This is a genomic window from Zemynaea arenosa (assembly GCF_004614185.1).
GTDB classification, from domain to species: Bacteria; Pseudomonadota; Gammaproteobacteria; order Burkholderiales; family Burkholderiaceae_D; genus Telluria; species Telluria arenosa.
Genome location: NZ_SPVF01000153.1, coordinates 1 through 56,423, shown reverse-complemented (window position 1 = coordinate 56,423; position 56,423 = coordinate 1). Strand labels below are relative to the sequence as shown.

General features: G+C 65.2%; 49 protein-coding genes (1 of these 49 running past the window's edge). 13 read left to right on the top strand and 36 right to left on the bottom strand.

Going from position 1 to position 56,423, the window contains the following annotated elements; all coding sequences use genetic code 11:
* Positions 1-85: the beginning of a Mut7-C RNAse domain-containing protein gene (locus E4L96_RS12435; protein ID WP_135207543.1), read on the bottom strand. 695 nt of this gene lie to the left of the window's left edge; 85 of the gene's 780 nt are visible here — the first part of the coding sequence; its start codon is at positions 83-85; its stop codon lies beyond the left edge, outside the window.
* Between the two features lie 31 nt (positions 86-116).
* Positions 117-872, bottom strand: a complete 756-nt coding sequence (locus E4L96_RS12430) for a CPBP family intramembrane glutamic endopeptidase (RefSeq protein WP_135207542.1) — start codon at positions 870-872, stop codon at positions 117-119.
* 135 nt (positions 873-1,007) lie between these two features.
* Here E4L96_RS12430 and E4L96_RS12425 point away from each other — a divergent pair, with 135 nt between their 5' ends.
* Positions 1,008-1,685 (top strand): cytochrome P450 family protein, encoded by a 678-nt coding sequence (locus tag E4L96_RS12425; protein ID WP_135207541.1) that lies wholly within the window; start codon positions 1,008-1,010, stop codon positions 1,683-1,685.
* Here E4L96_RS12425 and E4L96_RS24675 read toward each other — a convergent pair.
* Positions 1,585-3,210 (bottom strand): methyl-accepting chemotaxis protein, encoded by a 1,626-nt coding sequence (locus tag E4L96_RS24675; RefSeq protein WP_135207540.1) that lies wholly within the window; start codon positions 3,208-3,210, stop codon positions 1,585-1,587. The genes E4L96_RS12425 and E4L96_RS24675 overlap by 101 nt on opposite strands.
* Positions 3,211-3,421: 211 nt before the next feature.
* Complete coding sequence (locus E4L96_RS12415) at positions 3,422-3,907, bottom strand: acyl-CoA thioesterase (RefSeq protein WP_135207539.1); 486 nt, start codon at positions 3,905-3,907, stop codon at positions 3,422-3,424.
* A gap of 205 nt (positions 3,908-4,112) precedes the next feature.
* On the opposite strand from E4L96_RS12415, the gene E4L96_RS12410 reads away from it, so the two are divergent.
* Positions 4,113-5,576, top strand: a complete 1,464-nt coding sequence (locus E4L96_RS12410) for a sensor histidine kinase (protein WP_135207538.1) — start codon at positions 4,113-4,115, stop codon at positions 5,574-5,576.
* 68 nt (positions 5,577-5,644) lie between these two features.
* Here the strand turns inward: E4L96_RS12410 and E4L96_RS12405 are convergent, their stop codons facing one another.
* Both E4L96_RS12405 and E4L96_RS12400 read right to left on the bottom strand, forming a co-directional pair.
* The gene (locus E4L96_RS12405) at positions 5,645-6,157 is read right to left on the bottom strand and encodes an FxDxF family PEP-CTERM protein (RefSeq protein WP_135207537.1); all 513 of its coding nucleotides are present in this window, start codon (positions 6,155-6,157) and stop codon (positions 5,645-5,647) included.
* Positions 6,158-6,593: 436 nt separating this feature from the next.
* The gene (locus E4L96_RS12400) at positions 6,594-7,064 is read right to left on the bottom strand and encodes an Lrp/AsnC family transcriptional regulator (protein ID WP_135207536.1); all 471 of its coding nucleotides are present in this window, start codon (positions 7,062-7,064) and stop codon (positions 6,594-6,596) included.
* Between the two features lie 121 nt (positions 7,065-7,185).
* Between E4L96_RS12400 and E4L96_RS12395 the strand changes: the two genes are divergently transcribed.
* The 3 genes from E4L96_RS12395 to E4L96_RS12385 all read left to right on the top strand — a co-directional run bounded on the left by E4L96_RS12395 (position 7,186) and on the right by E4L96_RS12385 (position 13,509).
* Positions 7,186-10,686, top strand: coding sequence for an indolepyruvate ferredoxin oxidoreductase family protein (locus tag E4L96_RS12395; RefSeq protein ID WP_135207535.1), 3,501 nt, complete (start codon positions 7,186-7,188; stop codon positions 10,684-10,686).
* A 98-nt stretch (positions 10,687-10,784) separates the two neighbouring features.
* Positions 10,785-12,257, top strand: coding sequence for a 30S ribosomal protein S12 methylthiotransferase RimO (gene rimO / locus E4L96_RS12390; RefSeq protein WP_181017610.1), 1,473 nt, complete (start codon positions 10,785-10,787; stop codon positions 12,255-12,257).
* An 82-nt stretch (positions 12,258-12,339) separates the two neighbouring features.
* Positions 12,340-13,509 carry a cystathionine beta-lyase gene (locus E4L96_RS12385; RefSeq protein WP_135207534.1) on the top strand — a complete coding sequence of 390 codons (1,170 nt, stop codon included), beginning with the start codon at positions 12,340-12,342 and terminating at the stop codon, positions 13,507-13,509.
* A 52-nt stretch (positions 13,510-13,561) separates the two neighbouring features.
* Here E4L96_RS12385 and E4L96_RS12380 read toward each other — a convergent pair whose 3' ends face one another.
* The 16 genes from E4L96_RS12380 to E4L96_RS12305 form a co-directional block, all read right to left on the bottom strand.
* Positions 13,562-14,515, bottom strand: coding sequence for a chemotaxis protein (locus E4L96_RS12380; protein WP_135207533.1), 954 nt, complete (start codon positions 14,513-14,515; stop codon positions 13,562-13,564).
* A 125-nt stretch (positions 14,516-14,640) separates the two neighbouring features.
* Positions 14,641-15,000 carry a DUF4870 family protein gene (locus tag E4L96_RS12375; RefSeq protein ID WP_135207532.1) on the bottom strand — a complete coding sequence of 120 codons (360 nt, stop codon included), beginning with the start codon at positions 14,998-15,000 and terminating at the stop codon, positions 14,641-14,643.
* Between the two features lie 40 nt (positions 15,001-15,040).
* The gene (locus tag E4L96_RS12370; protein WP_135207531.1) at positions 15,041-15,763 is read right to left on the bottom strand and encodes an ABC transporter ATP-binding protein; all 723 of its coding nucleotides are present in this window, start codon (positions 15,761-15,763) and stop codon (positions 15,041-15,043) included.
* Between the two features lie 15 nt (positions 15,764-15,778).
* Positions 15,779-17,725, bottom strand: a complete 1,947-nt coding sequence (locus tag E4L96_RS12365) for a branched-chain amino acid ABC transporter ATP-binding protein/permease (protein WP_135207530.1) — start codon at positions 17,723-17,725, stop codon at positions 15,779-15,781.
* 2 nt (positions 17,726-17,727) lie between these two features.
* Positions 17,728-18,618: a branched-chain amino acid ABC transporter permease gene (locus E4L96_RS12360; protein WP_135207529.1), complete on the bottom strand. Its 891-nt coding sequence runs from the start codon at positions 18,616-18,618 to the stop codon at positions 17,728-17,730.
* A 79-nt stretch (positions 18,619-18,697) separates the two neighbouring features.
* Positions 18,698-19,852: an ABC transporter substrate-binding protein gene (locus tag E4L96_RS12355; protein WP_135207528.1), complete on the bottom strand. Its 1,155-nt coding sequence runs from the start codon at positions 19,850-19,852 to the stop codon at positions 18,698-18,700.
* Positions 19,853-20,115: 263 nt separating this feature from the next.
* Positions 20,116-20,562: a hypothetical protein gene (locus E4L96_RS12350; protein ID WP_135207527.1), complete on the bottom strand. Its 447-nt coding sequence runs from the start codon at positions 20,560-20,562 to the stop codon at positions 20,116-20,118.
* A gap of 78 nt (positions 20,563-20,640) precedes the next feature.
* On the bottom strand, positions 20,641-21,483 hold the full coding sequence (gene serB, locus E4L96_RS12345) for a phosphoserine phosphatase SerB (RefSeq protein WP_135207526.1): 843 nt from the start codon (positions 21,481-21,483) through the stop codon (positions 20,641-20,643).
* 44 nt (positions 21,484-21,527) lie between these two features.
* Positions 21,528-24,974: a transcription-repair coupling factor gene (gene mfd / locus E4L96_RS12340; protein WP_135207525.1), complete on the bottom strand. Its 3,447-nt coding sequence runs from the start codon at positions 24,972-24,974 to the stop codon at positions 21,528-21,530.
* A 54-nt stretch (positions 24,975-25,028) separates the two neighbouring features.
* On the bottom strand, positions 25,029-25,967 hold the full coding sequence (locus tag E4L96_RS12335; RefSeq protein WP_135207524.1) for a 5'-nucleotidase: 939 nt from the start codon (positions 25,965-25,967) through the stop codon (positions 25,029-25,031).
* A gap of 1 nt (position 25,968) precedes the next feature.
* Entirely contained in the window at positions 25,969-26,970 is a 1,002-nt protein-coding gene (locus tag E4L96_RS12330; RefSeq protein WP_167758679.1) for an HDOD domain-containing protein, read from the bottom strand.
* A gap of 48 nt (positions 26,971-27,018) precedes the next feature.
* Entirely contained in the window at positions 27,019-28,029 is a 1,011-nt protein-coding gene (locus tag E4L96_RS12325; RefSeq protein ID WP_167758678.1) for an ABC transporter substrate binding protein, read from the bottom strand.
* On the bottom strand, positions 28,026-30,023 hold the full coding sequence (locus tag E4L96_RS12320) for an MFS transporter (RefSeq protein WP_135207521.1): 1,998 nt from the start codon (positions 30,021-30,023) through the stop codon (positions 28,026-28,028). The genes E4L96_RS12325 and E4L96_RS12320 overlap by 4 nt, the downstream gene beginning before the upstream one ends.
* Positions 30,020-30,751 carry a hypothetical protein gene (locus E4L96_RS12315; protein WP_135207520.1) on the bottom strand — a complete coding sequence of 244 codons (732 nt, stop codon included), beginning with the start codon at positions 30,749-30,751 and terminating at the stop codon, positions 30,020-30,022. The genes E4L96_RS12320 and E4L96_RS12315 overlap by 4 nt, the downstream gene beginning before the upstream one ends.
* 246 nt (positions 30,752-30,997) lie before the next feature.
* On the bottom strand, positions 30,998-33,415 hold the full coding sequence (locus E4L96_RS12310; protein WP_135207519.1) for a penicillin-binding protein 1A: 2,418 nt from the start codon (positions 33,413-33,415) through the stop codon (positions 30,998-31,000).
* Between the two features lie 93 nt (positions 33,416-33,508).
* Positions 33,509-34,444, bottom strand: a complete 936-nt coding sequence (locus E4L96_RS12305) for an NAD-dependent epimerase/dehydratase family protein (RefSeq protein ID WP_135207518.1) — start codon at positions 34,442-34,444, stop codon at positions 33,509-33,511.
* 104 nt (positions 34,445-34,548) lie between these two features.
* On the opposite strand from E4L96_RS12305, the gene E4L96_RS12300 reads away from it, so the two are divergent.
* Positions 34,549-35,469 carry a LysR substrate-binding domain-containing protein gene (locus tag E4L96_RS12300; protein WP_135207517.1) on the top strand — a complete coding sequence of 307 codons (921 nt, stop codon included), beginning with the start codon at positions 34,549-34,551 and terminating at the stop codon, positions 35,467-35,469.
* Positions 35,470-35,478: 9 nt separating this feature from the next.
* Here E4L96_RS12300 and E4L96_RS12295 read toward each other — a convergent pair whose 3' ends face one another.
* On the bottom strand, positions 35,479-35,913 hold the full coding sequence (locus E4L96_RS12295) for a DUF1801 domain-containing protein (RefSeq protein WP_135207516.1): 435 nt from the start codon (positions 35,911-35,913) through the stop codon (positions 35,479-35,481).
* A 16-nt stretch (positions 35,914-35,929) separates the two neighbouring features.
* Positions 35,930-37,435, bottom strand: coding sequence for a peptide MFS transporter (locus E4L96_RS12290; protein WP_135207515.1), 1,506 nt, complete (start codon positions 37,433-37,435; stop codon positions 35,930-35,932).
* Positions 37,436-37,657: 222 nt separating this feature from the next.
* On the opposite strand from E4L96_RS12290, the gene ppnN reads away from it, so the two are divergent.
* Positions 37,658-39,028 carry a nucleotide 5'-monophosphate nucleosidase PpnN gene (ppnN, locus tag E4L96_RS12285; RefSeq protein ID WP_135207514.1) on the top strand — a complete coding sequence of 457 codons (1,371 nt, stop codon included), beginning with the start codon at positions 37,658-37,660 and terminating at the stop codon, positions 39,026-39,028.
* A gap of 66 nt (positions 39,029-39,094) precedes the next feature.
* Here the strand turns inward: ppnN and lysS are convergent, their stop codons facing one another.
* The 5 genes from lysS to E4L96_RS12260 form a co-directional block, all read right to left on the bottom strand.
* Positions 39,095-40,627, bottom strand: coding sequence for a lysine--tRNA ligase (lysS, locus tag E4L96_RS12280; protein ID WP_135207513.1), 1,533 nt, complete (start codon positions 40,625-40,627; stop codon positions 39,095-39,097).
* 42 nt (positions 40,628-40,669) lie between these two features.
* Positions 40,670-41,335, bottom strand: coding sequence for an HAD family hydrolase (locus E4L96_RS12275; RefSeq protein ID WP_135207512.1), 666 nt, complete (start codon positions 41,333-41,335; stop codon positions 40,670-40,672).
* A gap of 2 nt (positions 41,336-41,337) precedes the next feature.
* Positions 41,338-42,442, bottom strand: a protein-coding gene (gene prfB, locus E4L96_RS12270) for a peptide chain release factor 2 (RefSeq protein WP_135207511.1) whose coding sequence is annotated in 2 segments (ribosomal slippage) — positions 41,338-42,360 and positions 42,362-42,442 — 1,104 coding nt in all. Because the reading frame shifts where the segments join, the coding sequence is not laid out codon by codon here.
* A 47-nt stretch (positions 42,443-42,489) separates the two neighbouring features.
* Positions 42,490-42,705 (bottom strand): helix-turn-helix transcriptional regulator, encoded by a 216-nt coding sequence (locus E4L96_RS12265; RefSeq protein ID WP_135207510.1) that lies wholly within the window; start codon positions 42,703-42,705, stop codon positions 42,490-42,492.
* 1 nt (position 42,706) lies between these two features.
* Positions 42,707-43,132 carry a hypothetical protein gene (locus tag E4L96_RS12260; RefSeq protein WP_135207509.1) on the bottom strand — a complete coding sequence of 142 codons (426 nt, stop codon included), beginning with the start codon at positions 43,130-43,132 and terminating at the stop codon, positions 42,707-42,709.
* Positions 43,133-43,280: 148 nt separating this feature from the next.
* Here E4L96_RS12260 and E4L96_RS12255 point away from each other — a divergent pair, with 148 nt between their 5' ends.
* The gene (locus E4L96_RS12255; RefSeq protein ID WP_229414434.1) at positions 43,281-45,266 is read left to right on the top strand and encodes a bifunctional 2',3'-cyclic-nucleotide 2'-phosphodiesterase/3'-nucleotidase; all 1,986 of its coding nucleotides are present in this window, start codon (positions 43,281-43,283) and stop codon (positions 45,264-45,266) included.
* Positions 45,267-45,278: 12 nt separating this feature from the next.
* On the opposite strand, the gene E4L96_RS12250 is transcribed toward E4L96_RS12255, so the two are convergent.
* From E4L96_RS12250 to E4L96_RS12235, 5 genes are read right to left on the bottom strand one after another with little or no spacing between them, the layout of a single operon-like run.
* Entirely contained in the window at positions 45,279-45,593 is a 315-nt protein-coding gene (locus E4L96_RS12250) for a DUF2288 domain-containing protein (protein WP_135207507.1), read from the bottom strand.
* Positions 45,590-46,276, bottom strand: a complete 687-nt coding sequence (locus tag E4L96_RS12245; protein WP_135207506.1) for an RES family NAD+ phosphorylase — start codon at positions 46,274-46,276, stop codon at positions 45,590-45,592. Before E4L96_RS12245 ends, E4L96_RS12250 begins: the two co-directional genes overlap by 4 nt.
* 3 nt (positions 46,277-46,279) lie before the next feature.
* Positions 46,280-46,858: a primase 1D-like protein gene (locus tag E4L96_RS24745; protein WP_441359653.1), complete on the bottom strand. Its 579-nt coding sequence runs from the start codon at positions 46,856-46,858 to the stop codon at positions 46,280-46,282.
* Positions 46,855-48,348: a dGTPase gene (dgt, locus tag E4L96_RS12240; protein ID WP_135207505.1), complete on the bottom strand. Its 1,494-nt coding sequence runs from the start codon at positions 48,346-48,348 to the stop codon at positions 46,855-46,857. The genes E4L96_RS24745 and dgt overlap by 4 nt, the downstream gene beginning before the upstream one ends.
* A 37-nt stretch (positions 48,349-48,385) precedes the next feature.
* Entirely contained in the window at positions 48,386-48,826 is a 441-nt protein-coding gene (locus E4L96_RS12235; protein ID WP_135207504.1) for an antitoxin Xre/MbcA/ParS toxin-binding domain-containing protein, read from the bottom strand.
* 132 nt (positions 48,827-48,958) lie between these two features.
* On the opposite strand from E4L96_RS12235, the gene E4L96_RS12230 reads away from it, so the two are divergent.
* The gene (locus E4L96_RS12230) at positions 48,959-49,435 is read left to right on the top strand and encodes a YybH family protein (protein ID WP_229414430.1); all 477 of its coding nucleotides are present in this window, start codon (positions 48,959-48,961) and stop codon (positions 49,433-49,435) included.
* 1 nt (position 49,436) lies between these two features.
* On the opposite strand, the gene recJ is transcribed toward E4L96_RS12230, so the two are convergent.
* Both recJ and E4L96_RS12220 read right to left on the bottom strand, forming a co-directional pair.
* On the bottom strand, positions 49,437-51,131 hold the full coding sequence (gene recJ / locus E4L96_RS12225) for a single-stranded-DNA-specific exonuclease RecJ (protein ID WP_135207503.1): 1,695 nt from the start codon (positions 51,129-51,131) through the stop codon (positions 49,437-49,439).
* A complete protein-coding gene (locus E4L96_RS12220; protein WP_135207502.1) occupies positions 51,128-52,147 on the bottom strand; it encodes a hypothetical protein in 1,020 nt (339 codons plus the stop codon). The genes recJ and E4L96_RS12220 overlap by 4 nt, the downstream gene beginning before the upstream one ends.
* A 223-nt stretch (positions 52,148-52,370) precedes the next feature.
* Between E4L96_RS12220 and E4L96_RS12215 the strand changes: the two genes are divergently transcribed.
* The 4 genes from E4L96_RS12215 to E4L96_RS12200 are packed head-to-tail and all read left to right on the top strand — an operon-like array spanning position 52,371 to position 56,359.
* A complete protein-coding gene (locus tag E4L96_RS12215; RefSeq protein ID WP_135207501.1) occupies positions 52,371-53,636 on the top strand; it encodes a lipoprotein-releasing ABC transporter permease subunit in 1,266 nt (421 codons plus the stop codon).
* Positions 53,629-54,882, top strand: a complete 1,254-nt coding sequence (locus E4L96_RS12210) for a lipoprotein-releasing ABC transporter permease subunit (RefSeq protein WP_135207500.1) — start codon at positions 53,629-53,631, stop codon at positions 54,880-54,882. Before E4L96_RS12215 ends, E4L96_RS12210 begins: the two co-directional genes overlap by 8 nt.
* Positions 54,875-55,564 (top strand): lipoprotein-releasing ABC transporter ATP-binding protein LolD, encoded by a 690-nt coding sequence (gene lolD / locus E4L96_RS12205; protein ID WP_135207499.1) that lies wholly within the window; start codon positions 54,875-54,877, stop codon positions 55,562-55,564. Before E4L96_RS12210 ends, lolD begins: the two co-directional genes overlap by 8 nt.
* Before the next feature lie 6 nt (positions 55,565-55,570).
* Positions 55,571-56,359 carry a TatD family hydrolase gene (locus E4L96_RS12200; RefSeq protein WP_135207498.1) on the top strand — a complete coding sequence of 263 codons (789 nt, stop codon included), beginning with the start codon at positions 55,571-55,573 and terminating at the stop codon, positions 56,357-56,359.
* Positions 56,360-56,423 lie beyond the last annotated feature (64 nt).

Here is a 56,423-nt window from a genome sequence, read left to right as displayed (position 1 = left end):
GATGCTGGGGCGCGAGGAAGTCGTTGAGCTCCTCGTAGAAGCGGAAAGTGGCGGTGGCGGAAGTTCTCACTTGGGCGGCGAACATCGGCATTCGCCGCCTAGCCTAAGCCAAGCGCCTACTGGACGGCGCGAGCTTGCTGGGCAGGCCGTGAAAGCCGCTGCTCCCGGCGGCTTGTCCACAGCAGCACCGCGGCAATGATCAGGAAGCGGAACACGATGCCGACCAGGCCGCCCTCGGGGCCGTAGATGCCGCCCGTGAGCCAGACGGGGCCGTGGTCGACGATCGTTTGCAGGCCGCCGGAATCGAGGCCGCTCACGGGGAAGCCGAGCAGCGGACCCTGCACGAAGTTCCAGGCGAAATGCAGGCCGATCGGGAGCCACAGGCTGCCGGAGAGCAGGAAGGCCATCCCGTACATCACGCCGCCCAAAGAATTGTTCGTCACCGACAGCAGCGTGCTGCCTGGGTTGCTCAGGTGGATGCAGCCGAAGGCGAGGGCGCTCAGGCCGATCGCTGCCCAGGCGCGGCCACGCAGGGCGATCAGCAGGCCGGTCAGCAGCAGCGAGCGCATCAGAAGTTCTTCCTTGAACGTGAACAGCATCTTGAGCAGGGCGAGCATGCCCAGAGACTGTTCAGGTGTGCGCGGCGCAGTGCCGATCCCGCCCAGTCCCGCTTCGGCCAGGTAGATGCCCGCCATGGCCAGCCCGGCGATCGCGATACCTGCCGCAAGATCGAGCGCACTGCCGCTGCGCCAGCGCAGGCCGAGTGCGTCCACCAGCGGCACGCCCTGGCGGCGTCGCGTGACAATGGCATAGGCCCCAAAGCCCAAGGCAGCGAGCAGCATGCTGATCTCGACGAGCAGTCGCAGGTTCACGCTGAATCCTTTCTGTAAATAAAGACGGCGGCACTGTAGCGGGCGGCGCAGAGGTTGTCAAAGTGGCGGCCGCGCACAGGTGAGGACGAGGGAACCGCCGGGCGGCAGCGTAGTCATAGACGGAAGGGAGGGCACATGGCCGGGATACCGTGGGCGCGCGGGCTGGACGATAGCGCGGCGCTTCTGTTGGAAGGGTACGAGTTCGGGCGCAACCGCTTCCGCCAGCTGCGCAGCGACATCTTCGCCACGCGCTTGATGGCGCAGCCCGCCATCGTGATGATGGGGGAGGAGGCGGCGTGGCTGTTCTGCGACAACCGGCGCTTTGTCCGGCATGGCGCGCTGCCGCACCGGGTCGTGGCGACGCTGGTCGGGCGCGGCGGGGTACAGGGGCTGGATGACGAGATGCACGCCAAGCGCAAGCAGCTGATGCTCACCTGGCTGATGGCGCCGGACCGGATCGAGGCGCTGGCCGTGGGATTCCGTCGCCGCCTGCACGAGAGCGCGGCAGCCTGGGCCGGTGGCACTGCGGTTCCTGGCGTCCGGCATCGCGTTCCGCGTGCCGCCGCAGGATCTGGAGGTGCCGCTCCGCCGGATGCCAACCGGCCCGGCGAGCGGCTTCATCATGGTGGAGGTGCGGCTGGCGGTTCAGGCCGCGCGAGTGGCGTAGAGGCCTATCCGGTCCACGACTGTGGACAGCCGCAGCGTCATCGGATCAGGCGGCGAGAGCGGGGCGCGGGGAACGCAGATGCGCCGCCGCGCTGCCCGCTGGCGTACGGCGCCGGACCGGCGCTTGGTTCAGACGGAAGGTGCTGACCACATCGGCCAGCGCCTGGGCATGGTGGTGCATGGACGTGGCCGCCGCTGCCGCTTCCTCGACCAGGGCCGCGTTCTGCTGGGTGACGCCGTCCATCTGGATCACCGCCGTGTTGACCTGTTCGATCCCGGCGCTCTGCTCGGCGTTGGCGGCGGCGATCTCGGTCACCAATTCGGTCACCGTGCGGATGCCGGCGACGATGTCCTGCATGCTGGATCCTGCGCCGTCCACCAGCCGGGTGCCGTCATTGACCTTGTCCATGGTGCCGGTGATCAGGGTACGGATTTCCTTGGCCGCGCCAGCCGAACGCTGCGCGAGGTTGCGCACCTCGCTGGCGACCACGGCGAACCCCCGGCCCTGTTCACCCGCGCGGGCGGCTTCGACGGCGGCATTCAGGGCCAGGATGTTGGTCTGGAAGGCGATGCCGTCGATGACGGCGATGATCTGCCCAATCTCGCGGGAGGATTCCGAAATCGAGCCCATGGTTGCGATGACGCGCTGCACCGCCTCGCCGCCCTGTTCCGCCAGCGCCGCGGTGGCGAGGGCCTGGCTGCGGGCCCGGTCGGCGTGCTCGGCATTCTGGCGCACGGTACTGGTGAGTTCTTCCATGGACGAGGCCGTCTCCTCAAGCGAGGCCGCCTGCTGTTCGGTGCGCGCCGACAGGTCCTGGTTGCCGCTGGCAATCTGCTGGGACGCGGTGACGATCGATTCCGTCCCGGCGCGCACTTCGGTCACGGTCTGGCGCAGGTTGTCACTCATGCGCTTGAGGGCGCCGAGCAGGGTGCCGACTTCGTCGCTGCGGTTGACCTCGATGTGTGCCGTGAGATCGCCCGCGGCCACCTGCTCGGCGAGCCCGACGGCGCGGTGCAAGGGCGTGGTGATACTGCGGGTCAGCAGATAGCCGAACAGGGCACTGCTGCCCAGGGCAATCAGGCCGACGATGGCCATGAACCAGCGCGCCGTCCGGTTGAGGTCGTCGATATGGGCCTGGGCCACGTCGGACAAGGACTCCTGGTAGGCGGCGACGGCTTGCACCGACTGGACATAGCGGCTCAGGGCCGGCAACACCTGTCCGGTGACGAACGGGGCGATGGTGGCCGGATCGCCGCCGGCCTCTGCCTTGCGGCGATAAGCTTCGTCGCGCATCGCGAGGTAGCTCTTACGGTTGGCCGCGACGGCCGCCACCAGCTCCTTGCCGCGGGCGGAGTCGATCAGTGCCTCGAGTCGCTTCTGCACTTTGTCGATCTCGGCACTGACCCGTTTCATCTCGCTGGCATAGTACTGCTCGTCCTCGGGACTGGTGCTCTTGATGCGGGCCACGGTCCGGACGCCGTTGGTGGCGGTGCCGTTCAGCCAGTGCTGGGCCAGGATCGCCTGGTCGCTGGCACTGGCCATGATCGTCTTGGCAGCAGAGATGCGGTCCAGTTGATACAGGGCGCCGGCGAGCATGGCCCCGCTCAGGCACAGGATGGCCGCCATCACGAGGGCGAGACGGTGACCGACTTTCAGATTTTGCAGTTTCATATTCCAGGGCCAGGGAAGGGCGTAAAGGGGGACGACTCTGAGTATAGGGACCGGCCCGGTCGATCGCTGCGAAAAGTAATTCCAAGGCAACACTATTGTTGCTTTTTGGATGCAGAAATGGGCGGCGCCGCTTTTTCCCTTGGGTTGGCGCGCGACGCGCCAATCCGGCCGCATGCCGCCCGGGGGAGGCCGGCCGCCGCCGGCTGGCTATTCAAGCCCCGCCGCGGGTGGCGTAGCGGCGCATCTTGTCCACCACGTGGGCGGGAAAGGCGGTGATCTGCCGCGCGTGATTGGCGAAGACGATCTGCTGCCGTCCTTGTCCGACCTGGCGGCCGCCGGAAAAGAAGCGGAACTCCAGCCACAGCGAACAGCGCCTCAGCTGCGCGACCTGCAGCTCGCAGTCGATGTGATCGAACGGGAAGGTCTCCTGCTCGAACTCATGCTCCGCGCGCCGTGTGATCAGCACGCCCTCGGCCTGCAGCATGTCCGGGTCGATGCAGTCGTGGAACCAGCGTTCCCGGCACACGCCCTGCCACTCGAAGTAGCGGCAAAAATAGGTATTCCCGTAGGCATTTGAATCCTTCAGGCAGATGGTCATCGAGTGGCGGTAGATGCCGGCGGACGGGCTTGCGGTCCGGGCGGCGGAGGCGAGCCCCGGCGTGGTGACGGCCGGGTCAGTGGGCAGGTGCACAGTCATCGGTTTCTCCGTGGTGGGGCTTATAGAGACGAGGCATCGGCATGTTTGAGCAAACCCGGATTTTCTTCCGGTATTGCAATAAAACGTGTTTCCGGGCATCGCGCGTTTGACGTGCCACAAGCTTCGGTCAGGTAGTGCGGAACTTCCGTAGACGTCAAGCAAGGCGCCTTGTTACTATTTTTCAACCCCTTCCTTGTGAGGACTTATGCCTTCGATCCTGCCCGCGCTGGTGTCGTTGCTGTTCCTCGGCTATGGTGCCTACGTCCTCGTCTCGCGCGGCGCAAACCGCGTCAGTTGCTCCTTCTTTGCGGTTTGCCTGATCACGTTCTGCTGGCAGTTCACCTGGTCGATCCTGTTCGGGGTGCACGACCCGGTGCATGCGAACGTGCTGGCCCGCACCGGCTACGCGCTGATCCTGTTCCTGCCGACGGCGATCTACTACTTCGTGGCGGAGATCACGCGCGCGCCGGACGAATTGCGCCGGGTCGGCGCGTCGCTGCTGCTGGCGGCCGGGCTGGCGGCGCTGCTGCCCTGGACCAACCTGGTGGTCAGCGGTACCTGGTGGCTGCCGTTTGGCTACTACCCGCGCGCCGGCGTGCTGCATCCGCTGCACGTGGTGCAGACCTGCGTGGTGATGCTGCGCGCGCTGTTCCTACTGCACCGGCGCATGGACAGCGCGCTGGCGGCCGAGCGGGTGCGGCTGCGCTACTGCTTTGCCAGCTTGCTGATCTATTTCCTGGCTGCGGTCGATTACCTGTGCAACTACGGGCTGCAGCTGTATCCGCCGGGGGTACTGTTCATCGCGCTCAGCCTCGGCATCATCGCCCAGGCCATCGCGCGCCACCATTTGCTGGCCAATCCGATGCTGCTGGCCGCCACCCTGGCGCACGAGCTGCGCACGCCGCTGGCGACCATCCGCAGCCAGGCGCGGGCCTTGGCGAAGGGTCTGCCGGAGCTGATCTCGGGCTACGAACAGGCGGTGGCGGCGGGCGGTGGCCGCACCCTGGGACCGCAGCAACTGGCCTATCTGCGTGACCTGGGCCAGTCCATCGAGGCCGAGGTGCGGCGCTCCAACTTCATCGCGGAAACCGTGCTGGTGAACGCCCGCGAGGGCGAGTTCGATACCCGCAGCTTCGGCGTCCATTCGCTGGCGGCCTGCGTGGACGAGGCCATGGCCTGCTACCCGTTCGAGCCCGGCCTGCGCCATCGGGTGCGGCTGGGTCGGCAGGAGGACTGCGCCTTTTTCGGCTCCTCGCCGCTGCTGGTGTTCGTGCTGTACAACCTGCTGAAGAATGCCCTGGCCGCGGTGCGCGAAGGCGGGGAGGTGGAGCTGGCCTATTGGCGCGAAGTGGACGGCGGCCGCCTGCTGGTGCGCGACACCGGCTGTGGCATCGCCCCGCACGTGCTGCCGCACGTGTTCGATCCGTTTTTCACCACCAGCAGCAGCGGCACCGGCATGGGTCTGCCGTTCTGCCGCAAGGTGCTGACGGCGTTTGGCGGCAGCATCGAGTGCATCTCGCGCGAAGGGGAGTTCACCGAGGTGCGGCTGGCGTTTCCGTCCGCCGGACAGAGCCTGCCGGCGGCACCGGTGCGGCCCGCCCATAAGACAAACGCGCCTGCGGTGGCGAGCCTGCCGTTGCAGGCGCCGGTCCGGGCGCGTCAGGAATAGGGAAGCCCTGAACAAGGCAGGGCTTGGTTGTGAAGGGCCCGCTCGCGCGGGCCCCGTCACGGTGCAGCTTAAGCGAACTTTTCGTTCGTGTTGCGGCGGCGGGACATGAAGCCCACCAGGCCCAGGCCAGCCAGCAGCATGGCGTAGGTTTCCGGCTCCGGAACAGCAGCCAGTTGCATTGCGATGCCGTAGGTGCCGCCCATGGCGCCGTCAGCGTCACCCATCACTTTGACCACATAGTCGCCAGCGGCCAGGGTGTTGGTGAAGGTGGTGTTGTCGCCAGCGAAGGTGCCCAGGTTGTCCGAGCCGGACCAGATGGTGTAGCTCAGGTTGCTGATGTTGAACACATCAACGTTGCCCAGTTTCACGTTCAGCGGATTGGCCGAGGACGACAGGTCGCCGGCTTGGATCGAGAAGGTGAAGGTGTCGGTGAACGAACCAGCCTGGTGCATCACGGTCTGGGCCCACATGTCCGGGGACAGGGGGATCGAGCCAGCGTCGAAGGATTGGTCGTCAGCAAAAGCGTAGCCAGTGGTGCCCAGGGCGAGTACCGCTGCGGCGGCGAGGGTCTTCAGTTTCATCTTTGATCTCCAAGTGACAAGTTAAAGTTAAGCTGCAGCCGGTTCCAGGTGTGGAGACCGGGTCACTCGATGAGCTGGATTCCAGTGCCGCTCGTAAGCCCTGCACCTCGATCCATCGATTGCCATCCACCGCAGACGTCAACCGAACTCATCAAGATGGAGCAAGCTTAACAATGTTTTTTTGATTATGTTTGCCAAGATGGCAATTGTGCGCAGGCTTTGCGGGGATTTTTTTGTTTTGTGTGCGGTAGCACACGCAAATCCTTTCCCATCCTAAATATTTCAAAGTATCAAATTCCGATACGAAATATTCAGTGTCGGGCATAGGCGACACTATGATGAGTCAGCTGGCGGGCGGAGGGCGCCCGCCACGCCGGAGCGGGAGCCGCCTGGTTAGACTTGCAGATTGTAAAATTTCTTGAGGCTAAGGACGAGCTCAGCGCACGGGGAGCGCGGTGGTGTACTTCACCTCCCGCAGCGCGACGGCGGTATTGACCTGGTTCACGCCCTTCAGCTTGAACAGCACGTCGTGCAGAAAGGCCTGGTAGGCCTCCATGTCTGGCACGATCACCTTGATGGTGTAGTCCGAATTGCCGGTGGTCTCGTAGCACTCGACCACCTCGCTGCGCAGCTGGATGGCCTGCTCGAATTCCTCCACCACCCCGGCCGCGTGCCGGTTCAGCGTCACGTGCGCATGGCAGCACACCATCAGCCCGACCTTGCGGCGGTCGACGATGGCCGCGTAGCGCTGGATGTAGCCCTCGTGTTCCAGCTCTTTCTGACGCCGCCAGCAAGGGGTCTGGGAGATGCCCACCTGGTCCGCCAGCTCCGCGGTCGAAATCTCGCTGTTCTGCTGGAGCAGCTCAAGAATCTTGATGCTGGCGGTATCCAAGGAATGATTTTTCATTTGTCTGGCTAAATTGAGAGAATTTCTCCGAATTCTGCCATACGATTGAGGAGATAAGGAAAATATTCCTCCGTGCGGGAACTATGATTTCGGTCATTGAAATCTGAATAATGTCCCGCCCATGAATTCCTTCACCGACCGCGTGGCCCCGCCCGAGCCGCCCCTGGCTGATCCCGACTACGCCCTCGACGACAACCTCAAGCGCGAGCAGGGCCGGGTGTTCCTGACCGGGACCCAGGCGCTCGTCCGCCTGATGGTGATGCAGAAGCGCCTGGACGCGGCCAACGGCATCAATTCGGGCGGTTTCGTGAGCGGCTACCGCGGTTCGCCGCTGGGCGCCGTGGACCAGGAGATGTGGCGGGCGCGCGGCATCCTGCAGGAGCACGCGGTCGACTTCCTCCCCGCGATCAACGAGGATTTGGGCGCCACCGCGGTGCTGGGCACCCAGCAGGTGGAAACCGACCCGACCCGCAAGGTCGATGGCGTGTTTGCGATGTGGTACGGGAAGGGCCCGGGCGTGGACCGCTCCGGAGACGCGCTCAAGCACGGCAACGCGTACGGCTCTTCGCCGCACGGCGGCGTGCTGGTGGTGCTGGGCGACGACCATGGCTGCGTGTCGTCCTCGATGCCGCACCAGAGCGAGAACGCGCTCATGGCCTGGCACATGCCGGTGCTGAACCCGGCGAACATCGAAGAGTACCTGTCCTTCGGCCTGTATGGCTGGGCGCTGTCGCGCTACTCGGGCACCTGGGTCGGCTTCAAGGCCATTTCGGAAACGGTGGAAGGCGGCGCCGTGGTGCAGTTGCCGGGCATGCCGGTCTTCGCCACGCCCACGGATTACACCTATCCGTCGGAAGGCCTGCATTACCGCTGGCCCGACCTCCCCAGCCTCAAGATCGAGCAGCGCGTGCACGAGAAGCTGAATGCCGTGCAGGCCTTCGCGCGCGCGAATTCGATCGACAAGCTGGTGGTCCCGGCCCCGCAGGCGCAGCTCGGCATCATCAGCGCGGGCAAGGCCTACCTGGATATGGTGGAAGCGCTGGAACGCATGGGCCTCACGCTGGCGAAGCTCGAAGAGATGGGCGTGCGCGTCTACAAGCCGGGCCTCACCTGGCCGCTGGAGCAGACCCGCCTCGCCGCCTTCGCCGAAGGTCTCACCGAAATCCTGGTGGTGGAAGAGAAGGCCCCGGTCATCGAAGACCAGGTCAAGACCTTCTTCTACAACCGCCCGGCGCGCCCGCTCGTCATCGGCAAGGCCGATGCGCAGGAGCGCCCGCTGCTGTCCGCGCTCGGCGAGCTGCGTCCGTCGCGCATCGCCCCGACGCTGATCCGCTGGCTGGCGCCGCGCTTCGCAAGCCTCAACCTGCATCAGTACCTGCCCGCGTTCTGCAAGGCCGACCTGCAGGGCGATCCCGTCGCCGCCGTGCGCACCCCGTACTTCTGCTCTGGCTGCCCGCACAACACGTCCACCCGCGTCCCCGAAGGCAGCACCGCCATCGCAGGCATCGGCTGCCACTTCATGGCCACCTGGATGAAGCGCGACACCGTGCAGCTGACGCAAATGGGCGGCGAGGGCGTGACCTGGGCCGCGGCTTCGCGCTTCGTCGAGAAGAAGCACGTCTTCCAGAACCTGGGCGACGGCACCTATTTCCATTCCGGCTCGCTGGCGATCCGCCAGGCGATCGCCGCGCGCACCAACATCACTTACAAGATCCTCTACAACGACGCGGTGGCCATGACCGGCGGCCAGCCGGTGGACGGCAAGCTCACCGTGCCGCAGATCCTGCAGCAGGTGCTGAGCGAAGGCGTGGCCAAGGCCGTGGTAGTGACCGACTACCCCGAGAACTATGCCCAGGTGACGCTGCCCGGCGGCGTGACGGTGCACCACCGCCGCGAGCTCGATCTCATTCAACGCCAGCTGCGCGACACGCCGGGCGTAACGGTCCTGGTGTACGACCAGACCTGCGCCGCCGAAAAGCGCCGCCGCCGCAAGAAGGACGAGTACCCGGACCCGGCGCGCCGCCTCTTCATCAACCCGGAAGTGTGCGAAGGCTGCGGCGACTGCGGCGTGCAGTCCAACTGCCTGTCCATCCTCCCGCTGGAGACGGAGCTGGGCCGCAAGCGCCAGATCGAGCAGGCCTCCTGCAACAAGGACTACTCCTGCGTCGAAGGCTTCTGCCCGAGCTTCGTCTCGGTGCTGGGCGGCGGCCTGCGCAAACCGGAGGCCGCAAAACTGGAGCGCGCCCAGCTCGAGGCGGCGCTGGAACGCTACCCGCTGCCTGTGGCCTATGGCTTCGACAAACCGTACGAGATGCTGGTGGCCGGCGTTGGCGGCACCGGCGTGGTGACCATCGGCGCCCTGATCACGATGGCGGCCCACCTGGAAGGCAAGGGCGCGTCCACCCTGGACTTCATGGGTTTTGCGCAGAAGGGCGGGGCGGTGATGTCCCACGTGCGCGTGGCCTCGTCGCCGGCGGCGCTGAACCAGGTCCGCATCGACCTGCAGCAGGCCGACTCCGTGCTGGCCTGCGACATGGTGGTCGGCTCCATGCCGGACGCCCTGGCCGTCATGCGCCAGGAGCACACCGTGGTGGTGGCGAACGAGCGCGAGATTCCGACCGCGTCCTTCACCCAGAACCCGGACGCCAGCAACAATATGCCCGCGCTGTTCGAACAGCTGCGCCGCGTGGTCGGTGCGTCCCACGTGTTTGCGCTCGACGCGCAAAGCACGGCCACCCGCCTGCTGGGCGACCCGATCACCGCCAACATCCTGATGCTCGGCTACGCGTGGCAGAAAGGTCTCGTACCGGTCACGCTCACTGGCCTGATGCGCGCCATCGAACTGAATGGCGTGGCCATCGAGATGAACAAGAAGGCCTTCCTGCTCGGCCGCCTGGCCGCCGCGGACGACAAGGCGCTGGACCAGCTGGGCGCCAAGGCCCAGGTGATCCAGTTTGCCGCCCCGGCCTCGCTGGAGGACACCATCGCCAACCGCACCCAGCGCCTCACCGCCTACCAGAACGCGCAGTACGCGCAGCGCTATGCGCACCTGGTGCAGCTGGTGGCCGAACGCGAACGCGCCCTCGACGGCGCTGCGTCGAAAACGCCGCTGGCCAAGTCAGTCGCGCGCAGCCTGTACAAGGTCATGGCCTACAAGGACGAGTACGAAGTCGCGCGCCTGCACGCCGATGCGGCCTTCAAGGCGCAGATCGACGGCCAGTTCTCGGGTGACTTCAAGCTGCAATTCCATCTGGCTCCGCCGCTCCTGGCCCGCAAGAAGCCGGGCAGCGACGTGCCGCAGAAGATGACCTTCGGCGCCTGGATGCTGCCGGTGTTCCGCACCCTGGCGCCGCTCAAGGCGCTGCGCGGCACGCCGCTGGACGTCTTCGGCTACACCGGCGAACGTCGCCGCGAGCGCGCCTGGCGCGACCAATTCATGGCGCAGGTAGAGGAGATGGCGCTCGACCTCACGGCCGACAACAAGCCGATCTACCAGAAGATCGCGGCTCTGCCGGAGCAGGTGCGCGGCTTCGGCCACATCAAGCTGCGCGCGCTGGACAAGGCCGAGGCGGAACTGAAGCACCTGCGCGCCAGCGTGCAGCATCTGGCCCACGCGGCCTGACGTCCGGCCGCTGGTGCGGGCCCACGGGGCGCTGGCGGAGGGCAGGGCAATCGCGGTACAATACCCGATTGCCCATTGCATCCGTTGCCGTTTTCGCCATGCCTGAACTCCGCCGCAATCCGCTCTCCGCCACCGCTTCCGAGACCTCCGCACCGGCCGTGACGCCGAATGCCGCCGGTGTGCTGATCCCCGCCACGCCGCAGACTGCCGCCGGTGCTGCGCCCAAGGTCGGCTTCGTGTCGCTCGGCTGCCCCAAGGCGCTGGTCGACTCCGAACAGATCCTCACCCAGCTGCGCGCGGAAGGCTACGAAACCGCCAAGTCCTACGACGGTGCGGATCTCGTGATCGTCAACACCTGCGGCTTCATCGACGCCGCGGTGCAGGAATCGCTGGACGCCATCGGCGAGGCGCTGGCCGAAAACGGCAAGGTGATCGTGACCGGCTGCCTGGGCGCCAAGAAGGACGCCAGCGGTGAAGACATCATCACCAAGGTGCATCCGAAGGTGCTGGCCGTGACCGGCCCGCACGCCGTGGGCGAAGTGATGAACTCCGTGCACCTGCACCTGCCCAAGCCGCACGACCCCTTCCTGGACCTGGTGCCGGCGCAGGGCGTCAAGCTCACGCCCAAGCACTACGCTTACCTGAAGATCTCGGAAGGCTGCAACCACCGCTGCTCCTTCTGCATTATCCCGTCCATGCGCGGAGACCTGGTCTCGCGCCCGATCGCGGAGCTGATGCTGGAAGCGGAAAACCTGTTCAAGGCGGGCGTCAAGGAACTCCTGGTGATCTCGCAGGACACCAGCGCCTACGGCGTGGATGTCAAGTTCCGCTCCGGCTTCTGGAACGGCCGCCCGGTCAAGACCCACATGACGCAGCTGACCGAAGTGCTCGGCCAGCTCGCCGCGCAGTACGGCGCGTGGGTACGCCTGCACTACGTGTACCCGTACCCGCACGTGAACGATGTGATCCCGCTGATGAGCGGCGGCCACGTGCTGCCCTACCTGGACGTGCCGCTGCAGCACGCGCACCCTGAGGTCCTCAAGCGCATGAAGCGCCCGGCCAGCGGCGAAAAGAACCTCGAGCGCATCCAGCAATGGCGCGCCATGAACCCGGACCTGACCATCCGCTCCACCTTCATTGCCGGCTTCCCGGGCGAGACGGAAGCGGAATTCGAATACCTGCTGGACTTCCTGAAGGAAGCACAGATCGACCGGCTGGGCTGTTTCGCCTACTCGCCGGTGGAAGGCGCCACCGCCAACGACCTGGCCAACCCGGTGCCGGAAGACGTGCGCGAAGAGCGCCGCGCGCGCGTGATGCTGCTGCAGGAGGAGATTTCCGCCAAGCGCCTGCAGGCCAAGGTCGGCAAGACCCTGCGCGTGCTGGTCGATGAAGTCGGCGGCAAGGAAGCCATCGGCCGCTCGGCCGCGGACGCGCCTGAGATCGACGGCGTGGTCCACATCCGCCGTTCGCTGGTGCCGGGGCAGGGCAAGAAGCTGGCCGTCGGCGAGTTCGTGGACGTGACCATCACCAAGGCCGACGCGCACGACCTCTGGGGCACGGTGACCGCCTGACGGCAGCTCAGGCGCGGCCCGCAACCGCGCCTGGGGAGCGCCATGGGGCGCAGGCCGTAGCCAATTGGGCTACACTGCGCCGATGAAAAAGCCCGCTCCCTCCACCTCGATCATCCACGACCCGTACACGCCGCCGGACGGCTTCTCGGCCTTCCCGCCGGCGATCCATCACGCCTCCACCGTCCTGTTCCCGAATGTTGCCGCGATGCGCTCGGGCGACTGGAAGAGCAAGCAGGCCTACACCTACGGCCTGCACGGCACCCCCACCACCTTCACGCTTGAAGCGCGCCTCGCCGCTATCGAGGGCGGTGCGCATGGCCTGCTCGCGCCTAGCGGGCTGGCGGCCATTGCGATGGTCGATATGGCGCTGCTCAAGGCGGGCGACGATGTCCTGATGCCGCAAAACGTGTACTACCCGAACAGCGAGATGGGGAGCTGGCTGGCGCGCGACTTTGGCGTCTCCGCCCGCTACTACGACCCGCTGATCGGCGCGGGCATTGCGGAGCTGATCCAGCCGAACACGAAGCTGGTATGGGCGGAGGCGCCGGGTTCCGTGACCATGGAGGTGCCGGACGTTCCCGCCATCGCGGCGGCCGCCCATGCCAAAGGTGCGCTGGTCGCTCTCGACAACACCTGGTCGGCAGGACTCGCGCTGAAGGGCTTCGACGTCGGCGCGGACATCGTCCTGCAGGCGCTCACCAAGTACCAGTCCGGCGGCTCGGACCTGCTGATGGGCGCCGTCATCACGCGCGACCGCGCCCTGAACGACCGCATCGCCATGGCCCACATGCGGCTGGGCATGGGCGTCAGCGCGGACGATGCCTACCTCGTCATGCGCGGCCTGTCGTCCTTGAAGGTGCGCTTCGACGCGCACGATGCAGGCGCCCGCGCCGTGGCCACATGGCTGCAGGCCCGCCCGGAGGTCACCCGCATGCTGCACCCGGCCTTTGCGGACTGCCCCGGCCACGATGTGTGGCAGCGCGACTTCACCGGCGCGGGCGGCCTGTTCTCGTTCACGCTCGATGAGCGCTACACCGAGCAGCAGACCGACCGCTTCGTCGATGCGCTGACACTCTTCAAGATCGGCTACAGCTGGGGCGGGGCGCACAGCCTGGTGATGCCCTATAACGTCCAGCGCATGCGCCCAAACTGGCCCGACAAGGGGACGCTGGTCCGCCTGCACATCGGCCTTGAAGACCCGCAGGACCTGATCGCGGACCTGGCACAGGCACTGGCCGAACTGGGAAAATGAAAACGGCGCCGGGGATGAACCGCGGCGCCGTCGCATCGGGAGCGGGGGAAGCTTACTGCTTCAGCACGTGGCGGATCGTGGAGGCCAGGTCGTCCGAGTTGAACTTGGCGACATAGGCGTCCGCACCCACCGAGCGCACGTGGTCTTCGTTGGTCGTACCGGACAGCGAAGAGTGGATCACCACCGGCAGCACGCCCAGCTTCTGGCTTTGCTTGATGTTGCGGGTGAGGGTGAACCCGTCCATCTCCGGCATTTCAAGGTCGGTCAGCACGAAGGCCACTTTGTCGGCGATGGTCCCGCCGTCTTTCTCGGCCATCGAAGCCAGGGTATTCAGTTTGTCCCACGCTTCCTTGCCCGTCTTGAGCATGACGTATTCCAGGCCGAGGGCTTCCAGGCCCTGCTCGATGATCGAGCGCGCGACATACGAGTCATCGCAGGCCACAACCATCTGGCCCGGCTTCAGCTTGATCTTCGGGCCGATGGTGGAGGTGTCCACGTCCGGCTTCTCGGGCGGGTTCAGACGGCGCAGGATGGTCTCGACGTCCAGCACCTGCGCGAGGCGCTGCTCGTCGCCGTCCTTGATGCGGGCGATCGAGGTCACCATGCCGCCGGCCGTCGAAGCTTCCGCCGACAGCACCTGGTTCCAGTCGAGACGCACGATGTCTTCCACCGATTCGACCGCGAAAGCCTGGGTGGTGCGCGCGAACTCGGTCACCAGCATGATGTTCAGGCCCGTCTTGGGCGTGCAACCGGCGATGGCGGGGAGGTCCAGCACCTGGATGATCTGGCCGCGCAGGTTGACCACGCCCAGCATGTGCGGCACCGAGCCTGCGACCGCGGTGATCGGCGGCATGGCCACGATCTCGCGGATCTTGAAGACGTTAATGCCGAACAGCTCCGAGCGGCCGCTTTGCGCGTCTTCGCCCAGGCGGAACAACAGCAGTTCAAATTTGTTGGTCCCGGCGAGGTTGCTGCGCTCGTCGACTTCCTGCTGCACTGATTTCATCGTTATCCCTAGTTGCTCTCAGACACCAGAATTGTACGATGGAATACGGCGGCCAGCCCAAGAGGCGTATTGCTCTGTCGGTTTTTCACATCATGACAAATACTCAAACCGGCCGGGTGACCGCCTCATTCCATCGGGCGGCCGTTGTTGAGGTCCACGAAGCCGCGGATCAGGCGATACGCCTCGAACAGCCACGCGAAGCCCCAGATCAGGATCGCCACCGGAATACCGATCAGCGTGACGAACACGATCCACCCGATCACCCACAGCGCCACGTAGTACCAGAACGAGCGGATCATCCACGAATGGTGCGAGTAGACGTAGGTGCCGTAGGCGTCCTGGCGCTTGATGTAGTTGATGATCAGCGGGATGAGGTTGAAGGCGCCCAGCGAAAAGAAGAAGCAGACGCCATGCGCGATATACAGCATCCGCGCGGTCTGCTTGACGTTTTCAAAGGCGGCATCTTGCACGTAGGTCTGGTTCATGGTGGCTCCTCAAAAGTTGGTGCCATTCTAGCAAGCGCGGTCAGTGGGCGCCGCCCAGGTAGGCAGCGATGACTTTGGGGTCGGTCTTGAGCGAGGCGGCGGGGCCGTGGACGGAGATGCGGCCGTTTTCCAGCACGTAGCCGTAGTCAGCCACGTTCAGCGCCGCCGCCGCGAACTGCTCGACGAGCAGCATGGTCACGCCCTCGGCTTTCAGGCGCGTGATGATGCGGAAGACTTCCTCGACCAGGATCGGGGCCAGACCCATCGACGGCTCGTCCAGCAGGATCACCTCGGGGTTGAGCATGACCGCGCGCGCCATGGCCAGCATCTGCTGCTCGCCGCCGGACAGCGTGCCTGCCAACTGGTGCTGGCGCTCCTTCAGGCGCGGGAACAGCTCCATGGCCTTCTCGAGATCGTGCTTGACGTCCCCTTTGGGCCGCGCGCGGGTGAAGCGCGGAAAGGCCCCCAGCAGCAGGTTGTCGGTGACGGACATGGTGGAGAACACGCGCCGGCCTTCGGGCGAATGCGCCAGCCCCGCGCGCGCGATGCGGTGCGAATCGAGCCCGGTGATGTCCTTGCCATCGAGCGTGACGTTGCCCGCCTTTGGCCTGAGCATGCCTGAGATGGCGCGCATGGTGGTGGTCTTGCCCGCGCCATTGGAGCCGATCAGCGTGACCAGCTTGCCCTTCGGGACATCCAGCGAGATCCCGTGCAGGACCTCAACCTTGCCATAGGCCGCGTGGAGATTGGATATGGATAGCATGTCTTGGCCCCTTTTCTATTGCGCTGCCATGTCCGAAGCCAGCGGCTCGCTGCCGCCGCCCAGGTAGGCTTCGATGACCTTGGGGTCGTTCTGCACGGACGCTGGCGTGCCTTCGGCGATCTTCTGGCCGAAATCGAGCACGGTCACGGTATCGGAGATCGACATCACCACGTCCATGTGGTGCTCGATCAGGATGATGGTGATGCCTTCGCCGCGGATCTTGCGGATGATGGCCATCAGCTCCTTGATGTCCGGCGCGGTGAGACCTGCCGCCGGTTCATCCAGCAGCAGCAGGCGTGGGTTGAGCGCCAGCGCGCGGCCGATTTCGAGCAGGCGCTGTTTGCCGTAGGGGAGGTTGCGCGCCTCTTCGTTGGCCAGGTCGGACAGGCCCACGAATTCCAGGATGCTCGCTGCCCGCTCGCGCGCCGCCCGTTCCTCGCGCAGGTAGCGCGGCGTATGCAGCATCACATCCGCCACGTTGGAGCGGAAGGTATGATGCAGGCCGACCAGGACGTTCTCGGTGGACGTCATCTCGCCGAACAGCTGCACGTTCTGGAAGGTGCGCGCGATGCCGCCCAGCGCGATCTGCGCCGGGGACCGCCCCACCACCGCCACGCCGTCGAACTGCACCCCGCCGCTGGTGGGCCGGTAGATGCCGGTGAGGACATTCATCATCGTGCTCTTGCCCGAGCCGTTCGGGCCGATGAGGCCATGCACCGCGCCCTTGGCCACGTCCAGCGACACGTTGTTCAGCGCCTTCAGGCCGCCGAACTGCATCAGCACCTGGTCGGCCTTCAGCAGCGTGGCGCCATTGCCATCGGTGCTCACGCCGATCAGCGCACCCTCGGCGGAGCTCGGCGCCAGGGCCGCCTCGTGCCGCACGCCGCGTCCGACCAGCGCCTTGAACCAGCCCACGATCCCGTCCTGCAGGTAGTACACCACGAACAGCGTCATGAGACCGAAGATGGTGAGGCGCCAGTCCGTCATGTTCTCCAGCTTGTACGAGAACACGGCCATGGCGACGGTCGCGATCACCGGGATCGCCACCTTGCGCGGCGTGGTGCGCCCTTTACCCAGCAGGAAGGCCGCGCCGATCGCCATCAGCGCCGCAAAGCCGACCGCAATGTGGCGGAAGGTCTCGATGTCCTGCAGCAGGCTGGGGAGCATCACCACGATCACCGCGCCGATCAGCGAACCGACGCGGCTCTTGCGCCCACCCATGATCACCGCCAGCAGGAAAGTGATGGTCAGCTCGAAGTTGTAGCTGTTCGGGTTGATGTATTCCTCCGACGAGGCATACAGCCCGCCCGACAGCCCCGCCAGCGCGGCACTGATCACGAAGGCGTACACCTTGTAGCGGTACACCGAGACGCCCATGCAGTCCGACGCAATCGGCGAGTCGCGCAGCGCCTCGAAGGCGCGGCCCAGGTGCGAGCGCAGGATGCGGTGCGCCACCAGCAGTGACGCCACCATGAAGCCGCACACCAGGTAGTAGTAGGCCAGGTCGCTGAAGTGGTAGCTGCCCACGTCCGGCTTCGGCACCTTGATGCCGAGCGGCCCTTCGGTGATGAAACCCATCTCGTTGATGAGGATTTGCGCGATGGTACCGAAGGCCAGCGTCACCATCGCCAGGTACGGGCCGGTGACGCGCAGGGCAGGCAGGGCGAGGATGGCGCCGCACAGCGCCGCGCCGCCAATCGACGCGGCAATCGCCAGCCACCAGGACACGCCCAGCTTGGTGATCAACACCCCGGTGATGTACGAGCCAATGCCAAACAGGCCCGCGTGGCCCAGCGACACCTGCCCGGTGTAGCCCACCACGATATCGAGGCCGAACAGCAGGATCGCGTAGATCAGGATGGTCTGCGCGAGGTGGATGTAGTAGGGGTTTGCGACGGCGAACGGGAAGACCGCCAGCGCCGCCAGCCCGAGAATGGATGCAATCAAGGTCGTTCGGCTCATCGTCACACCTTCTTGATCGCGGTCTTGCCGAACAGGCCCGCCGGTTTCACGGCCAGCACCAGCAGCAGGAGCAGAAGCCCGGGTACCTCCTTGTAGCCGCTGGAGATATAGAAGCCCGTGCAGGTTTCGGCGATGCCGAGGATGATGCCGCCGACGATGGCGCCGATGCCCGAGGTCAGCCCGCCGATGATCGCCACCGCAAAGGCCTTCAGGCCGAGCGAAGCGCCCATGTTGGCCGAGGCTTGCGCCAGTGGCGCCACCAGCGCACCCGCGAACGCCGCGACGGCGGAGGACAGCGCGTACGAGAACGTGATCACCAGTTTGGTGTTGATGCCCATGAGGCCCGCCGCGTCGCGGTCATTGGCCGTCGCCACCACGGCCTTGCCGTAGATGGACTTGCGGTTGAAGAGCTCCACCGCCAGCATGATGGCCAGCGCACCCACCACCACTGCGATCTGCATCGGCTGCACGCCGACAGGGCCGATCTGGATCGGCATCGCCGACAGCGGCGAGGGGAAGGGGTAGTTGTCCTTGCCCCACACGTTCTCCGCTACGTTCTTGAAGATGATCGCCAGCGCGATGGTGGACATGATCCACCCGAATTCAGACTTGATGCGGATGGCCGGGCGCACGCCGATCCATTCCACCACCACGCCCTGCAGGGCGCCGAACACCATCACGATGGGGATCATCAGCCAGTAGTTCACGTACGGCCCGCCGTGGATGGTGCCGACGAGCGTGAGGCCGACCATGGCGCCCAGCATGAGCGCCTCGCCCTGGCCGAAATTGAGGGTGCCGGAGGTGGCAAACGTAAGCTGATAGCCGAAGGCGATGACCGCGTAGATCATGCCGAGCGCAATGCCGGAGACGACCAGCTGCAACAGGATATCCATTCAAGACCTCATACAACTGCGACATACAAAAAAACGGCCAGGCTTGAAAACAAGTCTGGCCGTTTGCTCGGTGCGGCGCTTACTTCGCCAGCACCACGTGTCCGGCTTTCACTTCGCCGAACACCGTGTTCTCGGCGTTGATGGCTTCGTGGTCGGCCTTGGTGTAGGGCTTGTTGTAGGTGGTGACGACGCCGTCGACCTTGTCCTTCAGGTTCTCCAGCGCGGCCACGATCTTCGGACCCTCCGTGCTGTTGGCCTGCTTGATGGCGGCGGTCAGCAGCAGGATCGAATCGTAGCCCTGGGCGGCGGACACCGCGGACGGCATCTTGCCGCCAGCCGGCTTGTAGGTCGCCACATACTTCTCGATGAAGGCCTTGCGCATCGGCGTGTTCGGATCCTGGATGAAGGTCTGCGGCATGCGCGTGCCTTCACCGTTCTTGCCCGCGTTATCGACGAAGTTCGCCATCGCCAGGGTCCAGCTGCCGATCATCGGCACTTTCCAGCCCAATTTCTCCATGCCGTTGGCGATCTGCGCGAGTTCGGGGCCGATGCCGTAGGTGAGCACCACGTCGGCGCCGGCCATCTTGGCCTTCAGCAGCTGCGCGGTCATGTCGACGTCGCCGATGTTGTACTTCTCGACGGCGACCGGCTTGATGCCTTTTGATTCCAGCACCTTCTCCAGGTCCGCGCGGCCCAGTTGGCCGTAGTTGGTGGAGTCAGCCAGGATCGCGATCTTCTTGAAGCCGCGGCGCTGCGCTTCGTCCGCGATCATCTTGGACTGGATGGTGTCGTTGGCCGAGTTGCGGAAGATGTAGTTCTCCGGCTTGTCCGCGAACTGCTTGGTGACGATGGAGCCAGTGGCCACGTTGTTCATCACCGGGATCTTGGCTTCCTGGTAGAAGCGCTGCGAGGCCAGGGCAACGCCCGTGTTGATGTAGCCGACGGTGGCCACCACGTGCTCCTTGTTGATCAGCTCCTGCGCGACCTGCACGCCGCGTTCCGGCTTGGCTTCGTCGTCGCGTTCCACCAGCTGGATCTGGCGGCCCAGCACCCCGCCCTTGGCGTTGACTTCTGCGACCGCGAGGCGCACCCCGTCGCGCATCGAGACACCCATCGGGGCCGAGCCACCCGTGAACGGGCCGGACACGCCAATCTTGATCGGCTCAGCGGCCGATGCCGCCATTGCAAAGCCTACCGCCAGACCTGCTACAAGCGCTTTCACCTTGAAACTCATGTGTCATCTCCGTTATGTCGTCGTTATGTGCGTGGATGAGTTAATCCATCGGCAACCCATTCTAGGTACGATTAGGAACGACAGCAATCGATTGCTGTGACGCGCCGCAGCAATCGGAAATCAGTGGAGTTGTGTAAGCGGCGCGTAAGGAAAACGTGGCTGGAAACTTGCGCTTCCAGCCACGTTGAGGGGAGGTTTTTGCACCGCTTTTGTGCGGTGTTTTACGGCGTTTCGGATGCCGGTTTTATTGGGCCGCGATGGGCTCAGCGGCGTCCGCGGCCACCATGACCGCGCGGGGTCCAATGCACGCCGCCCCAGCCACGGCCACCGTGGTGCCAGCCGCCGCTCCCGAACATGAAGCCGAGGCTGAGCGAGACGGGCGGGTAGTAGTACGGTTCGTAGTACGGGTCGACGATCACCGGTGCGGGCACGTAGACCGGCGCCGGCGCGACGACGACCGGTGCGGACTGGTACGCGACGGACGGCTGCGAGGCGGAGGGCGCAGGCAGCACGGTGGTCGTCTCGTTGGCCGGTCGCGGCGCGCCCGGCGGCAGGTTCACGTTTTCCACCGAGACCACATGCCACTGATGCGGGTCGCTCGGCTGCTGATACGCCGTGGGCGCGCGCGTGCCGTAATTCGGCGGCCCCGGTTGCTGGGTAGCGCAGCCGCCCAGTGCGGCCAGCTCGGCAATGGCAAAGAGGTATTTCATGACGCAATCTCCCTATGATTACGAACATGATACGGAATCGTTTGCGCCCCGGGCGCCGAATTTACAGGGTGTTACAGGTTACGACAGTACGTTAAGAACGCCGTCGAGGCCGGAGAAGTTGAGGGTGACGCTCGCTTGGGCGCGAACCACGGGTTTGGCGCGGAAGGCGACGGAGAGGCCGGCGATGCTCATCATTTTGAGGTCGTTGGCGCCGTCGCCCATGACGATGGCCTCGCGCGGGTCGATGCCCAGCTGGCCGCAAACGCGCTGCACGGTGCGCATCTTTTCGTCGGCGTCGACAATGCCGCCCACCACGCGGCCCGTCAACTTGCCATCGACGATCTCGAGCAGGTTGGCGTGCGTGAAGTCGAGGCCCAGTCTCTCCTTCAGCCGGTCAGTGAAGAAGGTGAAGCCGCCGGAGACGAGCAGCGTTTTCAGGCCCGCGGCCTTCACGCCGCGCAGCATCGCTTCGCCGCCCATCGAAATCTGCAGGCGTTCGGTGTAGACGCGTTCCAGCGCGCTCGCATCCAACCCTTCCAGCAGCGCCACGCGTTTGGTCAAGCTGGCGGAGAAATCAAGCTCACCGCGCATCGCCGCCTCGGTGATCGCCGCCACCTGCGGCTTCAGCCCCTGCATGTCCGCGATTTCGTCGATGCACTCGATGGTGATCAGCGTCGAGTCCATGTCCATCGCCACCAGCCTGAAGTCGGCGAGCGTCTTGCCAGCGCTGATGAAGCAGGCATCCACGCCGGCCGCTTCGGCGGTCAGCATCACGGACTGGCGCACGGCTTGGGTGTCCTCGATGCCTTCCGCGCGCAGGGCGTGGTCGCCGATGTCGACGATGCGCTGCGGGGCAGCCAGGGTGGCGATGCGCTGAAGGGTTTCGCGCGTGGCGGAGGGGCTTTGGAGGACCAGGTTCATGGGGGCGTCTCTTGGGGGCCCGCTCGCGCGGGGGCGATGGTTGGCTAGTTCAGGAGTTGTTTGACCGTGGCCTTGACCTGCGCCGCCCGCGCCGCGCAATCCGGCATGTTGGCGGTGATGCGCAGCTTGTCCTGGCCGGCCAGCTTGATGTGGCGGTTCTTTTGGATCAGCGTGATGATCTTCATCGGATCGATCGGCGGATTCGGCTTGAATTGCATGTTCACCGCCTCGCTGTGCGCATCGATCTTCACAATGCCCACGCTGTCGGCCAGGATGCGCAGCCGGTGCGTTTCGATCAGCGCCTTCACCGCGTCCGGCAGTTTGCCGAAGCGGTCGATCAGCTCTTCCTGCATGTCGTCGATGCGGTCCGGCGTCTGGCAGTTGGCCAGCCGCTTGTAGATCGACAGGCGCTCATGCACGTCGCCGCAGAAGTCCGAGGGCAGCAGGGCGGGCACGTGCAGGTTGATCTCGGTGGTGGTGGCCAGCGGCGCCGCCAGGTCCGGCTCCTTGCCCGCTTTGAGCGAGCGCACCGCCTCGGACAGCATGTCCGAATACATCTGGAATCCCACCTCCAGCATCTCGCCGGACTGGTTCTCGCCCAGCACCTCGCCCGCACCGCGGATCTCCAGGTCGTGCATGGCGAGGTAGAAGCCGGAGCCCAGTTCCTCCATCTGCTGGATCGCGTCCAGCCGGCGCTGTGCCTGTTTGGTCAGCGACATCACGTCGTGTACCAGCAGGTAGGCATAAGCCTGGTGGTGCGAACGGCCAACGCGCCCGCGCAGTTGGTGCAGCTGGGCGAGGCCGAACTTGTCGGCGCGATGCATGATAATGGTGTTCGCGGTCGGCACGTCGATGCCGGTCTCGATGATGGTCGTGCAGAGCAGGATGTTGAAACGCTGCGTCACGAAGTCGCGCATCACGCGTTCCAGGTCGCGCTCGTGCATCTGCCCGTGCGCCACGCCGATGCGTGCCTCCGGTAGCAGTTCCTGCAACATGGCGAGCCGGTTGGCGATCGTCTCGACCTCGTTGTGCAGGAAGTAGACCTGGCCGCCGCGCTTGAGCTCACGCAGGCAGGCCTCGCGGATGATCGACCCATCCTCGCTGCGCACGAAGGTTTTGATCGCCAGGCGCTTCTGCGGCGCGGTGGCGATGACGGAGAAGTCGCGCAGGCCTTCCAGCGCCATGCCCAGCGTGCGCGGGATCGGGGTCGCGGTCAGCGTCAGCACGTCCACTTCCGCACGCAGGGCCTTCAGCGCCTCCTTCTGGCGCACGCCAAAGCGGTGCTCCTCGTCGATGATGACCAGGCCCAGGCGCTCGAACTTCACGTCCGGCGACAGCAGCTTGTGAGTGCCGATCACGATGTCCACCGTGCCGTCGGACATGCCCTTGATCGCGTTGTTGACCTCTTTGCCGGTGCGGAAGCGCGACAGCTCGGCGATGCGCACCGGCCAGTCGGCAAAACGGTCCGCGAACGTCTGCGCGTGCTGCTCCGCCAGCAGCGTGGTCGGCGCGAGAATGGCCACCTGCTTCCCGCCCATGACGGCGATGAAGGCCGCGCGCAGCGCCACCTCGGTCTTGCCGAAGCCGACGTCGCCGCACACCAGCCGGTCCATCGGCTTCCCGGAGGTCATGTCCTTGATGACGTTGGCGATGGCCTCGGCCTGGTCCGGCGTCTCCTCGAAGCCGAAGCTCTCGGCAAACGCTTCATAGTCATGCGCGGAGTACTCGAACGAGTGGCCCTGGCGCGCCGCGCGGCGGGCGTAGAGGTTCAGGAGTTCGGCGGCGGTGTCGCGCACCTGTTCGGCGGCCTTGCGCTTGGCCTTGTCCCACTGGCCGGAGCCCAGCGAATGCAGCGGCGCGTCCTCCGGCGAGGCGCCCGAGTAGCGCGAGATCACGTGCAGCTGCGAGACCGGCACATACAGCTTGGTGTCCTTGGCGTATTCCAGGTGCAGGAACTCGGTCTCGCCTTCGCCCAGGTCCATGCTGACCAGGCCCTGGTAACGGCCAATGCCATGGTTCGCGTGCACCACCGGGTCGCCGACCTTGAGCTCCGACAGGTCGCGCACCATGGACTCGACCTGGGACACGCCTTCCTGCTTCTTGCGGCCCGCGCGGCGCGCAGCACCGGCATACAGCTCGGTCTCGGTGACGAAGGTCAGCGGGCCGGCATCGGCGGTGATCAGCTCAAAGCCGGACTGCAGCGGAGCGACGCCCAGCGCCACGCGCGCGGACGAGGTCTTGAAGTCCTCGAAGCTCTCCACCGGCGTGGTGGTGAGGTCGAATTCGTTGAAGTACTGCTGCAGCGTTTCGCGACGGCCGTTGGAGTCCGCGCAGATCATCACGCGGCGGTCGCCGCGCAGCACCAGCGCGCGCAGGTTAAGCAGCGGGTCATCGGCGCGGCGGTTGACGGCCACGTTGGGGATCGGCGCCGAGAGCTCGGACGGCAGGCCGTCGCCTTCGCGCGTGATGGCCCAACGGCCGAACGGCTTGGCCAGCGTGAAGAACTGCTCGTCCTTGAGGAACAGCTCCTCGGGTGAGAGCAGCGGGCGCTCCCGGTCCGCCTTCAGGAACTTGTAGCGCGACTCGGTATCGGTCCAGAAGCGGCGGATCGATTCGTCGATGCCGCCCACGAAGGCCAGGCTGGCCTCCTGCGGCAGGTAGTCGAAAAGCGTCGCCGTCTCATCGAAGAACAGCGGCAGGTAGTACTCGATGCCGGCGGAGGCGATGCCGGAGGTGATGTCCTTGTAGACCACGGAGCGCGACGGATCGCCCTCGAAGCGCTCGCGCCAGCGGCTGCGGAAGGCGGTGCGCGCCGCTTCGTCCATGGGGAATTCGCGGCCCGGCAGCAGGCGCACTTCGCGCACCGGATACAGGGAACGCTGGGTGTCGGCGTCGAAGGTGCGGATGGTCTCGATCTCGTCGCCGAACAAATCGATGCGGTACGGGAGGGCGGAACCCATCGGAAACAGGTCGATCAGGCCCCCGCGCACCGAGTACTCGCCGGGCGACATCACCTGCGTCACGTGGGTGTAGCCGGCCAGCGTGAGCTGGGCCTTGAGGGCCGCTTCGTCCAGCTTTTCGCCCTGCTTGAAGAAGAAGGTGTAGGCGGCCAAAAAGGACGGCGGCGCCAGGCGCACGAGCGCCGTGGTGGCCGGGACCACCAGCACGTCGCACTGGCCGGTCTGGATCTCGTGCAGGGTCGCGAGGCGCGCGGAAACCAGGTCCTGGTGCGGCGAGAACTGGTCGTAGGGCAGGGTTTCCCAGTCGGGCAGCAGACAGCATTTGAGCTTGTCCTGCGCGAACCAGGGGATCTCGTCGAGCAGGCGCTGGCCGTCGCTGGCCTGGGCCACGAACACCACCAGCATCTGCTTCTGCGCCTTGAGCTCAAGCGCTCCCACCGCGAGCGCGTACGCATCCGACGAGCCATACAGCGTCGGGAGAGCGAAGCGGTGGCCGGGTTTGGGAAGGTTTTTCTTGAGGTCGAACGGCATGCAGAAAGGGTCTTGCGTCGGCGGCTGAACGGCCTCGTATTATAGACGAATGCCCTATGAGCCGCCGCGCGCCGGACGGTTCGCCACGCCGAACGGCACGTGCACCATCGGGATGGTCCCGCCTTCGCTGCGCAGGTGTGACAACTGGTCGTCAAAGAAGATGTGCGGCTTGAAGACCGAGAGCACGCGCGCCTTGGTCATCCCGCCCAGGAAGAAGGTCTCGTTGGCGGACACGCCCCAGCTCTTCAGCGTCGTCACCACCCGTTCGTGCGAAGGCGCGCTGCGGGCGGTGATGATGGCGATGCGCAGGACCGGCTTGTAGTTCGGGTCGCGCTTGGCGCGCCGCTCCTCCAGCCGCTGCATGAGGGCCAGCTTCTGGAACATGTCCGCCAGCGGTCCTGGGCTGTGCGGGCGTTCGATGTGTTCGCGCTCGTGGGCGTGGAACTGGTCCAGGCCATCGGACTTGAAGACGGCTTCGGATTCGTCGTCCGCCAGCACGCCGTCGAAGTCGAAGGCCACGCGCAGTTCGATGTCCTCGTCTTCGTCGGCCACGGTGGAGGGCAGCACCAGGCCGGCTGAGTAGCCCGCGTCGATGGCGTTGCGTACGTCTTCCTCATGCGCGGACAGGAACAGCGAGGCGTTGAAGGCAGGGAGGTACTCGTAGGGTGACTTCCCGGTCATGAAGGCGGCGCGGGTAATGTCCAGGCCATATTGCGCGATCGAGCGCATGACGCGCAGGCCCGTCTCCGGCGAATTGCGGGACAGCAGCACCACCTCGACCGGCGCCTGCGGGAAGCAGCGGTTGATGTTGAGGAAGCGGCGGATGAAGGGGAAGGCCACGCCCTTCCCGAGCACCTGGTCGAGGCGTGCTTCCTGGTACTTCCGGTATTCGTCCGGGCCCTGGTCGAGATAGACCTGGTGGGACTCGGACAGGTCGAACAGGGCGCTCGAGGCGACCGCGATCACCAGCTTGTTTTCGATCTGGAAGGGCATCTCAGTCGGGTTCCTGTTCCTTCAGTTTGGCGAACACGCGGCGCTCGTCAGTGCTGAGGGCCTGCACGTCCGGTGCATCCTCGCAAATGCGGGCCGCGTCCACCAGCATGCGCAGCTTGGAGACACGGTCGGCGCAGGCCAGCAGGCGCGCCAGCGGCGGCGCATCCGGCTCACCCGCCTGCTCGATGGCTTCGACCACCGAGGCCGGAATCTCCCACAGGCGGGCGATGCGGGCCGACAGCATGCGGGCGTAGGTGTTGAAGCGGCGGCAGAAATCGTCGGACTGCGGCAATGCGGTATCGCTGTAAATCTGGTCGATCAGGCGGAAGGCGACCATCAGGCCCACGTTTTCGATCAGGCCCGCGAGATAGGCCTCGAACTGCGCGGGGCCGCCGCCGGACAGCAGGCTGGCGGCCAGCGCGCACTTCTCGGACTGGCTCCAGATCGCGGGCGCGGCCAGCTTGGCGAAGTAGCCGCCCTGCTGGTTGATGATGGGGCGGAAGGCGACGCGTGCGATCAGCATGCGCAGGCCGTTCTGGCCGAGCAGCATGACGGCGCCTTCGATGTTGCGGACCGCGGCGGTGGGCGCGTAGTACGGGCTATTGGCTTCGCGGACCACTTCGGCCACCAGCACCACGTCCTGCGAGATCTGTTTGGCCAGGTCGGCGCCCGACATCGATTCGTCGCGCAAGCTGCGCAGGAGCTGCGGGATCACGGCGGGCACCCGTGGGACCATGCCGGCGGCGGCCTCCGGGTTCTGGGCCAGGCGGGACAGCTCCTCCAGGATAATCTTTTCGATGTGGATGGCGGGCAGCTGCTGGTTCTCGCCAGTGAGCCAGTGATAGAAGTCGGCGAACAGTTCGACGTCCGTGCGCGGCGTGTCCGCCAGCGGGGCGGGGGCGAGGTTGTCGAGGTCCTGCGGCACCAGGTCTTGGCCACGTTCGAGGGCCGGGGGCGGAGGTGCGTTGGTGCCAAACAGGCGCGCGAGCCAGCGGAAGATCATGGGCTTGGATGGGTCATGGTGTCCGGTCCATTCTAACCGACGCATGGGTCAGCGCAGGATCTCGGCGGTGTTGAGGAGGGCGACGGGCGGGTAGAGCTCCAGCGCTGTGGCGACGCTCATGTTGATGATGCAGCGGTTGCGCGGGAGACCCTGGACTGGCAGGGTGCCGGGTGCCGCGCCTTCTTTGAGGATGCGGGCGGCCTGGTGGCCGGCGATGCGACCAGCGCTTTCGGGACTGGGCACGAGGCCAAAGAGCGCGCGGGCGTGGCGCAGCAGGGTGGCGTCGGCGGTGAAGCTGGGGAGGTGCTGGGCCAGCGCGGCGTCGGTCAGTGGTTTGCCGTTAGTGGCCAGCCAGTCGTCCTGGGGCACGTAGAGGAGCTGGGCCTCCTGCCTTGCCAGCGCGGCGACCAGTTCGGGGAGGGCGCTGGCCAGCGGCTGGCCGCGTGGATCCAGCGGGAGGTGACGCTCGATAAGGGCGACGTTGTGGAGGGCGGCCGCGGTGCGCAGCTGCTCCACGGTGGCCAAGGTGGTCTTGTTGGCGGGGTTGACGATGACGCCGACACGCTCGAAGGGGCGGTAGGCGCGGATGGCGTCCAGTTGCAGGGCGGGCGGGACGGCGGCCGCCACGCCGGTCACGTTGCGACGGCCCGTAGCCAATGCGACGCCTTGTTCCGGCGTGAGCGTGAGGGCGGTGAAGACGATCGGGATGTCGGTGACGCTGCGGGCCGGGTCGTTTGCCCCGGCGGGGCCGGCCAGCGCTTCGGCCAGCGCGGCGCCGGAGGCGTAGATGAGGTCCGCCCCACGCGCCCGCGCCTCACGCACCGCGGCTGTGATCTTGACGATGTCGCTGCCCACTTCGCGCGGCACGATCTCGGTGTCGATGCCGTCCAGCGCGAGCTGCGCGCGGAAGGCCTGGTCGGCCGGGCCTTCCGCTTTCGCCAGCAGCGTGAAGATCCGCGCCCGCCGCGCAGGCGTGGCAGGTCCGGGCAACGGCAGCGCGGACGCGATGGGAGCGGCCAATGCGGCGAGGTAGGCGAGCATGGTACGGCGGGCGATCATGGATCGGCCTTCCCGGTGCGGTAGAGGACTGCGCCGAACAACGCGGCGCCGGCGAGGAAGATGGCGCCGAGGATGCCGAGGGTGGCGTCGGGGCCGCGCCATGTGGCCAGCAGGCCGGCGGCGAGCGGGCCGAGGGCGAGGGCGCCACGTTGCGCGGCCGTGTGCCACAGCGGGACTGGGGCAAGGCCCTGGCGCAGCTGGCGCGCCTTGAGCGCACGGCCGACGACCACCAGCTGCACCGCGAGGCCCAGCACGATCCCGCAGCCCAGCAGGGCGAGAGCGCCGATCCGGCCCGGCGTCGGTGGACCGTCGAAGAACGGCAACATGCCGCCGCCCACCAGCCCCGCTGCAAGCACCAGCAGCATCACATACGCATCCGAGCGCCACGACAGGCGCGTGAACAAAGGCCCGAAAACCAGCGGCAGCGCCGCCAGCACCATCTGATAGCGTCCAATGGACGCGGTGGAATGGGCGGTCGCAGCAAGCCACAGCGGCACAGCCAGCGCGGCAAAGCCCCCGAACAGGAAGCGCGCCACGCTGCCGGAGATGAGGTCCAGCCACTGGATGCCGCGTTCGCGCGCGGCGCGTGCCGTGGGCGCAGGCAAAGCGCGGAAAGGGGCACGGAAGGGATCGGGCTTGCGGTTGTCCAGCAGGACCATGCCGAGGCATGCGCTCACCAGAATCAGGCATCCCCCCGTGAGGAATACCGCCCGCTCACCGATCGTGTCCGCGATGATTCCGCCCAGCGGCGGTGCGCTGATCTCGGCCACCAGGAAGGCTGCCCCCAGCGCCGCCGGCGCCCCATGCATGTTGCGCCGCTCGGTTCCCAGCGCCGCGTCGGCGGCTGCCAGGCAGCTGCTCAGCATCACGGCGTATCCAACCCCCGCCGCCGTGCGTCCCAGCAGCAGGACCGCCGCGTCGCTGACATACGCCGTGGCGGCAAGCGCCAAGGCCGCGATCAGCGTTCCGGCGACGAAGGCATTGCGCTTGCCTGCCTGCCGCGTCCAGTCCCGCGCCATCGGCAGGGCCAGCACGAAGCCCGCCAGGCCGGCGGTCAGCGGGAGGCCGGTACGCAGGCCCGCAGGCAAGCCCGCGAGCAGCACCGCGCTGTACTCCGGCAGGAAGGCCCGCGTCAGCGCATCTGCAAACAGGAAGGTGAAGCACAAGGCGCGCACCGCGCTGCTGCGGTCCACCGGTAAATCCTGCGCGAAGCCGCCATCGGCAAAGCGGTACAGCGACGATAGACGCTTGAGGATCGGCTGCGATTGCGCCCAGCGGCGCTGGTCCGCCGCCAGCCGCGTGACCTCCGCCCACGACTGGTTCAGGCGGCCCTGCAGCGCGTTGATGCCGTTGGCCAGCGGCGCCGGAATGCCCGTGTCCGTGCGATAGCGGTAGTCGCCCGCCGCCATCCGCCCCAGCAGCTGGGCCGCATGCCGCATCGGCACCGTGAAGCCCAGCGTCGCCGCAAACCATGCCAGTTCGAAGGCCAGCACCAGGCTGGCGATGAACAGCGCGCCCGTGTCATTGCGAATGGTGAGGATGCGCGAGGTGATGAAGCGGCGGTCCACACCCACCTGCACCTGGCCATACGTCACATAGCGCCGTTCGACCTCGTTGACCGAGGAGACGAATTGTTCGGGTGCGACCACCTCGCCACCATGGCCCGCGCGCACCAGCAGGTGGCCCTGGCCGTCGATCAGCAACGCGTAGGCCAGGTCGCTATTCGAAGCGAGGACGCTGTCGAAGTAGGGCTGCACGCCTTCCAGCTTGTCCCACGGGACCCCAGCCGCCATCGCGCGCGTGAGGTTGCGCGCCATCGCCACGCCTGCGTTTTCGGCCTTGCGCTGCAGGGCGGGCACCACGAACTGGTCGGCCAGCGACCACGCATAGACCGACAGCGCGAACTGCACCAGCAGCACCGTACCGAGGACGGTCGCGATGAAGCGCGCCGCCGCGCGGGCGTACAGGCGATGGTCCTGGCGCGTGTCCTTCATCCCGCTCTCTCCTGTTCGGACAGGGCGTGCCGTGCGGCCGTCACCTCCACCAGCGCCGTGGTTGCGGTTTGGTTGACTTTATCAACGAGCTCCGCGACCTCCGGTGGCGTATCCGGACCGGCGCGGTGCGTGCCGAGCGCCTGGCCGGCCTGCCCAAGCAAATGGTCGCGCCGCCGCAGCAGCCGGCGCAGAGCCACTGCGAAGATGGCGGAGGTGATGGTGGTCGCCGCAAGAGCCGCCGCCGCAAGCCGCAGCGTGAGTGCGAGCACGGTCCGCGTGTGGGGCTGGCCGGAATAGCGCAGGACCAGCGCCCCCGCCACGGTGCCGTCCATGGCGACCAGCGGCGTGACGGCGGTGATGGCGGCCGCGTCGCGCTGTATGGACTCGGCGCGCGGCAGGTGCATCGCCGGTGCGGCGCGCCCGGTGTGCCAGGCCGCGCGTCCACTGGCGTCGAGCACCGTCAGCGAGAGCACATCCCCGTCCTGCCGCGCCTCCGCCTCGATGGCCGCCTGCGCACCCGGCAGCTCGCGCAGCGCCAGGCCCCGGTCCAGGCTTTTTTCGAAGTCCGCCCGCAGATCCTGCAGCGTAAAGCGCAAGCGCGAGTCCTCGACCTGCGTGAGCGTGTGTTCGAGGCGGTAGAGGTAGAGCCAGGCCGTGAGTCCGAACACCAGGGCCGCCATCACGGCGAAGGGCAGGACCAGGCCGAGGCCCGAGCGCGGAGCAGACATGGGCGTTGGCGAAGTGACAATCTGCGGCCGAGTCTAGCAAAGTTCCCCGAAGCACCGCGCACGCCGTCCCCAGCCGCGCCCCCCACCGGGGTCAGGCCTCGCCCTCCGACGCCGGGGTCAGGCCTCCCCCCATGTGAATAACTCTGTTTGCCTATGGAGCCGGCTGTGGATAACTGCCCGGGGTCAGACACCCTCTATGAGAAGCAGGCCTGACCCCGGGGTTGAGGTAGCGCAAAGGGGACGGGGTCAGAACAGGGAGTTCGAAGGGCGCTGGGGCGGCGGGGCCGGGATCACCGGAGGGGCAGGGAGCGGCGTGCCCGGCGTCTGGTTCAGCGGCGCCGTGGGCGTCGCGCCGGGGATGGTGACAGGGATCGGCGTGCCGGCAGCGGCCATGTTGGCTTCGTCCATGTCCACGCTGCGGATTGCGCCGCTCTCCGCGAACTCGTCGTACATCCAGTCGCCGTCCTGCTGCACCACGCCTTCCGGCTCGACGCGCGGTTCTTCCGGTACCTTGGCCAGCGCCACCTTCATATAGTCGATCCAGATCGGCAGCGCGAGCGTGGAGCCGAACTCCTTGCCGCCGAGGGAACGCGGATCGTCATAGCCCATCCACGCCACCGCGGTGACATGGCCGCCGTAGCCCGCGAACCAGCCATCCACCGCATCGCTGGAAGTACCCGTCTTGCCTGCGATGTCGCCGCGGCCCAGGCGCTGCGTGGCCGCGGCGCCGGTGCCGTAGCGCGTGACGTCGCGCAGCATCGAGTCCATCACGAAGGCGTTGCGGACATCGAGCACGCGCGCCGACTCCTGCATGATCTCGGGCGGCTTGGTCTCGAAAATGACCTTGCCGCTGGCATCCGCGATCTTGCTGATCACATAGGGCTGTACGGCGTAGCCGGTGTTGGCGAAGATCGCATACGCGCCCGCCAGCTGCAGCGGCGTGACCGCGCCCGTACCCAGCGCCATGGTGTAGTTCTTGGGATGCTTGGCCGGGTCGAAGCCGAAGCGGCCCATGTAGTCGTGCACATACGGTACGCCCAGGGCGCGCAGCAGCCGCACCGACGGCACGTTCTTGGACTTGGCCAGCGCCTGGCGCATGGTCACTGAGCCATCGAACACGCCATCGTCGTTCTTGGGCGACCAGGTTGCGCCCGCGTTCTCGCCGGGCATGTCGAGCACCTCGTCGAGGATGATGGTGCCGGGGTAGTAGCCTTTTTCCAGGGCCGCCGAATACAGGAACGGCTTGAAGGACGACCCGGGCTGGCGCCACGCCTGCGTCACGTGGTTGTACTTCTGCAGGTTGTAGTCGAAGCCACCCACCAGCGCGCGGTAGGCGCCCGTGTACGAGTCGATCGACACGAAGGCCGCCGCCACCTGCGGCACTTGGGTGATGGACCACTGCTTCTTGTCGTCCTGGCTGATGCGGATCACCGCGCCCGGGCCGATGCGGTAGTTGGGCTTGGCCGTGTCCTTCAGCGCATTGGCTGCGAACTTCAGGCCATCGCCGGTGATCTCGACCGTCTCACCACTGGTGGTTTCGGCCTTCACCAGCTTGGGCGAGGCTTCCAGTACCACGGCGGGCAGCAGGCCGTCGCTGGTGGGGCGCTTCTGCAGCGCCTCGTCGATGGCGTCGTCGCGCTCCTGCTGGTCGGCAGGCAGCTCGATGGTGGTCTCGGGGCCGCGATAGCCATGCCGCTGGTCGAAGGCGATCACGTTACGGCGCACGGACTGGTAGGCCGCGTCCTGGTCCGCATGCATGATGGTGGTGTAGACATTGAAGCCGCGCGTGTACGCCTCTTCCTTGAACTGGTTGTACACCTGCTGGCGCGCCAGTTCGGCGATGTATTCGGCGTGGGTCTGGAACTCCTGGCCGCGCACGTTCACATGCAGCTGTTCGCTGGAGGCCTGCTGGTACTGGGCGTCCGTGATGTAGCCGAGGTCCTTCATCCGCTGCAGCACCTGGTGCTGTCGCTGGCGCGCACGTTTCGGGTTGGCGACCGGGTTGTGCTGCGAGGGGTTCTGCGGCAGGCCGGCCAGCATCGCCATCTCGGCGATGGAGAGCTTGTCCAGCGGCTTGTTGAAGTAGATCTGCGCGGCGCTGCCGAAACCATAGGCGCGCTGGCCGAGGTACATGTGGTTCATGTACAGCTCCAGGATCTGGTCCTTGGTCAGCTGCTGCTCGATGCGGTGCGCGAGGATCATCTCGGTCAGCTTGCGCTGCCAGGCGCGTTCGCGCGTAATCACGAAGTTGCGCGGGATCTGCATCGTGAGCGTGGAGAAGCCCGAGAGCCGGCCGCCCGCGAGCCGGTGCGAGATGGCGCCGGCGGCACGCTGCCAGTCGATGCCCTCATGCTCGTAGAAGCGCGAGTCCTCGATGGCGATCAGCGCCTTCTTCATCATGTCCGGTATTTTGGCGATCGGGATGAAGTCGCGGTGCTCTTCGCCGAATTCGCCGATCAGCACATGGTCCGCGGTGTACACACGCAGCGGGATCTTCGGCCGGTAATCGGTGATGACGTCCAGCGGCGGCAGCTTGGGGTAGATGACCGCGGCCACGTAGGCCACAAAGCCGCCCACGATCAGCACAAGGGCCAGCAGCAGGAACAGGAAGCCTTTGAGGAACAGGCGCCGGCGCGGCGCGGGGGTGGTGCTCGGTGTGGTCAAAGCTGTACTCTCGAGGTCTGGACGCGTGGTCCCAGAACGCCCGATTATAGACCAGCCCTCCGGCCCTGCGGACCGGAGTGCCTGAGCCCGGACTTAAACGAAGGCCAGGTCGTGCTGGCGGATGGTGTCGTCCAGCCAGTCGTCCAGGTGCCCGAAGCGGTAGCCCAGCTGGCGCGCGCGGGTGGTGTCCATGGCGGTGGCGTAGGCGTGGTCGAAGGGGCTGTGCTCACCCGGCGCGCCCGGCGCGGTGGCCGGAACGGCGTTGGCGGCGGCGCCCAGCACCATGGCGGCGCGGTGGTACAGGTCGAAGGTGGACAGGGCGCCATCGGCGGCCGCGTTCACCGGGCCGGTGAAAGTCTGCATCCCGGCCCAGGCCAGGAAAGCTGCCGCACCCTGGGCGCTGATGAAGGAGCTGCGCGCCACCGCGTTCGTGTAGCGCAGCGGGTGGCCACTGCGCAGCAGGTCCACGTAGTAGCCGAGGCGGCGCGTGAAATCGTCCGGACCCGAGAGCACATGGGCCATCCGCACTGTCACCATGGGCAGCTGGCCGTCGCGGTACAGGTAGCCCTCGGCCTGGCGCTTGCCGGCCACGTAGCTCTCCACGGCCAGCTTCGGGTCGTGCCAGGGATACGAGGCGTCGATGGGCTGCGCGAGGACGCAGAAGGCGTCTTCCGCGTGCGGCGCCGGGACGGCGGGCGGCAGGTCGCGGTACACGTCGATGGTGGAGGCCATGATGTAGCGGCGCGTGCGGCCCGCGAACACGCGGGTGGCGATGGCGGCGTCCAGGGGGCTGTAGCACATCTGGTCGTACACGACGTCGAACGTGTCGTGCGGGAGCGATTGCAGGGCGCGGCGCAGGGAGGCTTCATCGCGCCGGTCCACCTTGAGGCGGCGGATGCGCTCCCCGAAAGGGTCTTGCGCGCGGCCGCGGGTGGCGATGGTGACCTGGTGGCCCGCCGCGAGCAGCCGCTGGACGAGCAGTTTGCCAATGAAGCGTGTACCGCCGATCACCAAAATATTCTTGCGCATGGCTTTCCCTTGACAGATGAGATATATTTTCTGCTCAGGTGCGTCAGCCGACAAACGAGAAATATTGACGCGATGAGCAAGAATAACTTAGTCATGGATGAGGGATGGACAAGCCGCTGCGGAGCCTTTCGGGGCTGATCGACTTTGACTGCGCCGCGCGCTGGGGCAGTTTCAAGCTCGCCGCGCAGGAGCTGCACAAGACGCCGGCGGCGGTCAGCCAGCAGGTGCGCCAGCTGGAAGAGACGATCGGGATGGAGCTGTTCATCCGCCATCCGCGCCATGTGGAGCTGACCGAGAAGGGCCATGAACTGGCCAGCACCGTGGCGCGCATGCTGGCCGACCTGCGCGCCAAGATCGGCGCGCTGCAGGGCGGCAGCGAGGAGCGCGTGCTGCGCATCTCGACCACGCACTCGTTCTCGATCAAGTGGCTGGTGCCGCGCATGCATCGCTTTACCAAGCTGTATCCGGAGCTGGACATCCGGCTCGATTCCAACGACAAGCAGGTCAACCTCGATGACGACGCGGTGGACGTGGCGATCCGCTACGGTCCGATCACGGAGGGTGACCCGAGCGTGCTGTTTCGCGAACGGCTGATTGCAGTGTACAGCCCGGAGCTGCTGGCGCCCGGGCAGACCGAGATCACGCTGGCGGACCTGCCGCAGTATCCCTTGCTGTACGAGGTCTCGACCGAGTCGTGGATGCAGCTCCTCAAGCAGAACAAGGCGCTCAGGAAGGCACGCTACAACTTCTCGCGCGGCTATAGCCACTGGGGTGTGCTGACCCAGGCGGCTGTGGCAGGGCAGGGCGTGGCGCTGGTGGCGTACGGGATCGCGTGCGAGGACATCCAGAAGGGCATGCTGCGCCAGATCCGCTGCCAGGATGTCGCGACCAGCAAGGGCTATCGCTTCCTGGTCAACCCCAGCAAGGCGGCCATGCCGAAGATTCATCAGTTCCGCGCGTGGATGGCGGACGAGATCGAGGTGATGCGCCGGTCGCTGGACGAGGTCCACGCAACCGCAGCCTAGCGTGGCGCGCTAGCTTTTACCCCAGCCGGGCAGCGCACTCGCCTGCCGCACCCAATCTGTCAATTGCTCTTCATCGACGACATCAATTTCGTGGATGTCGAGGTAGCGCACGTCCGGCTGTTTGGACGTGCCGGGTGGCGGGGGATCGAGGTGGGCGCCCTTGAAGAAGGCGACTTTCACAAACTTGGTGTAGCAATGGAAGCTGAGGAACCACCCTTGGCCAGCGATGCCGTAGAACGGGGAGTTCCACTTGACGGCCTTGCGCACCTCGGGGATGGCGGCGGAGATCAGGGCGTCGAGCTGTTCGCCGATGCCACGCTTCCAGTCCGGCATGGCGGCGATGTAGGCCTGGACAGGCGCATCGCCGTCGGCCATGGGGATCTGCGGATTGCCGCCCGCGAGAAGCAGAGGCTTGGCTCTGGACTTCTTCGCGGGCGCGCGCATCGCAATGTGCTCCGGCTTACTTCACGCCGTGCATCAGCTTCTGGATCAGCGGAGCGATGAGGAACAGGACCACGCCCGCACCCACCAGCGACCAGAAACCAAAGGTGTAACCTTGCAGCGCCGACTCCGGCGACATGCCTTTTTCGCCCGACACAAACGACGCGAAGATGCCCGAGAGGTTGTTGCCGATACCGGTCGACAGGAACCAGCCGCCCATGCCGAAGCCCACCAGGCGCACCGGCGCCAGCTTGGTCACCATCGACAGGCCGATCGGGGACAGGCACAGTTCACCAATGGACTGGATCACGTAGACCATGAACAGGGTCCAGAACGGGATGTGGTTGTCCTTCAGCAGATAGGTCAGCGCGTACATCAGCAGCAGGAAGGCGAGGCCGTTGAAGATCAGGCCCAGGCCGAACTTGCGCGGGATCGACGGCTCGGCCTTGCGCTTGGCCAGCGCCATCCAGATCCACGCGACGATCGGCGCGCAGGTGATGATGGCGATAGAGTTCACCGACTGGAACCAGGCCACCGGGAACTCCCAGGTGCCGAACATGCGGTTCACGATCTTATCGGCCAGGAACGTGAAGGAGCTGCCGGCCTGCTCGAAGAACATCCAGAACAGGACATTGAAGCCGAAGATGATCAGCATCGCGATGGTCTTGTCGCGGGCCACCGCGCCGTTGCGGATACCTTCCACCAGCAGCAGGATCGCCAGGATCACGAAGAGGAAGGTCAGCACCGTCTGCAGGTTGTTCGCGCCCATGTTGAGCAGGAAGTAGACGATCGGGATGACGATCAGGGCACCCACGGCCACCTGGATCACGCGGCCGATGCCGTCCGCGCCTTCCGGCGCCATGCCGATCCCCTTGAGGTTGTGGCGGCCCAGCTGGAACCACAGCAGCGAGAACAGCATGCCGATGCCGGAGGCGATGAAGACGATCTTGTAGGCCGGGGTGTCGCCGGTGTTGAAGACGTGCTGCGCCAGGACTTGAGTCAGGATCGGCGAAACGAACGCGCCGGCGTTGATGCCCATGTAGAAGATGGTGAAGCCGGCGTCGCGGCGGGTGTCGCCCTGCGAATACAGGCGGCCGACCATGGTCGAGATGATGGGCTTGAACAGGCCATTGCCGGTGATGATGGTCGCGAGGCCGATCTTGAAGATGTTCGGATCGGGGATGGCGATCATGAAGAGGCCTGCCGCCATGATGACGGCACCCATCAGGATGGAGCGCTGGTAGCCGAGGAATTTGTCGGCGACGTAGCCGCCGAGGACCGCCGCGGCATACACCAGTGCGAGATACGAGCCGTAGATCAGGTTCGCAGGCTGTTCACCGGTCGGGCTGCCGCCGTGGAACTGGGCCACGATGTAGAGCACCAGCGCCCAGCGGATGCCGTAGAACGCAAAGCGCTCCCAGAACTCGGTCATGAACAGCATCCAGAGCGGGGCGGGGTGGCCCAGCACCTGGCGGAACTCGGGAACCGCGGCTTCCTTTTGGGTTGTCGTCGTAGCACCGCTCATGCGGCTTCTCCTCTTTATGTCTATCGAATGGTTTTCCACGGCCCGCTCGTGGCTGGGCCGGGGCGCGCTGCATTGTAAGCGAAATCACGCGGCCTTCAGCAAATTTTTGGCAGGTGTGGTAGTGACACCGGATCGCGAGCGTTTTTATCCAGGTGGTATAGTGGGGCCGCACCATGGAGCAACGCTCGGAACACGAGCTAGAACGAAGAGGACACACACTGTATGGATCACGACGTAGTCGATACCCTGATTTCACCGGAAGGCCGTCTGGAAGTGCTGTCGAAGGCCGAAGTGGCCAAGCTGCTCGACACCAGCAAGACGGGTCTTTACAAGGTTTTCCGCCAGTGCGCGCTGGCTGTACTCAACTGCGGCAGCACCATCGACGACGGCAAGGAACTCCTCGAACGCTACCAGTCGTTCGACATCAACATCATCCAGCGCGAGCGCGGGATCAAGCTCGATATCAAGGGGGCGCCCGCGATCGCCTTCGTCGACGGGAAGATGATCAAGGGGATCCACGAGCACCTGTTCGCGGTGCTGCGCGATATCGTCTTTGTCTCCAACGAGGTCACGGACAACCCCAAGTTCGACCTGGCATCCACCGAAGGCATCACGGATTCGGTCTTCCACATCCTGCGCAACGCCAACGTGCTGCAGCCGCAGCGGAACCCGAACCTGGTGGTGTGCTGGGGCGGACACTCGATCAACCGGATCGAATACAACTACACCAAGGAAGTGGGCTACCAACTGGGCCTGCGCGAGCTGGATATCTGCACCGGCTGCGGGCCGGGTGCGATGAAGGGGCCGATGAAGGGCGCCACCATCGGCCACGCCAAGCAGCGCTTGCGCGGCGGGCGCTATCTGGGCATCTCGGAGCCGGGCATCATCGCGGCCGAGTCGCCGAATCCGATCGTGAACGACCTGGTGATCATGCCGGACATCGAGAAGCGGCTGGAAGCGTTTGTACGGACCGGGCATGGAATCATCGTGTTCCCGGGTGGTGCCGGGACGGCGGAGGAGATCCTCTACATCCTCGGCATCCTGCTCCATCCGGACAACGCGGAGCTGCCGTTCCCCCTGGTCTTCACCGGGCCGGCGTCGGCGGCGGACTACTTCAGGCAGATCGACTCGTTCATCGCGGGGACGCTGGGCGAAGAGGCCCGCAAGCGCTACAAGATCATCATCGACAATCCTGAGGAAGTGGCGCAGGAGATGCAGCTGGGGATCCGGCAGGTGCGCGAGTACCGCAAGTCGCGCAGCGATGCGTATTACTTCAACTGGGCCTTGCGGATCGACCACGAGTTCCAGAAGCCGTTCAAGCCGACGCACGAGAACATGCATTCGCTGTCGCTGCACAAGAACCAGCCAGTGCACATGCTGGCCGCGAACCTGCGGCGCGCGTTTTCGGGCGTGGTGGCGGGGAATGTGAAGGAAGAAGGCATCCGCAACATCGAGCAGCATGGGCCGTTCGAGATCCGCGGCGAGAAGGAGATCATGGGGCCGATGGACGTGCTGCTGTCGTCCTTCGTCGAGCAGTCGCGCATGAAACTTCCCGGCAAAGCCTACGTGCCGTGCTACCGCGTGGTGCAGTAAGCGACCCTCGCTGCTTATTCATGCAAAAAGCCCGCTGTTGCGGGCTTTTTGCTGGGTGGCGGTCGTTTAGTCTTCGCGGCGCAGGTGCGGGAAGAGGAGGACGTCGCGGATGTTGGGGGAGTCGGTGATCAGCATGATCAGGCGATCGATGCCGATCCCGCAGCCACCCGCCGGCGGCATGCCGTATTCCAGCGCGCGGATGTAGTCCGCGTCGTAGTACATCGCTTCTTCGTCGCCCGCATCCTTGGCTTCCACCTGCGCCAGGAAGCGCGCGGCCTGGTCTTCCGGATCGTTCAGCTCCGAGAAGCCGTTGGCGATCTCGCGGCCGACGATGAAGAGCTCAAAGCGCTCTGTGATGCCTGCGCGGGTGTCCGATGCGCGGGCCAGCGGCGACACTTCCACCGGGTAGTCGATGATGAAGGTCGGCTCCCACAGCTGGGCCTCGGCCGTCTCTTCGAATAGCGACAGCTGCAGCGAACCCAGACCAGCATGCGCCATCGGCTTCACCCCAAACTTGAGCAGCTCGGCGCGAATGAACTCCGCATCGTTCAGCTGCGCTTCGGTGTAGTGCGGCGCGTACTTGTTGATGGCGCCGACGATGGTCAGGCGGTGGAACGGCTTGCCCAGGTCCAGCGGCTTGCCGCCATAGGTCAGTTCCGCGGTGCCGTGGGCGTCAATCGCCGCCTGGCGGATCACCTTCTCGGTGTAGTCCATCACCCACTGGTAGTCCGCGTAAGCCGCGTAGAACTCCATCATGGTGAATTCGGGGTTGTGGCGGATCGACACGCCTTCGTTGCGGAAGTTGCGGTTGATCTCGAAGACGCGGTCGAAGCCCCCGACCACCAGGCGCTTGAGGTACAGCTCCGGTGCGATCCGCAGGAACATTTGCATGTCCAGCGCGTTGTGGTGGGTGATGAACGGCTTGGCCGCCGCGCCGCCCGGGATCGGGTGCAGCATTGGCGTTTCGACTTCCATGAACTCGTTCTCCGCCATGAAGCGGCGCATCGACGCGATGGCGGCGGTGCGGGCCTTGAAGGTGCGGCGCGTCTCCTCGTTCATGATGAGGTCTACGTAGCGCTGGCGGTACTTGGTCTCCTGGTCCGCCAGGCCGTGGAACTTGTCCGGCAGCGGGCGGATCGCCTTGGTGATCAGGCGCAGCTTGGTCACCTTGACGGTCAGCTCACCGACCTTGGTCTTGAACAGCGTGCCCTCGACGCCCAGGATGTCGCCCAGGTCGTAGTGGCGGAAGGCGTCCATGGCCTCTTCACCGGTGTCGTCCAGGGTCACGTAGATCTGGATGCGGCCATCGGCCTTGGGGCCGGAGGAATCCTGCAGGGTCGCGAAGGCGGCCTTCTTGCCGGCTTCGCGCTTGAGCATCATGCGGCCGGCCAGCACCACCGGGACCGGCGACGCTTCCAGTTCTTCGCGCGTTTTCTCGCCGAACTGCAGGTGCAGGTCCGCCGTCTTGTGCTGGGGGACGAAGTCGTTGGGGAAGGCCTGGCCCTTCTCGCGCAGGGCCGCGAGCTTGGCGCGGCGCTCGGCCATGATCTTGTTTTCGTCTGCGCCAGGTGCCGCTTCGTTTTGGATGTCGGTGCTCATGATCTGATTTTCCCTTCCCCCGCGAGCGGGGGAATCACGTTTTTATTTGAATAGTTCGTCGATCGTCAGCTGCGAAAAGTCGCTGACGATATGGATGACGTTTTCGTACTCGGCAAACGCCTCGGCCGGCAGGGTGGTGGTCAGCACCACGCAGCGCATGCCCGCGCGGCGGGCCGCTTCCACGCCGATGGGCGCATCCTCGAACACGATGCAGTTCTCGGGCTTGGCCCCGCAGCGCTCCGCGGCCAGCAGGAAGGCATCCGGCTCCGGCTTCCCGCGCGCCACGTCCACCGCGCCCACGACCACGTCGAAGTGCCGGCGCAGGTTCAACCCGTCCAGCGTGAAGTCGATGTTCGCGTTGGGCGCGGAGGTTGCGACAGCCAGCGCCACGTCGCAGGCCTTGGCCTTGACGACCAAATCATCGAAGCCGGTAATGGTGGCCCGGTGCGGCGCGTACAGCTCGCGGTACACCGCTTCCTTCTCTTCATTGAGCAGCTTGACCTCTTCGTCGGTCAGGTGCTCGCCCATGTAGAGCCGCATGATCTCGCGGCCCTGGCGGCCCGCCGTCTTGCGGAAGAATTCATCCGGATCGATCTGGCGCCCGCGGCGCTCGAAGAACGCCACCCACGACCTGGTGTGGTACGCCATGTTGTCCACGATCGTACCGTCCATGTCGAAGATGAAGGCGTGCTGGCCTGCTTCCCCCATCGTCAGACTCCCTGCTTGAGGGAGGCCGAGATGAACTCGTCCAGGTCCCCGTCCAGCACATTCTTGGTGTTGCCGGTTTCGACGTTGGTGCGCAGGTCCTTGATGCGGGACTGGTCCAGCACATAGGAGCGGATCTGGTGGCCCCAGCCCACGTCGGTCTTGGAGTCTTCCAGCTTCTGCTGCTCGCTCATGCGCTTGCGCAGTTCCAGCTCGAACAGGCGGGCACGCAGCATGTCCATGGCCTCGGCCTTGTTGCGGTGCTGCGAGCGGTCGTTCTGGCACTGGACCACGATGCCCGACGGGCCGTGCGTGATACGCACCGCGGAGTCGGTCTTGTTAATGTGCTGGCCACCGGCGCCGGACGCGCGGTAGGTGTCGATGCGCAGGTCGGCCGGGTTGATCTCGATGTCGATCGACTCGTCCACTTCCGGGTAGACAAAGATCGACGAGAACGAGGTGTGGCGGCCGTTGGCCGAGTCGAACGGGGACTTGCGCACCAGGCGATGCACGCCGGTCTCGGTACGCAGGTAGCCGTAGGCGTATTCGCCTTCGACCTTCAGCGTGGCGGTCTTGATGCCCGCGACCTCGCCCTCGGTCTGTTCCATGATCTCGACCTTGAAGCCCTTGCGTTCGCAGTAGCGCAGGTACTGGCGCAGCAGCATGGAGGCCCAGTCCTGGGCTTCGGTGCCGCCGGCGCCAGCCTGGATGTCGATGAAGCAGTTGTTGGGGTCTAGCGGATTGGCGAACATGCGACGGAATTCCATCCCTTCGATGGTCGCCTTGAAGCCTTCCGTGTCGGCGATGATGGCTTCGAGCGTGTCGTCGTCGCCTTCTTCCTTCGCCATGTCGAACAGGTCTTGCGCGTCCTTCAGGTCCGCGCCAACCTTCTGGAGGGTGTAGACCACCGCTTCCAGCGACTTCTTTTCCTTGCCCAGTTCCTGGGCGTGCTTGGGGTTGTCCCAGACGGTAGGATCTTCCAGTTCCTGGCTTACCTGCTCGAGCTTATCCGACTTCTTATCGAAGTCAAAGATACCTCCGAAGTTCGGCTTCGCGGCCAATCAGGTCGCTCAGCAGGTTGGAGAGGGCGTTAATGCGTTCGGCTTCCATGTGCGGGTCCGTATTTTTTCAGGTTCAATCGAACCGGAGATTATACCTCACGCCAGGGCGAACAGCTCCTCGACCGGCACCTCCAGGGCCTGTGCGAGCTTCAGCGCCAGCACCACGGAGGGCACCATGTTTCCTGCCTCGATGGCGTTGACGGACTTGCGGGTGATGCCGGCCCGCTCGGCCAGCGCGGCCTGGGTCAGGCCCAGGCGGGCGCGATGAACGGGCAGGGTGGTATGCAGCTGCGCGGTGCCTGGTTCGCCCATGTCAGCCACGCTCGTGCCAGAGGATGGTCAGCAGGAAGGCCGCGGCGGCGATGGTGCAGCCGCTTGCCGCCAGCACGGCAACGCCATTCGGCAGCCCCAGGCCCGTGATGACGATGGCGAGCAGCGGCAGGGCGCACATTGAGACGACCAGGCCATTGCGCCAGGCGCGCGTCATGCCAAGCGCGCGCCACTCATCCTCCCGCAGGCGCTGGACAAGCGCGGGGGCGCTGCGCTGCATGCGCTGCAGCGGGGCGCCGAGGGCGGCCAGCACGGGCACCAGTATCGCCGCGACCAGCGGGGCGCCGGGCAGCGTGGCATGGGGGATGGCCAGCAGCACGGCGGCGCACGCGCCGAGCACCGTCACGAACAGGAGGGCGCCCAGCAGCTGGCGGCGGAATTGGGCGAGCACCTGGTCTTCGGTGGGCATTTGGGTCTCCTTGTACATGCGTTATCGATGGCTGCCAGTGTAACCTATCAGTGACATAATGCAACCTATAGGTGACATGTCGCCCGCCAGCTGTTGCGCGTGCGCCGCGTGGCGTATCATGCGGCCTCCATGCTTTGCGGGTCTTCCGATGCGTTCCACGGCTTTGTTCCTCGCCCTCGCGGCGGCATTTCCCTCTTCGTTCGCGGCACCGGTGGCGGGTACCCGCGCCACCCTGGCCATCCTGGAGACCACCGACCTGCACGCGAACGTGCTGAGTTACGACTACTTCAAGCTGGCGCATGACCAGTCCTTCGGCCTCGAACGCACCGCCACGTTGATCGCGCAGGCGCGCCGCGAATTCCCGAATACGCTGCTGTTCGACGACGGCGACACCATCCAGGGCACGGCCCTGGGCGATTACGAAGCGCTGGTCCGGCCGATCGGCTGCGACGAGACGCTGGCCGTGTACAAGGCCATGAACCGCATCGGCTACGACGGTGCGTCCATTGGCAACCATGACTTCAACTTCGGCCTGGCCTACCTGCGCCAGGTGACAGGCAGCCGCTTCGACGTGCCGGGGCTTGCGCAGCAGGCCAAGGCTTGCGCGGGTCCGAACTTCCCGCTGGTGCTGGCCAATGTCTACAGTGTGAAAACGAAGCAGCCGATCTTTGCGCCCTACCGCATCATCGACAAGACGCTGCAAGCATTGGACAAGGACGGCAAGCCAGTGACAGCCACCATCCGCGTCGGCATCATCGGCTTCACGCCGCCGGGCATCATGGCCTGGGACAAGCGCTGGCTGGAAGGGCGCGTGTACACCGAAGGCATCCGCGAGACGGCGCTCAAGTACATCCCCGAGATGCGAGCCCAGGGTGCGGACCTGATCGTGGCGGTGTCGCATGGCGGCCTCGATAACGCTCCGTACTCGCCGCAGATGGAAAACGCCAACTGGTACCTGGCCCAGATTCCCGGTGCCCCGATCGACGCGATGCTGACCGGGCACTCGCACCAGGTCTTCCCGAACGAGAAGAGCACCGTCGCCATGTTCAACCTGCCCGGCGTGGACAAGGTGCACGGCACAGTGCATGGCGTGCCGACCGTGATGGCGAACCTGTGGGGCAAGCACCTCGGCGTGATCCGCTTCGAGGTGGCGCATGATGGTCACGGCTGGGTGGTCGACAAGGCGCAGACCAAAGTGGAGGCGCGTAGCATCCAGGGCGTTGCGCCGGACCCGGAGATCGCGAAGCTGATCGCCGGAGAGCACGCGGCCACGATCGCCTATGTGAAGACGCCGGTCGGCTCGTCCGAGGAGCGGCTCTCGACCTTTTTCGCGGACGTGGGGGACAGCGCCGCCGTGGCCGTGGTGAACATGGCGCAGGCCGATTACGTAAAGCGCTACATCGCGGCGAACCTGCCGCAGTACGCCCAGCTGCCGGTGCTGTCCGTGTCCGCGCCGTTCAAGTCCGGGGCGGCCGGGCCGTCCGACTACACCGATGTTCCCGCCGGCCCGCTGGCCCTCAACAACGCGGCGGACCTTTACCTCTATCCGAATACGCTGACCGCGGTGAAGGTGACGGGGGCGCAGCTCAAGGCCTGGCTGGAACGCGGCGCCGAGCGCTTCAACCGCATCGACCCGGCGCGCAGCGAACCGCAGGAGCTGGTCAACACCTCCTTCTCTGGCTTCAATTTCGACATGGTGACGTCGCCCGAGGTGCGCTACGAGATCGACGTCACGCAACCGGTGGGCCAGCGCATTCGCGGCCTGGCATACCACGGCAAGCCGGTGGTGGACGCGCAGGAATTCATCGTCGCCACCAACAACTACAGGGCCACTGGCGGTGGCAACTTCCCCGGCCTGAATGGATCGAACGTGGTGATTGCCTCGCCAGATGCGAACCACGATGTGCTGATCGCATGGCTCAAGCAGGAAAAGACGCTCACGCGCGCCGCGCTCGCACAGCAGCGCAGCTGGACCTTCGCGAAAGTGAAGACGGCCGGGCCGGTGGTGTTCCACTCGGCGCCCGCCGCGCTGCCGCTGGTGCAGCAGGCGGGCCTGGCAAACGTGGTGCTGCTCAAGCAGGACGATGGCAGTGGGAAGGGCTTTGCGCTGTACTCTCTGGACCTGTCCCGCTAACGGAGCGCCTGGTCAGTGTGACTTGGGCGGCTGCACCAGGACGAAGGGGCTGACCACCGACGCCCACAGCTCCAGGTTGGTCACCGCCCAGCTCTGCGCCTGCGCATCCGTGACCTTGGCCAGCTTGCCGTCGGCCATCCAGCGCTGGATGCTCTCCTTGTCGTCGTGCGCGATGCGCAGTGCGACGTCGATCAGGTCCAGCTGGTCGCTGACATAGACCACATTCCCTTGCGCGAAATGGCGCTCCAGCTCCGCCCACGGTATGCGCGCGGTCTCGCTGTTGATCTTGTCGTGGAGTTCCTTGTCCTTGGCGGGGTTGAGCTTCATTCGGTGATAACTTCCGGGGTGGGTGAACCCGCCCATGTTAACCGATAGGCCGGACCTTTGCGTACGTTGCCCACCAGTGCGGGGCGGAAGCACGCGAGGCAGGTGCCCTCGGGGCGCCGCACGGATGGGTAGATGATGCCCATCGAGCCCGCGTCCAGCAGCTGCACGGCCAGGTCCTGCGAGGCGATGTAGCTGCGCGGGTTCAGGTACTTCGAAAAGCCGCGGCCGCGGATGTCGTGGAATTCGCTGGTGAAGTCGGCGAGCAGGCCCTGGTACTGGACACTGTCGTCGAAGCGGTTGATTTCCTGGTATTCGACGGTCTTGTGGAAGATGACTTCCGCCAGCGCCGTCTCGCGCTCGAAGGCGCAATACCACGCGCCGCGGTCGCCGGTGTTAAAGCGGCTTCCCTCCGGGCGCGGATAGGTGAACGCGGCGTTAACCATGCGGAAGTTGGTGACGCCGAAGACCAGTTCATCGACGCCGATGCCGGGCAGGCCGCCGTACTCGCCGCGCAGGCGCTCGTTGGTGGCGTTATCGAGTTCGAACAGGTCGTAGAGGTGATGTTCCGATTCAGAAAGCGCGTCTAAAACGCTAGGTTCAAATTCCACGAAACGCGACGGCACAAGTCGAAGCGTGTCAAACCGCCTAAGAAGAACCAAAGGGGGGCAAGCTGGACTTTTCACCGTCTAGAGCTGTACAGTAATTTTGGACGGAGCATGAAGATACGTATCCGTATGGCTTGTCCATCGCAAGGCAGCATATCCGGCTATTAAGCGATGACCGATCCATCGAGGATCTGCTGTAGGTTTGAGGTCGCGTTGGTTGCTCAACAATAACGCGCCCATGAGCTTGATCCATCCTTCTTGGTCAATCAGGGCCAATCCATAACCGTGGAAGGAGCGGCCGCTATCAAACCAAGTCATGCGATCATAAAGATCTCCACCTATGAAAGTTCGGAGTTTACGGACATGTGCTTTGGCAGCGCTAGCCATGTCTATCATCGGAATATGAAATGTCTGCCCGTTGACCAAGGATACATTTGAATGGAAAGCTAGCTCGTGGCCCCGTGGCAATCTCTCAACCAAAGATTCTATAAAATAGGTTGAGAGAAACAGATCCCGGTTAACCGTCAATAGATCGCGTTCGTCTATAAGGCTCTGCGGTCTGTAAAGATAGTGACTAAAACGTAGTTGCGCGATCTCGGGGATGCTCTGAATGAGCTCCCGAACAGTCCAATACGGGTGTCGTTCAGGTATTAATGTCATTGCAGAACTGTGCCGGAATACGTTCGATAGGTCGTCATTGCGAAATCGTCCGTCATTCCAGAAATGAAGTCAACAATCAAGTGCGCGCGATACACCCATTCCTGCAAATGGTATTCTTGAGATTGCTGATCCAGATTAATTGTTGAAACCTCTTGGTTATATACCTTAATATAACGCGCGGGAAAAAGACTCAAAAATTTTCGTTCTACTAAAATTGGTACCTCCGCCGAATCTTTGTTTTTGCCTACTAATGCAGCGCGGAATCGGTCCATATTTGCGGAGAGCAACGGCTTAAAATGGTTCAATAGTCCGTAAATGGCAGCGTAACCCGCCAGCTCAGTGCGTTCAACCGTATAGTGGTTATAAACGTGATCTTGACAATAACTCTTGAGAATTTTAAGGATCTTTCCTGCAGAAGAATTTTCCCCTAAGAGGCTTTCGGCAGTGCCATCAAGAATTTTCTGATGATTTCGCACGTAACGATCTGCGACGTGAGTGACGATGAGTCGACTGAGAGCTGTGCGAAAGTTCGTATAAGTGTACTCCTCCCCATGTTTCTTCTTGGCAAAAGCAAACTCCAACTCCTTGGTAATCTTCTGATCCAAGGTTGAGGTACCTTTGACGGCAGTCCACATCTTAAGGATTACTGAAAGCGCCTTATCCTGATCAATTAAATCCTTCTCGATCGAATCCTCAAGGTCGCTTATACAATAGGCAATGTCGTCCGCTGCCTCCATTATGTATGCAAGAGGAAATCGTTGAGGCTTTTTGTAGCCGAACGTCTGCCAAATTTGATCAACTAGCTCGGCTTCTGTTGAGAAGAAACCAGCTTTTTTGGCAAATGAGCCTAGTTTGTCTTTCGGAACCCCCGCCTTCCGAAAGTACTTCAAATACGCAGCTAGTGTCGTGTGAGTAAGGTTCAGCCCATATTCATCCGTATTCCACTGCAACTTTGTGACGACGCGAAATCCTTGAGGATTCCCGTCGAATTCCAGGAAATCTGCTAGGGCGGTACGAACACGGTCATCTGACTCCGTAATCGCACGCGCGGTACCCTTAAGAACCGCTGTGATGCAGTCCGCGCCATTTTCTCGAAACCACGCCTGAATTGCAGCCTCACCAAAGTGGCCAAAAGGAGGGTTTCCGATGTCATGCATCAGGCAGGCACTTTCGACGAAGTTGGTCAGAGCCACCAGTTCAGAATGGGTCGCTAAGTCTTTGTCTGCTAATTTTTCGCAAACCTGATCTGCAATATAGCGTCCGATTTGCGAGACTTCTAATGAGTGCGTTAACCGGCTGCGCACCGCAGCATTCGGCTCCATCGAAAATACTTGAGCTTTCTGTTGTAATCGGCGGAAAGCGGGGCAGAAAAGGATGCGTCCACGGTCACTTTCCGACTCCGTCACAATATTTCGGCCAGGCACCGAACTTGGTCGAGTGCGTTTGCATTTCAACAATTTCGAATATGTTTTTTTTGTGTTTACAGTCATTATGCTCTTTCAGAAAACCCGATGCTGTTGAGGTTGATTACAGCCCCCCGCGGCGCGCGTCGAGCAGCTTGCGGACAGTCTGCATGGCCAGCAGGCCGCCCGCGGCCATGGTGGCCAGCGGTGTGCGGCCGCCGAAGATGGGATTGGTGTTGGGGAGGCTGACCCATTCATCCGCCAGCTTGTCGCCGTAGAGGATGTGCAGGGCCTTGTAGATGCCGATGAGGTAGGAGATGCGGGTGATGCGGTCCACTTCCAGCACCCGGGCGGGGTTCTTCTTCCATTCATAGAAGGAGCTGGAGGAGAGGCCGCCAAGCAGTTCGCGGGCGTCTTCGTCGCGCAGCTTCCAGGCGGCGGCGAGCTTGAAGAAGCCCTTGAGGGCCGACTGCGAGAGGCGCTCGCGCTCTTCGCGCGCGTTCAGGTCAATGAGGACATCGGGCTCGAAACGGCTCTTGGGGTAGGCGTACGCAAGGTTGCTCATGGCAGGCTCCGGTTATGGAGTCATTTATACTCCGAATCCGGTTTGGGTGCAAGCGGACGTATGTATCGGGTTTCGATGGCTTCGGCTGTGTCAGCATGGCAAAATGACCATTTTCCTCATTGGGAGCGGCAGATGAAGCGAGTGGCAGCATGGTGCGCCGGCGTGGCGCTGAGCGGCATGATGGGCATGGCATGGGCGGCCGACGCGGCGCCGGCGAAGTCGAACGCGGAGCTGGTGAAGGAGGTGACGGAGGTGGAAAAAGCCTTTGCCGCGACCATGAAGGCGCGCGACTTTGCGGCCTTTGTCGACTTCCTCGCGGACGACACGGTGTTCGGCGGCGTGCGGCGCCAACAGGTCGGCAAGGACGCCGTGGCCACGCAGTGGAAGAACTTCTACAAGGAGCCCGCCGCGCCGTTCTCGTGGGAGCCGGACAGCGTGATCGTCCTGCCCTCGGGCACCCTGGCCAAGTCCTCGGGCCCGGTCTACAGCCCCGATGGAAAGCTGATCTCGCGCTTCAATTCGATCTGGCGCCGCGAGCCCTCGGGCAAGTGGAAGATCGTGTTTGATGAGGGTTCGTCGATCTGCGCCTGCGAGCAGCAGAAGAAATGACCTAGCACGGCTCCGCGTGCTCGACGAGCAGCTGCACGCGGGTGACGCCGTTGTATTCGTTGGCATCGAGCCGGAAGGCGACGCGGGCCCGGTCGCCGATTGACGCCGTGTTCCCGAACCAGATCGCATCGTAGCGCGCGCCGTTGCGCTCCAGCTGGAGCTTGAGGTGCTTCTCCTTCAGGATACGCTGGCTGACCACCCGGAACTCGTCGCAGAACACCGGTGGGGGAAAGCCCTGGCCCCACACGTGGCTGTCCAGCTGCTCGATGAACTGGGTGGTGTAGTAGTGGTCTTCCAGCGGGCCGTCGGTTTCGATGACGCGCTCCAGCTGCTGTTCCGTGAGCAGGGTACGGCCCACTTCCTCGAAGGCCTGCGCGAACTGGTCGAAGGCGTGGGCCTTGAGCGTCAGGCCCGCCGCCATGGCGTGGCCGCCGAAGCGGTCGATCAGGCCGGGGGCGCGCTTGGACACCAGGTCCAGCGCATCGCGCAGGTGGAAGCCGGGGATGGACCGGCCGGAGCCCTTGATCACGCCGTCGCCGCCCGGTGCAAAGGTGATGGTCGGGCGGAAGAACTTCTCCTTCAAACGTGAGGCCACGATGCCGATCACACCCTGGTGCCAGGCATCGTCGAACACGGTGATGGTGCTGCGGGTGGCCGGTTCGTAGGCATCCAGGTGCAGCAGCGCCGCGTCCTGCATCTCGGCTTCGATCTCGCGGCGCTTGATGTTGATGTCGTTGAGCTGCTGGGCGATGGCCCAGGCGCGGCCTTCGTCGTCGGTGGTCAGGCATTCGATCCCGAGACTCATGTCCTCCAGCCGGCCAGCGGCGTTCAGGCGCGGGCCGACGGCAAATCCAAGGTCGAACGGGGATGCCGTCCGTGCCTGGCGCCCGGCCACGCGGAACAGGGCGGCCACCCCGGCATGCATGCGGCCCGCGCGCATCCGCTTGATGCCTTGCGCGACCAGGATGCGGTTGTTGGCGTCCAGCTTGACCACGTCCGCCACGGTGCCGAGTGCCACGAGATCGAGCAATGCGTCCAGCTTGGGCTGGGTCTGGGCGTCGAACACACCGCGGCGGCGCAGTTCCGCGCGCAGGGCCAGCAGCACGTAGAACACCACGCCGACGCCCGCCAGGTTCTTGCTCGGGAAGCCGCAGGCGGGCTGGTTGGGGTTGACGATCACCCGCGCGTCCGGCAGCGTTTCGCCGGGCAGGTGGTGGTCGGTGATCACCACGTCGATGTTGCGGCGCTTGGCTTCTTCCACGCCTTCGATGCTGGCGATGCCGTTGTCCACCGTGATGATGATGTCCGGCTGCTTTTCGCGCGCGGTCAGCGCCACGATTTCCGGCGTCAGGCCGTAGCCGTACTCGAAGCGATTCGGCACGATGTAGTCAACCATGGCGCCCATGCTGCGCAGGCCGCGCAGGGCGGTGGCGCAGGCGGTGGCGCCATCGCAGTCGTAGTCCGCCACGATGACCATGCGCTTGCGGGCGGCGATGGCGTCGGCCAGGAATTCGGCGGCCTTGTCGATGCAGTGCAGGCCCGGGGGCGGGATCAGGGCGGCCAGTTCGCTGGCCAGTTCGCGCGTATCGGACAGGCCGCGCGAGGCGTACAGGCGCGCGAGCACGGGGTGGATGCCGCTCTGGCGCAGCATCTCGGAAGCGCGGAACGGGCAGGGGCGGGTGGCGATGCGGGTCATGTCAACAGCGTGTCGAGGCTCGCGCGGCGCCAGAATTTGCGCAGCGAGAGACGGGTGGTGCTTGATTCGGTCAGGGTGTCGCGGCCGGTGCGTACGATGTCCAGCCGCGCCAATTGGCCGTCGCGGAGGGCGGCCAGCAGCGGCAGGCCCCAGTCACGGTCGATCTGCTCGTAGGCCGCAATCCAGCCGCCCCAGTCTGCCCCGATGGCGGGCGCGGACAGCAGGTCGGCGTACAGGATCGCATCGCCACCGGGCAGCCGGCCAGGGTTGGCCGTGCCGCCGCCCGTGGCCTGAGCCAAGGCGGCCAGGTGGGCCGATGCTTCATCAGTGAACAGGCGCGCCGCTGGCGTGGGGCTGCCGGAGCCGCCCGCCCAGGTCCAGATGGCGTTGACCGGCGGCTGGCGGTGCGCCTCGCGCTCCTGGTTGACCGGGTGTTCGTGCCACAGGATCTGCAGCTCGTTCTGCAGCTTGCGGAAGGCCGCGGCGCCAGGGCCCGACGGCAGGAAGAAGGTGATGTCGATGCCGGCGGCGGCGTCGGGCGAAGAGGTGCGTAGGCCCGCCCACTCGTCGGCGCGCAGGAACCAGGTGGACGCGTCGCCGTAGCGCAGGTCCAGGCCCAGTTCTCGCACGTATGGCAGCGCGGCCTCGAACAACGCGCGCGAGTGGCGGTCGATCAGGGCGAGCTGGCGCAGGTCGTTCATCAGCAGGTGGCTGCGGCCGATCTCGATGTGGCCGGGGTGGACCAGGAACCAGGTGCCGAGCTCCGCGCCGATCCCGAGACCGCGCATCACCAGCGGAGTCCACGCAGGCGCATCGACGTCCGCACCCGCGAGCGCCCCCGCCAGCCAGCGCTCGTGCGGCAGCACGTGCAGGCCTTCATGCCTGGGGTGCCGCCTGCTGGTGGACGATTTGGACAGCAGCGTCGCCAGCGCCGGTGCGCGCAGGTGCTTGCCCAAGTCTGGCGCAAGCTCCGCTGGGGGAAGGGCGAACGGCAGGACGAGCGTGAGTGCAGACATCCCGCTATTGTAGGGCATCCGCGCGGGTGGCCGGAAGGTCCGGCGGCCGGGCGGTGGCCCGGTGTTGTGCGCCGCGCTGTTGGGTGCGGGGCCGGCTCCGCTTTGCAGGGCGGATATGCGCTCAGTCCACCGTGTTCCGGTTCGTTGCCTGACTGTCACGAATTGCGGTTGTGTGGCACACTGCGCGTCTTGCAAACGCTGTTGAGAGACTGTTGGTTCGCCCATGAGATTGAGTCACAAGCTGCCCTATGAATGGCTGGTCGGCTGGCGCTACACGCGCGCCGGCAAGCGTGGCCGGCGGCAGCGGTTTATATCGTTTATTTCGTTTATCTCGATTGCCGGGATCGGCCTGGGCGTGGCAGCCCTGATCGTGGTGCTGTCGGTGATGAACGGGTTCCAGAAGGAGGTCGCGGGCCGCATGCTGTCCATCCTCGCGCACGTGGAGGTGACGGATGCGCGCGGGTCCATGCCGTACTGGGAGCAGGCGCGCGCCGAGGTGCTGCGCCATCCCGAGGTGAAGGCCGCTGCGCCCTTCATGGAGACCGAAGGGATGCTGGTCAGCGGAGATGTGCTCAAGCCTGCGCTGGTGCGCGGCATCCTGCCGGCGGCGGAGCGGGGGGTGTCGGAACTCGCGGCGCGGGTCAAGTCGGGCAGCCTGGATGCCTTGCGGACCGGCGCCCACCAGATCGTGCTGGGGCGCGAGCTGGCCAAGTCCCTGGATGTGTCGCTGGGCGATACGGTCGGCGTGGCGATCGCGCAGGGCGACGCGCTTGGCGAGGGCTCGATGCCGCGCGTGCAGCCGTTCACCGTCGCGGGCATCTTCGACGCCGGCCACTATGAATACGATTCGACGCTGGCCTTTGTGGCGCTGGACGATGGCGAGGCGCTGGCCGGCTTGTCCGCGCCCTCCGGCATCCGCCTGCGGCTGGCCGACCCGTTCCGCGCGGTGCCGGTGGCGCGCGCGCTGGCGCAGAACATGACCGGGGACGTGCGGCTGGTGCCATGGACGCTGCTGAACGCCACCTGGTTTGCGGCGGTGGCGTCGCAGAAGCGCATGATGTTTATCATCCTGGCGCTGATCATGGCGGTGGCGGCGTTCAACCTGGTGTCCACACTGGTTATGACGGTGACCGACAAGAAGGCCGATATCGCGATCCTGCGCACCATCGGCGCATCGCCGCGGTCGATCATGAAGATCTTCGTGGTGCAGGGGACTTTGACTGGTTTGATGGGCGCGGGGACGGGTGTGCTGCTGGGTGTCTTGTTTGCGCTGAATATTGGCACCATCGTGCCTGCCATCGAGTCGGCGCTGGGGATGCACATCCTGAATCCGGAGATCTATTTCATCAGCACCGTGCCGTCGGACGTGCATTGGGGCGATGTGGCGGCGATTGCGGGCGTGTCGATCGCGCTGGCGTTCCTGTCGACGCTTTACCCGTCGTGGTCGGCGGCACGCGTGAATCCGGCGGAAGGGCTGCGCTATGAGTAAGCCCTACGAGTGGATGGTGGGCCTGCGCTACACGCGCTCGGGCAAGCGCGCGGGGCGCAGCGGGTTCGTGTCCTTCATTTCCGCGATTTCGCTGGCGGGGATCGCGCTCGGCGTGGGCGCGGTGATCGTAGTACTGTCCATCATGAACGGGTTCCAGAAGGATGTGATGGACCGGATGCTGTCGGTGCTCGCGCATATCGAGGTGTTCGAGACCTCCGGTTCCATGCCGGACTGGCAGCGTGCGGCTTCGATCGCCATGAAGAACCCGGAGGTGCGCGGGGCCGCGCCGTACGTGCAGACCGAAGCGATGCTCATGCGCGGCAAGGCGATGCGGCCGACGGTGGTGCGCGGCATCCTGCCATCGGAAGAGGGCAAGGTGTCCGACGTGGCGCGCCAGGTCAAGCGCGGCAGCATGGCGGCGCTGGAGCCGGGCCAGTTCAACATCGTGCTCGGGTACGCGCTGGCGCAGTCGCTCGGCGTGGACCTGGGGGACAAGGTGACCATGGCGCTGGCGCAGGGACAGGTGACGCCGGCGGGGATTCTGCCGCGGGTGCGGACTTTCCGCGTGGTCGGCATCCTGGAGTCTGGCCATCCGCAGTTCGACGCGGCGTTCGCGTTCGTGCGGCTGGAGGATGCGCAGCGGCTGCAGCGGCTCGATGGGCCGTCTGGATTACGGCTGCGGATCGCGGACATGCATCGCGCGCCGGAAGTGGCTGCGGAGCTGCGCAAGCAGTTCGGCCCCGAGGTCGAGGTGCGGGACTGGCCCAAGCTGAACGCCAACTGGTTCGCCGCCACGCAGATCGAAAAGAAAATGATGTTCATCGTGCTCGCGCTGATTGTCACGGTGGCCGCATTCAATCTGGTGTCCAGCCTTGTGATGACGGTGACGGACAAGCAGGCGGACATCGCCATCCTGCGCACGCTGGGGTCGTCGCCGCGCTCGATCATGAAGATCTTCATGGTGCAGGGGGCGCTGATTGGCGTTTCCGGCACCCTCATTGGTTTGGTGGGCGGGGTGCTGGTCGCGCTGAACATCGACGTGATTGTTCCATTCATTGAGCATCTTTTGGGAGTGCAGTTCTTGGCCAAGGATATTTACCTCAACACCGCCATTCCGTCCGAGCTGCGCTGGCCGGACGTTTCGGTCATCGGCGTGATGACCGTGCTGCTGGCCTTCGGCGCCACGCTGTACCCCAGCTGGACGGCGTCGCGCGTGAAACCTGCGGAGGCGCTGCGCTATGAGTGACGTGCTGGCATGCCGGGGTCTCGGCAAGACCTTCAAACAGGGGCAGTACGCGGTCGAGGTCCTGAAGAACATCGACTTTGCGGTGGCGCGCGGCGAGCGGGTCGCGATCCTCGGTTCGTCCGGCTCGGGCAAATCGACGCTGCTGCATCTGCTGGGCGGGCTGGATACGCCGACCACGGGATCGGTGACGCTGCTGGGGCGCGACTTTGCGAGCCTGTCCGAATCCGCGCGCGGGGATCTGCGGAACCAGTCGCTGGGCTTCGTGTACCAGTTCCACCATCTGCTGCCCGAGTTTTCCGCGCTGGAGAATGTCGCGATGCCGCTGCTGATCCGGCGCGAAAAGCGCGAGGTTGCCGAGCAGCGCGCGCAGGCCATGCTGGAACGCGTGGGTCTCGGCAAGCGTGTCACGCACGTTCCGGGTGAGCTGTCCGGCGGCGAACGGCAACGGGTGGCGCTGGCGCGCGCACTGGTCACACAGCCGGCCTGCGTACTGGCCGACGAACCGACTGGTAACCTCGATCACAGCACGGCCATGCAGGTATTCGACTTGATGCTGGAGCTGGCGCAGACGCTGGGCACGTCCTTTGTCATCGTCACGCACGACCAGGATCTCGCGCGGCGCTGCGACCGCGTGCTGCACATGAGCGAGAGCGGGCTGCGCACCGAAGCGCCGCTCGCGTAGCGCCGGATGTGGATCGACACGCACTGCCACCTGGATGCGCACGAATTCGGCGGCGCGTCTCTGGACGTGGCGCGCGAGGCGGCCGGGGAGGGCGTGTCGATGATTGTCATCCCTGCGGTGGACCGGCACAACTTCGATGTCGTCCGCACGCTGGCCCATGGCGCGCCGAATGCGTGCTACACGCTCGGCATCCATCCCATTTACGTCCCCCAGGCCGATGACGCCGATCTCGCGCTGCTGCGAACCCGGGTGGAGGCGGCGATGGACGACCCGCGTTTCGTCGGGATTGGCGAGATCGGCCTGGATTTCTTCATCCCGATGCTGTGCGAGCCTGCGATGCGCGAAAAGCAGGAGCGCTTCTTCCGCGAGCAGCTGAAGGTTGCGCGCGAATTCGGCTTGCCGGTGCTGATGCACGTGCGGAAGTCGCAGGATGTGGTACTCAAGCACGTACGCCAGATCCGACCCGCCGGCGGCATCGCCCACGCCTTCAACGGCAGCTTCCAGCAAGCCGCCATGTATATTGACCTGGGCTTCAAACTGGGCTTCGGCGGCGCCATGACTTTCACCCGCGCGCTACAGATCCGCCGCCTCGCCACCGATCTCCCGCTCGACGCCCTGGTATTGGAAACTGACGCCCCCGACATCTCCCCCTCGTGGCTGCACCCCGCCCGCAACAGTCCCGCCCAGCTCCCCGCCATCGGCACCATCCTCGCGACCCTGCGCGGCCTCACCCCCGCCGCCGTCGCCAGTGCGACGACACGAAACGCCCACGCCGCACTCCCCCGCCTCCCTTAATCCCCCTCAACCAATGGGATGGACGCCCCCACCCTAGATTTACGGCATCGAAGTGCCAAAGTGG

What these genes read in the sequence shown, in the direction of transcription:
- E4L96_RS12295 (WP_135207516.1), bottom strand. Translation starts at nt 35,913, where the DNA reads ATGCGCGCGCCCGCGAAGAAGTCCAGAGCCAAGCCTCTGCTTCTCGCG.
- E4L96_RS12265 (WP_135207510.1), bottom strand. Translation starts at nt 42,705, where the DNA reads ATGGGCGAACCAGGCACCGCGCAGCTGCATACCACCCTGCCCGTTCAT.
- E4L96_RS24745 (WP_441359653.1), bottom strand. Translation starts at nt 46,858, where the DNA reads ATGACATTAATACCTGAACGACACCCGTATTGGACTGTTCGGGAGCTC.
- serB (WP_135207526.1), bottom strand. Translation starts at nt 21,483, where the DNA reads ATGAACCTGGTCCTCCAAAGCCCCTCCGCCACGCGCGAAACCCTTCAG.
- E4L96_RS12385 (WP_135207534.1), top strand. Translation starts at nt 12,340, where the DNA reads ATGAAAAAGCCCGCTCCCTCCACCTCGATCATCCACGACCCGTACACG.
- E4L96_RS24675 (WP_135207540.1), bottom strand. Translation starts at nt 3,210, where the DNA reads ATGAAACTGCAAAATCTGAAAGTCGGTCACCGTCTCGCCCTCGTGATG.
- E4L96_RS12255 (WP_229414434.1), top strand. Translation starts at nt 43,281, where the DNA reads ATGCGTTCCACGGCTTTGTTCCTCGCCCTCGCGGCGGCATTTCCCTCT.
- E4L96_RS12400 (WP_135207536.1), bottom strand. Translation starts at nt 7,064, where the DNA reads ATGAAAAATCATTCCTTGGATACCGCCAGCATCAAGATTCTTGAGCTG.
- E4L96_RS12320 (WP_135207521.1), bottom strand. Translation starts at nt 30,023, where the DNA reads ATGAAGGACACGCGCCAGGACCATCGCCTGTACGCCCGCGCGGCGGCG.
- E4L96_RS12305 (WP_135207518.1), bottom strand. Translation starts at nt 34,444, where the DNA reads ATGCGCAAGAATATTTTGGTGATCGGCGGTACACGCTTCATTGGCAAA.
- lolD (WP_135207499.1), top strand. Translation starts at nt 54,875, where the DNA reads ATGAGTGACGTGCTGGCATGCCGGGGTCTCGGCAAGACCTTCAAACAG.
- E4L96_RS12200 (WP_135207498.1), top strand. Translation starts at nt 55,571, where the DNA reads ATGTGGATCGACACGCACTGCCACCTGGATGCGCACGAATTCGGCGGC.
- E4L96_RS12220 (WP_135207502.1), bottom strand. Translation starts at nt 52,147, where the DNA reads ATGTCTGCACTCACGCTCGTCCTGCCGTTCGCCCTTCCCCCAGCGGAG.
- E4L96_RS12215 (WP_135207501.1), top strand. Translation starts at nt 52,371, where the DNA reads ATGAGATTGAGTCACAAGCTGCCCTATGAATGGCTGGTCGGCTGGCGC.
- E4L96_RS12325 (WP_167758678.1), bottom strand. Translation starts at nt 28,029, where the DNA reads ATGATCGCCCGCCGTACCATGCTCGCCTACCTCGCCGCATTGGCCGCT.
- E4L96_RS12365 (WP_135207530.1), bottom strand. Translation starts at nt 17,725, where the DNA reads ATGAGCCGAACGACCTTGATTGCATCCATTCTCGGGCTGGCGGCGCTG.
- E4L96_RS12230 (WP_229414430.1), top strand. Translation starts at nt 48,959, where the DNA reads ATGAAGCGAGTGGCAGCATGGTGCGCCGGCGTGGCGCTGAGCGGCATG.
- E4L96_RS12370 (WP_135207531.1), bottom strand. Translation starts at nt 15,763, where the DNA reads ATGCTATCCATATCCAATCTCCACGCGGCCTATGGCAAGGTTGAGGTC.
- E4L96_RS12275 (WP_135207512.1), bottom strand. Translation starts at nt 41,335, where the DNA reads ATGGGGGAAGCAGGCCAGCACGCCTTCATCTTCGACATGGACGGTACG.
- E4L96_RS12410 (WP_135207538.1), top strand. Translation starts at nt 4,113, where the DNA reads ATGCCTTCGATCCTGCCCGCGCTGGTGTCGTTGCTGTTCCTCGGCTAT.
- E4L96_RS12395 (WP_135207535.1), top strand. Translation starts at nt 7,186, where the DNA reads ATGAATTCCTTCACCGACCGCGTGGCCCCGCCCGAGCCGCCCCTGGCT.
- E4L96_RS12290 (WP_135207515.1), bottom strand. Translation starts at nt 37,435, where the DNA reads ATGAGCGGTGCTACGACGACAACCCAAAAGGAAGCCGCGGTTCCCGAG.
- E4L96_RS12250 (WP_135207507.1), bottom strand. Translation starts at nt 45,593, where the DNA reads ATGAAGCTCAACCCCGCCAAGGACAAGGAACTCCACGACAAGATCAAC.
- E4L96_RS12375 (WP_135207532.1), bottom strand. Translation starts at nt 15,000, where the DNA reads ATGAACCAGACCTACGTGCAAGATGCCGCCTTTGAAAACGTCAAGCAG.
- E4L96_RS12260 (WP_135207509.1), bottom strand. Translation starts at nt 43,132, where the DNA reads ATGCCCACCGAAGACCAGGTGCTCGCCCAATTCCGCCGCCAGCTGCTG.
- E4L96_RS12330 (WP_167758679.1), bottom strand. Translation starts at nt 26,970, where the DNA reads ATGATCTTCCGCTGGCTCGCGCGCCTGTTTGGCACCAACGCACCTCCG.
- E4L96_RS12360 (WP_135207529.1), bottom strand. Translation starts at nt 18,618, where the DNA reads ATGGATATCCTGTTGCAGCTGGTCGTCTCCGGCATTGCGCTCGGCATG.
- E4L96_RS12425 (WP_135207541.1), top strand. Translation starts at nt 1,008, where the DNA reads ATGGCCGGGATACCGTGGGCGCGCGGGCTGGACGATAGCGCGGCGCTT.
- E4L96_RS12380 (WP_135207533.1), bottom strand. Translation starts at nt 14,515, where the DNA reads ATGAAATCAGTGCAGCAGGAAGTCGACGAGCGCAGCAACCTCGCCGGG.
- rimO (WP_181017610.1), top strand. Translation starts at nt 10,785, where the DNA reads ATGCCTGAACTCCGCCGCAATCCGCTCTCCGCCACCGCTTCCGAGACC.
- E4L96_RS12210 (WP_135207500.1), top strand. Translation starts at nt 53,629, where the DNA reads ATGAGTAAGCCCTACGAGTGGATGGTGGGCCTGCGCTACACGCGCTCG.
- mfd (WP_135207525.1), bottom strand. Translation starts at nt 24,974, where the DNA reads ATGCCGTTCGACCTCAAGAAAAACCTTCCCAAACCCGGCCACCGCTTC.
- E4L96_RS12315 (WP_135207520.1), bottom strand. Translation starts at nt 30,751, where the DNA reads ATGTCTGCTCCGCGCTCGGGCCTCGGCCTGGTCCTGCCCTTCGCCGTG.
- E4L96_RS12355 (WP_135207528.1), bottom strand. Translation starts at nt 19,852, where the DNA reads ATGAGTTTCAAGGTGAAAGCGCTTGTAGCAGGTCTGGCGGTAGGCTTT.
- lysS (WP_135207513.1), bottom strand. Translation starts at nt 40,627, where the DNA reads ATGAGCACCGACATCCAAAACGAAGCGGCACCTGGCGCAGACGAAAAC.
- E4L96_RS12350 (WP_135207527.1), bottom strand. Translation starts at nt 20,562, where the DNA reads ATGAAATACCTCTTTGCCATTGCCGAGCTGGCCGCACTGGGCGGCTGC.
- E4L96_RS12405 (WP_135207537.1), bottom strand. Translation starts at nt 6,157, where the DNA reads ATGAAACTGAAGACCCTCGCCGCCGCAGCGGTACTCGCCCTGGGCACC.
- ppnN (WP_135207514.1), top strand. Translation starts at nt 37,658, where the DNA reads ATGGATCACGACGTAGTCGATACCCTGATTTCACCGGAAGGCCGTCTG.
- recJ (WP_135207503.1), bottom strand. Translation starts at nt 51,131, where the DNA reads ATGACCCGCATCGCCACCCGCCCCTGCCCGTTCCGCGCTTCCGAGATG.
- E4L96_RS12300 (WP_135207517.1), top strand. Translation starts at nt 34,549, where the DNA reads ATGGACAAGCCGCTGCGGAGCCTTTCGGGGCTGATCGACTTTGACTGC.
- E4L96_RS12235 (WP_135207504.1), bottom strand. Translation starts at nt 48,826, where the DNA reads ATGAGCAACCTTGCGTACGCCTACCCCAAGAGCCGTTTCGAGCCCGAT.
- E4L96_RS12415 (WP_135207539.1), bottom strand. Translation starts at nt 3,907, where the DNA reads ATGACTGTGCACCTGCCCACTGACCCGGCCGTCACCACGCCGGGGCTC.
- dgt (WP_135207505.1), bottom strand. Translation starts at nt 48,348, where the DNA reads ATGACTGTAAACACAAAAAAAACATATTCGAAATTGTTGAAATGCAAA.
- E4L96_RS12335 (WP_135207524.1), bottom strand. Translation starts at nt 25,967, where the DNA reads ATGCCCTTCCAGATCGAAAACAAGCTGGTGATCGCGGTCGCCTCGAGC.